This is a genomic window from Methylotenera sp. L2L1 (genome assembly GCF_000744605.1).
Lineage (GTDB): Bacteria > Pseudomonadota > Gammaproteobacteria > Burkholderiales > Methylophilaceae > Methylotenera.
Genome location: NZ_JQMG01000001.1, coordinates 2,479,372 through 2,536,761, shown reverse-complemented (window position 1 = coordinate 2,536,761; position 57,390 = coordinate 2,479,372). Strand labels below are relative to the sequence as shown.

At 43.7% G+C, this 57,390-nt stretch carries 58 protein-coding genes and 1 pseudogene (1 of these 59 only partly in view); 23 read left to right on the top strand and 36 right to left on the bottom strand.

The window, feature by feature from the left end:
* Positions 1–63 precede the first annotated feature (63 nt).
* Positions 64–516: a glycine zipper domain-containing protein gene (locus tag FG24_RS11950; RefSeq protein ID WP_036303643.1), complete on the top strand. Its 453-nt coding sequence runs from the start codon at positions 64–66 to the stop codon at positions 514–516.
* 66 nt (positions 517–582) lie between these two features.
* Here FG24_RS11950 and FG24_RS12985 read toward each other — a convergent pair whose 3' ends face one another.
* The 6 genes from FG24_RS12985 to cmk all read right to left on the bottom strand — a co-directional run bounded on the left by FG24_RS12985 (position 583) and on the right by cmk (position 6,361).
* Positions 583–1,314, bottom strand: coding sequence for a ComEA family DNA-binding protein (locus tag FG24_RS12985; protein WP_036303642.1), 732 nt, complete (start codon positions 1,312–1,314; stop codon positions 583–585).
* 115 nt (positions 1,315–1,429) lie between these two features.
* On the bottom strand, positions 1,430–2,152 hold the full coding sequence (gene pyrF, locus FG24_RS11940) for an orotidine-5'-phosphate decarboxylase (RefSeq protein WP_036303641.1): 723 nt from the start codon (positions 2,150–2,152) through the stop codon (positions 1,430–1,432).
* A gap of 16 nt (positions 2,153–2,168) precedes the next feature.
* Complete coding sequence (gene lapB / locus FG24_RS11935; RefSeq protein WP_036303640.1) at positions 2,169–3,341, bottom strand: lipopolysaccharide assembly protein LapB; 1,173 nt, start codon at positions 3,339–3,341, stop codon at positions 2,169–2,171.
* Positions 3,342–3,537: 196 nt separating this feature from the next.
* Positions 3,538–3,819 carry an integration host factor subunit beta gene (locus FG24_RS11930; protein ID WP_015832458.1) on the bottom strand — a complete coding sequence of 94 codons (282 nt, stop codon included), beginning with the start codon at positions 3,817–3,819 and terminating at the stop codon, positions 3,538–3,540.
* A 44-nt stretch (positions 3,820–3,863) separates the two neighbouring features.
* Complete coding sequence (gene rpsA / locus FG24_RS11925) at positions 3,864–5,366, bottom strand: 30S ribosomal protein S1 (RefSeq protein WP_019897969.1); 1,503 nt, start codon at positions 5,364–5,366, stop codon at positions 3,864–3,866.
* Between the two features lie 299 nt (positions 5,367–5,665).
* On the bottom strand, positions 5,666–6,361 hold the full coding sequence (gene cmk / locus FG24_RS11920) for a (d)CMP kinase (protein ID WP_051901541.1): 696 nt from the start codon (positions 6,359–6,361) through the stop codon (positions 5,666–5,668).
* Positions 6,362–6,460: 99 nt separating this feature from the next.
* On the opposite strand from cmk, the gene FG24_RS11915 reads away from it, so the two are divergent.
* Positions 6,461–6,685, top strand: coding sequence for a DUF2061 domain-containing protein (locus FG24_RS11915; RefSeq protein WP_036303638.1), 225 nt, complete (start codon positions 6,461–6,463; stop codon positions 6,683–6,685).
* 70 nt (positions 6,686–6,755) lie between these two features.
* Here FG24_RS11915 and aroA read toward each other — a convergent pair whose 3' ends face one another.
* The 8 genes from aroA to FG24_RS11875 form a co-directional block, all read right to left on the bottom strand.
* Positions 6,756–8,054: a 3-phosphoshikimate 1-carboxyvinyltransferase gene (gene aroA / locus FG24_RS11910; RefSeq protein WP_036303637.1), complete on the bottom strand. Its 1,299-nt coding sequence runs from the start codon at positions 8,052–8,054 to the stop codon at positions 6,756–6,758.
* A gap of 70 nt (positions 8,055–8,124) precedes the next feature.
* Positions 8,125–9,006, bottom strand: a complete 882-nt coding sequence (locus FG24_RS11905) for a prephenate dehydrogenase (RefSeq protein WP_036303636.1) — start codon at positions 9,004–9,006, stop codon at positions 8,125–8,127.
* 63 nt (positions 9,007–9,069) lie between these two features.
* Positions 9,070–9,846 carry an arginyltransferase gene (locus tag FG24_RS11900; protein WP_036303635.1) on the bottom strand — a complete coding sequence of 259 codons (777 nt, stop codon included), beginning with the start codon at positions 9,844–9,846 and terminating at the stop codon, positions 9,070–9,072.
* A gap of 21 nt (positions 9,847–9,867) precedes the next feature.
* Complete coding sequence (gene aat, locus FG24_RS11895) at positions 9,868–10,623, bottom strand: leucyl/phenylalanyl-tRNA--protein transferase (protein WP_051901540.1); 756 nt, start codon at positions 10,621–10,623, stop codon at positions 9,868–9,870.
* A 144-nt stretch (positions 10,624–10,767) separates the two neighbouring features.
* Positions 10,768–11,319 (bottom strand): GNAT family N-acetyltransferase, encoded by a 552-nt coding sequence (locus FG24_RS11890; RefSeq protein ID WP_051901539.1) that lies wholly within the window; start codon positions 11,317–11,319, stop codon positions 10,768–10,770.
* 63 nt (positions 11,320–11,382) lie between these two features.
* The gene (locus FG24_RS11885) at positions 11,383–11,766 is read right to left on the bottom strand and encodes a TfoX/Sxy family protein (RefSeq protein WP_036303634.1); all 384 of its coding nucleotides are present in this window, start codon (positions 11,764–11,766) and stop codon (positions 11,383–11,385) included.
* Between the two features lie 65 nt (positions 11,767–11,831).
* Positions 11,832–12,191 (bottom strand): hypothetical protein, encoded by a 360-nt coding sequence (locus FG24_RS11880; protein WP_036303633.1) that lies wholly within the window; start codon positions 12,189–12,191, stop codon positions 11,832–11,834.
* A gap of 317 nt (positions 12,192–12,508) precedes the next feature.
* On the bottom strand, positions 12,509–13,108 hold the full coding sequence (locus FG24_RS11875; protein ID WP_235189772.1) for an exopolysaccharide biosynthesis protein: 600 nt from the start codon (positions 13,106–13,108) through the stop codon (positions 12,509–12,511).
* 237 nt (positions 13,109–13,345) lie between these two features.
* On the opposite strand from FG24_RS11875, the gene FG24_RS11870 reads away from it, so the two are divergent.
* Together FG24_RS11870 and FG24_RS11865 are read left to right on the top strand one after the other, a co-directional pair.
* Positions 13,346–15,496 carry a YgiQ family radical SAM protein gene (locus FG24_RS11870; protein WP_051901538.1) on the top strand — a complete coding sequence of 717 codons (2,151 nt, stop codon included), beginning with the start codon at positions 13,346–13,348 and terminating at the stop codon, positions 15,494–15,496.
* 39 nt (positions 15,497–15,535) lie between these two features.
* Positions 15,536–16,387, top strand: coding sequence for a TraB/GumN family protein (locus tag FG24_RS11865; protein ID WP_081881010.1), 852 nt, complete (start codon positions 15,536–15,538; stop codon positions 16,385–16,387).
* Between the two features lie 19 nt (positions 16,388–16,406).
* Here the strand turns inward: FG24_RS11865 and FG24_RS11860 are convergent, their stop codons facing one another.
* The 4 genes from FG24_RS11860 to aqpZ all read right to left on the bottom strand — a co-directional run bounded on the left by FG24_RS11860 (position 16,407) and on the right by aqpZ (position 19,254).
* Positions 16,407–16,991, bottom strand: a complete 585-nt coding sequence (locus FG24_RS11860; protein ID WP_036303629.1) for a lipocalin family protein — start codon at positions 16,989–16,991, stop codon at positions 16,407–16,409.
* 91 nt (positions 16,992–17,082) lie between these two features.
* Complete coding sequence (locus tag FG24_RS11855) at positions 17,083–17,667, bottom strand: DUF502 domain-containing protein (RefSeq protein ID WP_036303627.1); 585 nt, start codon at positions 17,665–17,667, stop codon at positions 17,083–17,085.
* A 73-nt stretch (positions 17,668–17,740) separates the two neighbouring features.
* Positions 17,741–18,469, bottom strand: coding sequence for a 16S rRNA pseudouridine(516) synthase (locus FG24_RS11850; RefSeq protein WP_036304345.1), 729 nt, complete (start codon positions 18,467–18,469; stop codon positions 17,741–17,743).
* A gap of 95 nt (positions 18,470–18,564) precedes the next feature.
* A complete protein-coding gene (gene aqpZ, locus FG24_RS11845; protein ID WP_036303626.1) occupies positions 18,565–19,254 on the bottom strand; it encodes an aquaporin Z in 690 nt (229 codons plus the stop codon).
* A gap of 141 nt (positions 19,255–19,395) precedes the next feature.
* On the opposite strand from aqpZ, the gene FG24_RS11840 reads away from it, so the two are divergent.
* Together FG24_RS11840 and FG24_RS11835 are read left to right on the top strand one after the other, a co-directional pair.
* Positions 19,396–20,187, top strand: coding sequence for a TrmH family RNA methyltransferase (locus FG24_RS11840; protein ID WP_036303625.1), 792 nt, complete (start codon positions 19,396–19,398; stop codon positions 20,185–20,187).
* A 30-nt stretch (positions 20,188–20,217) separates the two neighbouring features.
* Positions 20,218–20,718: a pilin gene (locus FG24_RS11835; RefSeq protein WP_036303624.1), complete on the top strand. Its 501-nt coding sequence runs from the start codon at positions 20,218–20,220 to the stop codon at positions 20,716–20,718.
* Between the two features lie 217 nt (positions 20,719–20,935).
* Here FG24_RS11835 and hslO read toward each other — a convergent pair whose 3' ends face one another.
* The 5 genes from hslO to FG24_RS11810 all read right to left on the bottom strand — a co-directional run bounded on the left by hslO (position 20,936) and on the right by FG24_RS11810 (position 26,879).
* Positions 20,936–21,847 carry an Hsp33 family molecular chaperone HslO gene (gene hslO / locus FG24_RS11830; protein WP_036303623.1) on the bottom strand — a complete coding sequence of 304 codons (912 nt, stop codon included), beginning with the start codon at positions 21,845–21,847 and terminating at the stop codon, positions 20,936–20,938.
* A 292-nt stretch (positions 21,848–22,139) separates the two neighbouring features.
* On the bottom strand, positions 22,140–24,380 hold the full coding sequence (locus FG24_RS11825; RefSeq protein ID WP_036303622.1) for a TonB-dependent receptor: 2,241 nt from the start codon (positions 24,378–24,380) through the stop codon (positions 22,140–22,142).
* A gap of 106 nt (positions 24,381–24,486) precedes the next feature.
* Entirely contained in the window at positions 24,487–25,371 is an 885-nt protein-coding gene (gluQRS, locus tag FG24_RS11820; RefSeq protein WP_036303621.1) for a tRNA glutamyl-Q(34) synthetase GluQRS, read from the bottom strand.
* Positions 25,372–25,382: 11 nt separating this feature from the next.
* Entirely contained in the window at positions 25,383–25,694 is a 312-nt protein-coding gene (locus FG24_RS11815) for a DUF3301 domain-containing protein (RefSeq protein WP_036303620.1), read from the bottom strand.
* Between the two features lie 15 nt (positions 25,695–25,709).
* A complete protein-coding gene (locus FG24_RS11810; protein WP_036303618.1) occupies positions 25,710–26,879 on the bottom strand; it encodes a PilT/PilU family type 4a pilus ATPase in 1,170 nt (389 codons plus the stop codon).
* A 170-nt stretch (positions 26,880–27,049) separates the two neighbouring features.
* On the opposite strand from FG24_RS11810, the gene FG24_RS11805 reads away from it, so the two are divergent.
* Positions 27,050–27,724 carry a hypothetical protein gene (locus FG24_RS11805; protein ID WP_036303616.1) on the top strand — a complete coding sequence of 225 codons (675 nt, stop codon included), beginning with the start codon at positions 27,050–27,052 and terminating at the stop codon, positions 27,722–27,724.
* A 180-nt stretch (positions 27,725–27,904) separates the two neighbouring features.
* A complete protein-coding gene (locus FG24_RS11800) occupies positions 27,905–29,095 on the top strand; it encodes an ammonium transporter (RefSeq protein ID WP_036303615.1) in 1,191 nt (396 codons plus the stop codon).
* A 99-nt stretch (positions 29,096–29,194) separates the two neighbouring features.
* Here the strand turns inward: FG24_RS11800 and FG24_RS11795 are convergent, their stop codons facing one another.
* Positions 29,195–29,464 carry a zf-TFIIB domain-containing protein gene (locus FG24_RS11795; protein WP_036303613.1) on the bottom strand — a complete coding sequence of 90 codons (270 nt, stop codon included), beginning with the start codon at positions 29,462–29,464 and terminating at the stop codon, positions 29,195–29,197.
* Positions 29,465–29,692: 228 nt separating this feature from the next.
* On the opposite strand from FG24_RS11795, the gene ispD reads away from it, so the two are divergent.
* The 4 genes from ispD to FG24_RS12690 all read left to right on the top strand — a co-directional run bounded on the left by ispD (position 29,693) and on the right by FG24_RS12690 (position 32,922).
* Positions 29,693–30,382 carry a 2-C-methyl-D-erythritol 4-phosphate cytidylyltransferase gene (gene ispD, locus FG24_RS11790; protein WP_036303611.1) on the top strand — a complete coding sequence of 230 codons (690 nt, stop codon included), beginning with the start codon at positions 29,693–29,695 and terminating at the stop codon, positions 30,380–30,382.
* Positions 30,382–30,855 carry a 2-C-methyl-D-erythritol 2,4-cyclodiphosphate synthase gene (gene ispF, locus FG24_RS11785; RefSeq protein WP_304413743.1) on the top strand — a complete coding sequence of 158 codons (474 nt, stop codon included), beginning with the start codon at positions 30,382–30,384 and terminating at the stop codon, positions 30,853–30,855. Before ispD ends, ispF begins: the two co-directional genes overlap by 1 nt.
* 21 nt (positions 30,856–30,876) lie before the next feature.
* Complete coding sequence (locus tag FG24_RS11780) at positions 30,877–32,700, top strand: ABC transporter ATP-binding protein (protein ID WP_036303608.1); 1,824 nt, start codon at positions 30,877–30,879, stop codon at positions 32,698–32,700.
* A gap of 96 nt (positions 32,701–32,796) precedes the next feature.
* Complete coding sequence (locus FG24_RS12690) at positions 32,797–32,922, top strand: DUF1348 family protein (RefSeq protein WP_235189771.1); 126 nt, start codon at positions 32,797–32,799, stop codon at positions 32,920–32,922.
* 144 nt (positions 32,923–33,066) lie between these two features.
* Here FG24_RS12690 and FG24_RS11775 read toward each other — a convergent pair whose 3' ends face one another.
* The gene (locus tag FG24_RS11775) at positions 33,067–33,594 is read right to left on the bottom strand and encodes a hypothetical protein (protein WP_036303607.1); all 528 of its coding nucleotides are present in this window, start codon (positions 33,592–33,594) and stop codon (positions 33,067–33,069) included.
* A gap of 368 nt (positions 33,595–33,962) precedes the next feature.
* Between FG24_RS11775 and FG24_RS12590 the strand changes: the two are divergent.
* A pseudogene (locus tag FG24_RS12590) lies at positions 33,963–34,046 on the top strand (DUF1348 family protein); the annotation flags it as partial.
* A 235-nt stretch (positions 34,047–34,281) separates the two neighbouring features.
* On the opposite strand, the gene FG24_RS11770 reads toward FG24_RS12590, so the two are convergent.
* Positions 34,282–34,662 (bottom strand): flagellar protein FlaG, encoded by a 381-nt coding sequence (locus FG24_RS11770; RefSeq protein WP_036303605.1) that lies wholly within the window; start codon positions 34,660–34,662, stop codon positions 34,282–34,284.
* A gap of 431 nt (positions 34,663–35,093) precedes the next feature.
* On the opposite strand from FG24_RS11770, the gene FG24_RS11765 reads away from it, so the two are divergent.
* The 4 genes from FG24_RS11765 (at position 35,094) to ccoG (ending at position 40,479) form a co-directional block, all read left to right on the top strand.
* A complete protein-coding gene (locus FG24_RS11765; protein ID WP_036303603.1) occupies positions 35,094–36,524 on the top strand; it encodes a PLP-dependent aminotransferase family protein in 1,431 nt (476 codons plus the stop codon).
* A 135-nt stretch (positions 36,525–36,659) separates the two neighbouring features.
* Positions 36,660–38,420 (top strand): nitrite/sulfite reductase, encoded by a 1,761-nt coding sequence (locus tag FG24_RS11760; RefSeq protein ID WP_036303601.1) that lies wholly within the window; start codon positions 36,660–36,662, stop codon positions 38,418–38,420.
* Positions 38,413–38,946: a DUF934 domain-containing protein gene (locus FG24_RS11755; protein ID WP_036303600.1), complete on the top strand. Its 534-nt coding sequence runs from the start codon at positions 38,413–38,415 to the stop codon at positions 38,944–38,946. The genes FG24_RS11760 and FG24_RS11755 overlap by 8 nt, the downstream gene beginning before the upstream one ends.
* A 96-nt stretch (positions 38,947–39,042) precedes the next feature.
* Positions 39,043–40,479, top strand: coding sequence for a cytochrome c oxidase accessory protein CcoG (ccoG, locus tag FG24_RS11750; RefSeq protein ID WP_036303598.1), 1,437 nt, complete (start codon positions 39,043–39,045; stop codon positions 40,477–40,479).
* 137 nt (positions 40,480–40,616) lie between these two features.
* On the opposite strand, the gene FG24_RS11745 is transcribed toward ccoG, so the two are convergent.
* From FG24_RS11745 to FG24_RS11735, 3 genes are all read right to left on the bottom strand, one after another.
* Entirely contained in the window at positions 40,617–41,150 is a 534-nt protein-coding gene (locus FG24_RS11745; RefSeq protein WP_036303597.1) for a Smr/MutS family protein, read from the bottom strand.
* Between the two features lie 74 nt (positions 41,151–41,224).
* Positions 41,225–42,175, bottom strand: coding sequence for a thioredoxin-disulfide reductase (gene trxB / locus FG24_RS11740; RefSeq protein ID WP_036303596.1), 951 nt, complete (start codon positions 42,173–42,175; stop codon positions 41,225–41,227).
* Positions 42,176–42,344: 169 nt separating this feature from the next.
* Entirely contained in the window at positions 42,345–42,809 is a 465-nt protein-coding gene (locus FG24_RS11735; RefSeq protein WP_036303595.1) for a Dps family protein, read from the bottom strand.
* Positions 42,810–42,950: 141 nt separating this feature from the next.
* On the opposite strand from FG24_RS11735, the gene FG24_RS11730 reads away from it, so the two are divergent.
* The 5 genes from FG24_RS11730 (at position 42,951) to FG24_RS11710 (ending at position 49,601) form a co-directional block, all read left to right on the top strand.
* Complete coding sequence (locus FG24_RS11730; RefSeq protein WP_369797037.1) at positions 42,951–45,263, top strand: DNA translocase FtsK; 2,313 nt, start codon at positions 42,951–42,953, stop codon at positions 45,261–45,263.
* Between the two features lie 50 nt (positions 45,264–45,313).
* The gene (gene lolA / locus FG24_RS11725) at positions 45,314–45,964 is read left to right on the top strand and encodes an outer membrane lipoprotein chaperone LolA (protein WP_051901602.1); all 651 of its coding nucleotides are present in this window, start codon (positions 45,314–45,316) and stop codon (positions 45,962–45,964) included.
* Positions 45,965–45,990: 26 nt separating this feature from the next.
* Positions 45,991–47,298, top strand: a complete 1,308-nt coding sequence (locus FG24_RS11720) for a replication-associated recombination protein A (RefSeq protein WP_036303589.1) — start codon at positions 45,991–45,993, stop codon at positions 47,296–47,298.
* 123 nt (positions 47,299–47,421) lie between these two features.
* Entirely contained in the window at positions 47,422–48,696 is a 1,275-nt protein-coding gene (gene serS / locus FG24_RS11715; RefSeq protein WP_036303586.1) for a serine--tRNA ligase, read from the top strand.
* A 32-nt stretch (positions 48,697–48,728) separates the two neighbouring features.
* Positions 48,729–49,601, top strand: coding sequence for an EamA family transporter (locus FG24_RS11710; RefSeq protein ID WP_036303585.1), 873 nt, complete (start codon positions 48,729–48,731; stop codon positions 49,599–49,601).
* A gap of 101 nt (positions 49,602–49,702) precedes the next feature.
* Here FG24_RS11710 and mltF read toward each other — a convergent pair whose 3' ends face one another.
* The 7 genes from mltF to FG24_RS11675 form a co-directional block, all read right to left on the bottom strand.
* Positions 49,703–51,100 carry a membrane-bound lytic murein transglycosylase MltF gene (gene mltF / locus FG24_RS11705; protein WP_036303583.1) on the bottom strand — a complete coding sequence of 466 codons (1,398 nt, stop codon included), beginning with the start codon at positions 51,098–51,100 and terminating at the stop codon, positions 49,703–49,705.
* Between the two features lie 32 nt (positions 51,101–51,132).
* Positions 51,133–51,804, bottom strand: coding sequence for a ribose-5-phosphate isomerase RpiA (rpiA, locus tag FG24_RS11700; protein WP_036303582.1), 672 nt, complete (start codon positions 51,802–51,804; stop codon positions 51,133–51,135).
* Positions 51,805–51,931: 127 nt separating this feature from the next.
* Entirely contained in the window at positions 51,932–52,492 is a 561-nt protein-coding gene (efp, locus tag FG24_RS11695) for an elongation factor P (protein WP_036303580.1), read from the bottom strand.
* Between the two features lie 36 nt (positions 52,493–52,528).
* On the bottom strand, positions 52,529–53,689 hold the full coding sequence (gene earP / locus FG24_RS11690; protein WP_036303579.1) for an elongation factor P maturation arginine rhamnosyltransferase EarP: 1,161 nt from the start codon (positions 53,687–53,689) through the stop codon (positions 52,529–52,531).
* Between the two features lie 6 nt (positions 53,690–53,695).
* Entirely contained in the window at positions 53,696–54,046 is a 351-nt protein-coding gene (locus FG24_RS11685; RefSeq protein WP_036303577.1) for a DUF3147 family protein, read from the bottom strand.
* On the bottom strand, positions 54,043–54,537 hold the full coding sequence (greB, locus tag FG24_RS11680; RefSeq protein ID WP_036303576.1) for a transcription elongation factor GreB: 495 nt from the start codon (positions 54,535–54,537) through the stop codon (positions 54,043–54,045). Before greB ends, FG24_RS11685 begins: the two co-directional genes overlap by 4 nt.
* Positions 54,538–54,544: 7 nt before the next feature.
* Complete coding sequence (locus tag FG24_RS11675) at positions 54,545–54,937, bottom strand: hypothetical protein (protein ID WP_036303574.1); 393 nt, start codon at positions 54,935–54,937, stop codon at positions 54,545–54,547.
* A 75-nt stretch (positions 54,938–55,012) separates the two neighbouring features.
* Here FG24_RS11675 and FG24_RS11670 point away from each other — a divergent pair, with 75 nt between their 5' ends.
* Positions 55,013–57,390, top strand: partial view of a PD-(D/E)XK nuclease family protein gene (locus FG24_RS11670; RefSeq protein WP_036303573.1) — the 5' portion only. Its footprint extends 334 nt past the window's final position; 2,378 of the gene's 2,712 nt are visible here — the first part of the coding sequence; its start codon is at positions 55,013–55,015; its stop codon lies beyond the right edge, outside the window.

Genomic DNA, 57,390 nt, shown 5'->3' with positions numbered 1-57,390 from the left:
ATAAAGCTTGGGCTTGTATACTAAAAGTTGTACAAGCTTATTTAAATTAAGAAGGAATTTTAAATGAAATATATGAATGCTACGTTGTTAGCAATGTTACTGCTTTCAGGGCAATCAATGGCTGCAGATAGTAATGCCAAAACTGCAATTGGTGGTGGCTTAGGAGCCGCAGCAGGTACCGCTATTGGTAGCGTGGTTGGTGGTAGCACAGCTGAGATTGTTGGCGGCGCTGTAGGTGGCGGTCTTGGTGGTGCAGTCACAACCAAGGGTAAAGGACAAGCTGGCGCAGTGATTGGTGGTGCGGCAGGCGGTGCTGGTGGTGCTTATGTTGGCCGTCAAGTAAGTGGTAGTACTGCTGGTGCAGTGGTGGGAGCGGCTGCGGGCGGTGCTGGTGGTGCGGTGGTGGGTAAGGTGATTGATGAGCCTGCACCTAGAACTCGCGGTGGCGATTACAAACGTAAGCACAAACATGGTAAAGGCCACCACAAAAATAAACATAAAGGCCATGATGATTAAATAATCGAGTGAGATTTAGACAATAAAAAAGCCGCGATTAGCGGCTTTTTTATTGTCGTTCGAAAACTACTCTTTTTTATCAGCAGCAGCTTTTTTGTCTGTACTTGTTGATTTCTTTGTTTTGCTTTCTGTTTTTGTATCTTTTTTGTCAGTTGCTTTCTTATCAGCCTTTGCTGGTTTCTCTGCTTTCGCTGGCTTGGCTTCTTTGGTGTCAGCAGATTTACCTGAAGTAGCCGCTTTTTCTGTGCCTACTGCCTGGGTCTCTTTAGCTGGTTTGTCTGCTTTAGCCGCTTTTTTCTCAGCAGTTGCTTTAACTTCTTTAGTGCCGGCAGATTTGCCTGAAGTAGCTGCTTTTTCTGTGCCTACTGCTAGGGTCTCTTTGGCTGGTTTGTCTGCTTTAGTAGCCTTTTTCTCAGTAGTCGACTTCACTTCTTTTGTGCTGGCAGTTTTGCCTGTGGCGGCCGTTTTTTCTGTGCTCACCGCTTTAGGAGCTTTAGCTGGCTTGCTATCGTTTGCTTTAGCGTCTGTTATTACGGCTGTAGATTTACCGCTGATTGAGACGTCTTTTCGCACGCTTTGCAGGGTGGCTGCACCAACGCCATCTACTTTTTCGAGTTCATCTACTGATTTGAAGTTACCATTCTTTTTGCGGTAATCAATAATTGCTTGTGCTTTTACTGGGCCAATACCGTTGAGGGACTCCAGTTCGGCTTGAGTTGCTGTGTTGATGTTCACTGCGGCTAGCGCACTGATACTAAAGCTTAAGAAAACAAATAATGCTAGTAACATTTTTTTCATTTTAATCTCCGTTATGTTCTCAGGCTGTTTATTAATATTGTCTTAAAAATTAAACAATGTGATGCCCATCATAGCTTAAACAGTGAATATCAAACAAGCTCAATACAATGATAGGTTAAGACACGCACTCGGCATGAATCGCTTCTAATGCTTTTAGCGGGTTTGCTGCCTGCGTGATAGGTCTGCCTATTACTAGATAGCTAGACCCCATGTTTAGTGCATCTGCAGGGGTGACAACGCGCGACTGGTCATCTTTGTTGGCATTGGCAGGGCGAATGCCTGGAGTTACCAAGCAAAAGTCACTACCTAATTTAGCGCGTAATATTTCGGCTTCTAACGCTGAGCAAACCACGCCATCCAAGCCTGCTTGTTTAGTGAGCGTTGCCAGATTCAATACATGGGTGGCGATATCTGTTTGGATGCCGATTTGATTTAAGGCTTGCTGATTCATGCTGGTGAGCACGGTAACCGCAATAAGGAGAGGTTGGGTTGAGCTGCTATCTACCGCCTGCTTAGCTGCTTGCATCATCTCGGTGCCGCCACTGGCGTGCACATTGAGCATCCACACCCCTAAATTACTTGCCGCAGAGCAAGCTTTAGCAACAGTATTAGGGATGTCATGAAATTTTAAATCTAAAAATACACCGAAACTTGAGCGCGTTAGGGTCTCAACAAACTGTGGGCCCGCACTGGTAAATAGCTCTTTGCCAACTTTTAAGCGGCAAAGGGCAGGGTCTAATTGCGCTACTAGTTTTAGCGCGCTTGCGCTGTCGGCATAATCGAGCGCAACAATGATTTTTGGGTCAAGTTGTTGAGTGGTATGTAATGAAGTGGTCATAGTGTGTATCGTTTAATTAAACAGCAGTTGGTTCTGATGGAAGCGCTTCCCACGCATTGCAAGCTGGGCATTGCCAGTGGTGATATTTAGCTTTAAAGCCGCATTGTTCACAATGGTAGGCAGTTTTGTTGCCTATCGCATGGCGAACCGCCTGTTGCATGAGTTGCGTATCCTGCAGGTTGCTAAGTTCTGGTTGGCTGGTCTCAACAATGGCGCGTGCCTGTAGCAGTAAGTCCAACGTGTTTAAGCTAGGCATTTTGATCAGTTCAGTGCGTGCCAGTTTAGCTGCGTTTTCCGCACCTTCTTCTACTAAAGTAGCTTCATATAATACGTTAAGTAATGAACTGAGTTGGTATGTTTGTAAGTACGTGTTTAATAGAGCTAACCCTTCTGATGTTGCATTCAAAGCACGGTAACTTGTCAGCAACTTTGGTGCGATGAGACCTAAGTACTCTGGTTGTTGAAACTCTACACGCTTCCAAGTAGAGATGGCAGTTTTATGCTCACCAGCTTCAGCTTCCAGATCTCCGAGTAATACATTTGCACGCACGCAGTTCTTATTTGCGCTCAGCGCTAAGTCCAATTCAAATCTTGCACTGTGAGTATCATTGGCGAGCTTGGATTTAACTGCCATTTCGCAATAGTAGTGCGAAATCTCAATTCTAAAAGGTACACCAGATAGTCGTTCTAGTTCTGTTGCTGCCTTGATTGCACGTTCCCACTCACGTTCACGTACATAGATTTCAAGTAATGCGCGTAGTGCTGGTTGGCGATAACGGTCATCATCTAAAGTCTCAAACAGTTCTTCAGCGCGATCAAGCAAGCCAGCTTTCAGGTAGTCTTGAGCGAGCTCTGCGGTTACAGCAAGTTTCTGCTGTGGTTCAAGTTCTTTTTTTGAGAGCAAATTAAGGTGTAAATGAATTGCGCGGTCAACTTCACCACGTCTTCTGAATAGGCTACCTAATGCGAAATGCAGCTCAAGTGAATCTGTATTTGCTTGCACAGCCTCTGAAAAAGCTTCAATCGCTTTATCGTGCTGATTGGTGATGAGAAAATTAAGACCTTTGAAGTAGGCGGCTGGCAGGGCGGTTGATTCAGCCAGTAGTTGTTTAAGGTCAACACGTGCGGCTATCCAGCCTAAGCTAAAGAATAAAGGTAATGCTAATAGCCACCAGAACTCAAATTCCATTTTATTCTACTTTATTAATTGATTAAGGTTGTTGTGTTAAGCGTATAAGGCGCTTGTCAATAAAGCGATGCGATATCTAAATATGATTATGAGGGTTAACTCAAAACAAACGTTATTTTACCTTAATTGTATATCTCATCATAAAAAAAACGGCAACCAAATGGTTGCCGTTTAGACTGGAACTTAAAAGCAAATGCTAGCTTAAATCCACACGTTCACGTAATTCTTTACCAGCTTTGAAGTGAGGTACATGTTTTTCAGGTACCTCAACTTTGCTGCCAGTTTTTGGGTTGCGACCCAAACGCGGTGGACGATAATTTAAGCTAAAGCTGCCAAAGCCTCTTATTTCAATGCGTTCGCCTGTCGCTAGGTTGTCAGACATTGCGTCTAATATTGCCTTCACTGAAAGCTCTGCATCTTTCATCACTAATTGCGGAAAACGTTCTGCAAGTAGTGTGATTAGCTCAGATTTTGTCATGCTTATATGCCTTTTTTTCTTGATACTAAATAATAACGGGCTAATTATTTCTTGCTGTCTAACTTGGCTTTTAACAATGCGCCAAGGTTAGTTGTACCAGCAGCCGCGCCGTCATCAGGCATTGGAGCAGGTTCTTTTGTTTTAGCAGATTTAGCTTTAGGTTTAGCATCTGATTTTTCTTCAGAAGTTGCGCCTGAAGGATCAGCAGACAATTGTTTAACGCCTAGAGAAATACGCTCTTTCTCAACGTCGATAGCTAAGATCACAGCTTGCAACTCGTCACCTTTTTTGAAGTTACGGATTGCTTCTTCGCCAGTTTGTGTCCATGACAAGTCTGACAAGTGAACTAAACCATCGATGCCACCTGGCAAGCCAATGAACACGCCGAAGTCAGTGATAGATTTGATTTGGCCTGAAACTTTGTCGCCTTTAGCGTGAGTTGCAGAGAAATCATCCCAAGGGTTAGCTTGGCATTGTTTCATACCTAATGATAAACGACGACGTGCTTCGTCGATCTCAAGAATCATTACTTCAACTTCGTCGCCTAATTGAGCGATTTTGCCTGGGTGAATGTTTTTGTTTGTCCAGTCCATTTCTGAAACGTGAACTAAACCTTCGATACCTGGTTCGATTTCAACGAAAGCACCGTAGTCAGTCAAGTTAGACACTTTACCGAACAAGCGTGTGCTTACTGGGTAACGGCGTGTTAATGCAACCCATGGGTCGTCGCCTAATTGTTTGATACCTAGTGAAACACGGTTTTTCTCTTGATCGAATTTCAATACTTTAGCTTCAACTTCTTCACCCACTGTTAATACTTCTGATGGGTGTTTTACACGACGCCATGCCAAGTCTGTGATGTGTAGCAAGCCATCGATGCCACCTAAGTCTACGAACGCGCCGTAGTCAGTAATATTTTTAACGATACCTTTAACAACAGCACCTTCAGCCAATGTACCTAGTAAAGCTTCGCGGTCAGCACCAGCAGAAACTTCCATTACAGCACGGCGTGAAACAACGATGTTGTTACGTTTACGGTCTAGTTTGATCACTTTCAAATCACATTCTTTGTTTTCGAATGGAGTAGTGTCTTTAACTGGACGTACGTCAACCAATGAACCTGGCAAGAATGCCATGATGCCGTTTACAGATACGCGTAAACCGCCTTTAACTTTACCGCTTACGAAACCTTTGATGATGCGGCCTTCGTTCATTGCATCTTCAAGATCCAACCATGTTTCCATGCGTTTAGCTTTTTCGCGTGAAAGTACAGTTGAACCGAAGCCGTCTTCTAGCTTCTCAATTGCTACTTTAACAAAGTCGCCCACTTGAACTTCAAGTTCACCTTGAGCATTACGGAATTCATCAGCGTTGATAACGCTTTCAGATTTAAGACCTGCGTTAACGATCACATGATCATTATCAACAGAAACAACTTCAGCAGTGATCACTTCGCCAGAACGCATTTCTTGGCGAGCTAAGCTTTCTTCAAAAAGCGCAGCAAAAGATTCCATAGATGAAGCAGTAGAATTAGAAGTAGAAGCCATTAATTAAAATTACCTAAAATATCCCACCTAGCAGTGGGGTAGTTAAAAAGCTACGAATCGGTGCGATGCGTAGGACGATACCGAGTTTATGCAACCCAAAGATGGAATTATAACTAAAACATTGAAAAATAAAAGACTATTTACAAATTTTTGCTAATAATTTTGATATAAATAATACTATTTTTGGCGAAATCAAGATGTTGCGTTGTAATCTTGATTTTATTTCGAAATGCGAATGGCCTTAATTTTAATATGGATAGTATTAAGTTTTAAGCGAAACCCTCTAAAAATATGCGTTTTTAGTCAGTTGTAACGTTCTTATACGCATTTAAAACGGTATTGACAGCATCTGCGATGCCTAGATTGTCAGTTTCCAGCAAAATTGCATTTTCAGCCATCACTAAGGGAGCGCTGGCTCGACCTTTGTCTCTGGCATCACGTTCTTGTAAATCCTGCAAAATGTTTTCATAGTTAGCGGGCTGATTTTTGCCTAGTAGTTGCTTGTAACGGCGTTCTGCTCTAATTTCAGTCGATGCAGTAAGAAATATCTTGAGCGGTGCAAATGGAAAAATCACTGTGCCCATATCACGGCCATCTGCAACTAAGCCTGGTACTTGATGAAAGCTATGTTGTAAATCGATTAAGGCTGCTCTTACTGGTGCATGTACTGCGACTTGTGACGCACCTTTACCCATTAGTTCTGTGCGAATCTCATTTGAAATGTCATGCTCGTTTAAGAATACCTGATCATTTTTGAATTTGATATTTAGTGATTTTGCGCATTCTGCTACGGCATTGGCATCGTCCCACGCAATGCCATTTTGTTGTGCGGCATAAGCAACAACGCGATATAGCGCGCCAGAGTCTAAATAGGCAAACCCAAGCTTATCTGCAACCAATTGTGCGACAGTGCCTTTACCAGACGCAGAGGGGCCATCGATGGTAATGACTGGGATATGTTGTAATTGCGTTGTATTCACTTGCGTTTTATTCATTTGTAAAATTTATCGTAGTGTTAATAACAATTAATTAGATTTAATTGTTGCTTGGGTGGATGATAGCCTCATTGCAGTTAGCAAATTCTGGAGAGCAACATGACTAAAACATTTTCATTTGCGATTTTACACTTTACCGTTGCGTTTACGGTAGGTTATTTATTGACTGGCAGTGCCATGGTAGGCGGTATGCTTGCTGTCATTGAGCCTGCTTGTAACACGGTTGTATTCCATTTTCATGAAAAGGCTTGGAAGCGGTTTGCTGAAGCCGATCCTCAAATGAATGCTGGCGCTGTCAAGGCTGGTTGGCTTCATATTCATTAATTGTGCATGTTCAAAAAAATAACTGTCATGAAGCCAAGTTGATTTAGCAACGAGGTTTAAGCGATTAATTTTAAGCAATTAATTTCTTAAACTCGGCAAAATAGTTGGGGAACGTTTTCGCGACGCAATTGGGGTCATTAATCGTAATCGGTACGCCGCCTAAGCTCACTAGTGAGAAGCACATCGCCATGCGGTGGTCGTCATAAGTATCAATCACTGCGTTTGGTATAAGTTTTTCTGGAGGGGTGATGCTAATGTAATCAGTACCTTCTTCAACAATTGCACCTACCTTGCGTAGTTCAGTTGCCATCGCAGCGATGCGGTCAGTTTCTTTCACGCGCCAGCTTGCGATGTTACGTAAGGTGCTGGTGCGCTCTTCATTTGTTTCACCTTGGGCAAAAAGTGCGACAATCGCCAGCGTCATGGCAGCATCTGGAATGTGGTTGCAGTCAATATCAATCGTGTTGATATTGACTGCTTTAGTTGCAGTAATATGGTTATCACCGTAGCTGATATTGCCGCCCATCAGTGCTAGTGCATCTGCGAAACGCACATCGCCTTGAATACTGTCTTTACCTAAGCCTGCTACCGACACGTTACCTGCAATTGCACCTGCTGCTAAGAAATATGAGGCGCTTGATGCATCGCCCTCGACAAAAATTTCCTTGGGTGAAGAGTAGTGGCTATTGGCAGGAATGGTGAAACTTTGCCAACCGTTACGCTCAACTTTGACGCCAAATTTTGCCATGAGGTTGAGTGTAATCTCAATGTAAGGTTTGGAGATGAGTTCACCCACGACTTCAATCGTGGCTTGTTGCTTGGTCAATGGTAATGCCATGAGCAGGGCGGTTAAAAACTGGCTAGAGACATCACCGCGAATTTTAATGGATTTGGATAAGTCAATTTGAGGCGTAGCAATCTTTAATGGCGGAAAGCCATCATTGCCTAAGTATTGAATATCTGCACCAGCCTGTTTTAAGGCATCAACTAAGTCACCAATTGGACGCTCATGCATACGTGGGACGCCTGATAGTGTGTATGCGCCACCAGCTAGAGCCAATGCTGCGGTGAGGGGTCTGAAAGCCGTACCGGCATTGCCTAAAAATAGGTCAGCCTCTTTGTTGGGGAAGTTGCCACTGCAACCCACTACACGCCATGCATTATCAGCAAAGTTCTCTAGTTTTACACCTAAAGTCTCCAGTGCCTCCAGCATGCGTGATGTGTCGTCTGATGCTAGTAGGTCGCGAATTTCGGTGGTGCCATGAGATAACGCAGCAAGCAGCAATGTGCGGTTTGAAATACTTTTTGAGCCAGGTAGGGTTATCGTGCCTTGTGCCTGACTGCTAGCTGCGAGTGTAAGTTGTTCCATGATTAATTCTTTAGCTTTGTGTGATTACGCATTAAGTTTGTAATTTTAGAAAATGACAGTGCTTAACAAGTTATTGTTCTTTAAGTTTTGCCCAGTTGTTCCGAGCGATGCTGGCACGTTCAAACAATGCATGTAAGGCATCGCCGTCGTCTTGTTCCAACATTTGTTTTAGTCTAGATAGTTCGTTCTGATATGCGGTGATTTCATTGAGTAGTGCTGTTTTGTTAGCCAAGCTAATGTCACGCCACATTTCCGGATGGCTACCCGCAATACGGGTAAAGTCTCTAAAGCCGCTGGCAGCAAATCCAAATAGTTGCTCTGCATTAGCGCGTGAAGCAATGTCATCTACCAGCGCGAAAGCGAGTAGGTGTGGAAGGTGGCTAACGGCGGCAAAGATACCATCGTGTGTTTCTGCTGGCATTTCAGTGACATTTGCGCCACAGTGTTGCCATAGTTCACGAACACGTTGAACCGCATTTTCGTTAGTGCTGTTAGTTGGTGTTAATACTACATTTTTGTTGATGTATAAATCTGCGGTTGCTGCTGTCACACCGCTCTTTTCAGCGCCCGCAATCGGGTGCCCACCCACAAACTGCGTAAATTGCTCACCTAAGATTTCTTTTGCGCATGCGAGGACATCACTTTTAGTGCTGCCTGCGTCAGTGACCACGGTATCTGCATGCAGGTGTGGTTTGATGGCGTTTAGAATCAGTGGTGTTTGTGCAACTGGCGCAGCAATTAATACGATGTCCGCGTGCAAAAGTGCTTCAGCGATGTTGCTGGTTGCCGTATCAATGACGTTTAAATCGATGGCTGTTTGCAGACTTTCGCTAGATCGACCAACGCCTACAATTTCTGCCGAGCTTCCTGCTTTTTTTAGTGCAGATGCAACAGAGCCGCCGATAAGACCTACGCCAAAAATAACGAGTTTTTTTAGAACCTGATTTTTCAAAGCATATTCATTCTTTTATTAATATGCCCAATTGTAGCATTGAACCTTATTTTTCTGCTTTAGCTAAAGTTGATGTGCTGATTTGATCCATTCGCCGTCGATGAGTTTCTCTAGCGGTTTAAAGTTTTGTTTATAAGCCATTTTTTTGCTGTCTTTAATCCAATAGCCTAAATATAGATAGGGCAACCCTAACTCTTTAGCCCAAAGTGTTTGCCATAACACGTTGTAAGTGCCATAACTGGCACGTTTACTAGAGTCGCCATAGCTGGTTGTGCTGTCGTTAGTTTCATAAAAGGTATAAACGGCCGATATGCCATCCCGGACAATATCGATGACACTAACCATTTTAAGTTGCCCATTTTCTCGAAACTCAACCATGACACTTTCTACGTTGGACTGGCATAAAAAGCTTTGGTATTGCTCAACATCGCTTTCTGGGGAGGTTGTTTCAGCTTGTATTTTGTCTTCACTATGACGGGCACGTTGGTAGCTTGCGTACAGAGCATAGTGTTCTTCATGAAAGCCTATCGGTAGTATGGTGGTAGTGAGGTGGTGGTGCTGTTTAAAAGCACGTTTCTGGCTACGGTTTGGGCTGAACTTATCTAAAATAATTCTGACTGGTATGCATTCTTGGCAGTTTTCACAGTGCGGTCTATAGGAGAATTTTCCGCTACGTCTAAAGCCTTGTTGAATTAGTCCGCTGTATACCTTTGCGTCGACTAAGTGCTGCGGTGCGGCAATTAAACTTTGTGCCATTTTGTTTGGCAGGTAGCCGCAGGTGTAGCCCGTGGTGACGTAAAACTGCAGTTTGTGCAGCGGTGTATCGCTAGGTAAACTCATGGTAAAAGTATAACTCTATTTTTAATCGATGTTGCTAAGTCTGGCGTGTGTTAATTGAGTATTTGCTACGCTAGTATCTTCTGTAGCTTGGCCCATTGTTAGTTTTTTTAGTTGAAATGCAAATGCTACACGGTTAATCTCACGTGCGCCAAAATTGGCTAAGTGTGCTGTTTTCATTTGGCAGTCGATAAGACCCACCCCTTGTGCCGTGATATGTTGTACTAGGCTTGTAAAAGCTACTTTGGAGGCATCTGTTTTGTGATGGAACATGCTTTCACCATAAAACATATTGCCTATGCGTACGCCATAGCAACCGCCGACTAATTGGTTGTCGAAATAAGACTCTGCTGAAATGGCAAACCCTGCCTCATGTAATCTGCAGTAAGCTTCAATAATATCTTGTGTAATCCAGGTGCCGGCTTGTTGAGCGCGTGTCGTAGCGCTACAGGCGGTGATGACCTCGCGAAATGCAGTATTGAACCTAACCTCGAAAACTTTTTTCTTCAGCGTTTTCTGTAGCGAGTTTGATATTTTTAGCTCGTTTGGAAATAACACCATGCGTGGGTTAGGGCTCCACCAAAGGATAGGCTCGCCATCACTAAACCAGGGAAAGATGCCTTGATGATAAGCAGCGAGTAAGCGCGGTAGAGATAAATCTCCGCCGATCGCCACCAAGCCATTGGGGTCTGTTAGTGCTTCGGTCAGTGGCGGGAAATCACAATCACCGTCAACACTGGCAACCCGACCGTTGGGTAGTTGATAGTATCCGTTGCTCATAAACGTAGTCTTGATTTTCTAGCTTCTGCCATATTGCGCTGAACATACAACATCTTGCGCATCATCCCTTAGAAGCGTTATTTAAATGTAAGTTTTAAATATAAAGTAATAACGTAGCTTGATGAAGCTGTTTAAGCTACATTTTTACGATTCTTGCTTGAATGGTGGGTTAGCTGGTACCTTTTCCAACCACAAAACCTGGATGCCAGTGACTATTGGCTGACCGACACCGGCTGACACTGGATATTCCTCTACCTGCCCGGTAAGAGCATAACCGCGTCGTTCGTAGAAAGCTAAGAGTTCTGGCCGTGAAGATAAAACCGAAATTTTGAGTACAGAAGCATCGTAATGTTCAATGGCATACGCCTCTGCGTGAAGTAACAATTGCTTACCAAGACCTTGCGCTTGCATTGTTGGATTAGTCGCCAGCATGCCAATGTAAGCACTGGACTGACCACCTTGCACATGCACACATGCTACGATATCTTGCCCAAGACGTAAGAGCAAAATCGTAGATTGTTCGTGAAATAGGGAAAGCACTTGTTCGGTGGAAATTCTCTCACCAGCAATTAGATTTGCTTCATGTGTCCAGCCCGCTTCCTGCGAAGAAGGTCGGTAGGCTCTGTTCACGAGGGCTGCAATTTCTTTAGCGTCGGCTTTGCAAGCGATACTTAGTTCAAGTGATAGGGCTTCCATGACTTAAATCTGGCTAACGTTTGAGTTAATGGGGGCAGTTAGGCACCCGGCTTGAATGATGGATTAGGTTTCATGTCTATGACGGCTCCGAACAGACTTTGCTTTTGATGCGTCAGCACGTAGAGCAGCTTCAAACGAGCGTCGCGCCCAGAGCGCTGCTTCATTGGCGTCTTCAAGCACGATCTCTGGAGCCTGATAGTAGGACAATCCAATAACTTTTCCCTGTCGAACATATTCGAATTGACTAAGCCCTTGGTCTCGAAAATCTGCAGAGTTTTCGGTATCGGCCTTCAAGTACAGGGTTTCCTGAGAAACTAAACCGAACATAATTCCATCGTGAAAGACGCCATAGCCAGAGAACATTCGGCGTAAGGAGATTGATCCGAACAGTCGAAAAACATCGGTCAAATGTTGTGTAAATTCGTCTAGTGCTGCCTGGGTACGCATGAAGACTTAACGTTAGGGTTAAAGGGCTGGCTTTAGACAGTCCCGCTTGAATGATGGGTTCGATATCACCACGGCCAATTTCCAATTTTACAGGGAACTTCGCTACTGAGCCATTTGGAGAACTCTTCTGCTTGAAACCTTTTGTCTGCGCCAATTGTTAATCGAATGGGCTCCTTGCCTCGCCAGAACCAGCGTTTAACCAAGCGAAGCAATATTTCCCAAACATCGTTTGCTCGGTAGTAAATAGTTACGACGTCACCAGCGCGCGAAACGAAAATATATGTTCCCATACTTTCGCTATCACCGTCATTGAGTAGTGGGTAACCAAATTTCTCATACAAAGCGTTTGGGGCCACTTCAGCAATCAGCTCAGGCCCGGTCATTCCCCAAAACGCAGTTAGGTCGAGTTTGTATTCAGGTGACATAAATATCTAACAGTAATTATAGAGACCTATAGGTCTCTATATGAATAAATGGAAAATGGATATATGGCCGGATCTCGTTGCACTTTCTTATTTTTGTGTCCTGAGTTTCATTAATATAGAGGCAATGAGTCATTGCCAAATGATTCTAGACGAAGTTGCTTTGTATGGGAAGTTTTTGACTTCTTGAATGATTGCTTTGGGCTTTAAGATTAGTCACTCGTAATTTCATTACTTCAAAAATAATCGCATTTTTAAGAAAAATATAGAAGCTCAGTATTAGCCTACAAATTTTTAGGGTATGTCTATGTGCACAGGGTTTAAAGTATTTTAAAGAAAGCTAATGCTTTTTCACCAAAGTACCATAGCGCAAAAAAGAATGCGCTGAAATAGATTGCTGTGACGATGAGCCAAAAGAATGCAATAAAGTACATCAGCCCATCATCTTCCAGCTCTCCTATGCAGTAAAACAGTATAGCCAAGCCGGGTAAAAAATTATTGAATGGTAATACTCCAAAAGGGATTGCCATTAATCCGCCAGCTGCCAGTAAGATAAAGCCCCCAATTTTTTGACCGCGTCTTCCTTCGGCAATCCGTGGGTAGCGTGGTTTACTGATTCTTCTGCATAAATCCAAAATTTTCAGGCAGACTTTAGCTAAAGTTCTCCAAGTTTTTTCATTAAATTCAATTGCTAATATTTTTTTTGGCAATACAGGGGATTCATGGCCACGTAATAATTGCCAGCCTAACGTGCCAAAAGCTATTCCGCCAAGCACGGTAAATGGGCCTAATGGGATGGGTTGTAAAAATGGCAGTACCAGTATGATGCAAATGAATGCATAACCTGCTTCATCTAGCGTATCTAAGGCCTCACCGATGGTTAAGGGTTTGTCTTTTGCATTTTCTGCAAATTGATGCAAAGTTTTTACTAGATCCGCGTAACTAAGCATAAGTTTTAATATGATTTCATCGATAGTTTGTGGCTATATTGTATGTAATATCGGGTGTGATTGTGGTTAAAAAGTAAGATTAAATTTATTAAGTTTGCTTTCTAAATGGATTGAACTATAAAAAAAGCTTCTTAATCATATGATTAGCGCGTAAAATGCGCGCACTTTTATCGATTTATAGCAGATACCTTGGAACAATACTCAACAATGTTAGCAAAACCTATTCCTAGCTATCGCCCTTATTGGGCGAAGCGGTTTGGGCCTGCGCCAATTTTACCGATGTCACGTGCCGAAATGGACGCTCTTGGCTGGGATAGTTGCGACATTATTTTGATTACTGGGGATGCTTACATTGATCATCCTAGCTTTGGCATGGCTTTAGTCGGACGCCTGTTAGAAGCGCAAGGTTTTAGAGTAGGGATTATTGCGCAACCTGATTGGCAAAACGCCAATGCGTTTAAAGTGTTAGGTAAGCCTAACCTTTACTTTGGAGTCACTGCGGGCAATATGGATAGCATGGTGAATCGCTATACGGCGGATAGAAAAATCCGTAGCGATGACGCCTACACGCCTGATGCTGCAGCTAACAAGCGCCCGGACCGTGCGGTGCTGGTGTATAGCCAACGTTGCCGTGAGGCATATTCTGATGTGCCGCTGGTGGTAGGTAGTATTGAGGCGAGTTTGCGGCGTATTGCGCATTATGACTATTGGTCAGATAAAGTGCGCCGTAGCATTTTAGTGGATTCTAAAGCCGATATTTTATTGTACGGAAACGCAGAGCGCGCGTTGGTTGAACTTAGCCACAGAATTGCGAAAGGCGAGAAAGTTGCCGATATTCAAGATATCCGCGGCACTGCTTTTTTACGTAAAAAGATTCCAGACGGCTGGAGTGAGATAGAAAGTACCAAGCTTGATCGTCCTGGTGCAGTAGATAAACCAGTTGACCCATATGAAATGAAAATGGGTAAATCTGACGCTAGCTGTGCTACGGATGATGCTAATAAAACAGAATTGCCTGATGGCGTAAGCGCCATTGAAATCGTGCCCAACCTCAGGTTAAAAGCGCCTAAGGCGGATAGATCTAAGCAAGTGGTGCGTTTGCCTGCGTTTGAAGAGGTGGCGAATGACCCAGTGTTATATGCTCATGCATCAAGAGTATTGCACTTAGAAGCTAACCCGGGCAATGCGCGTGCTTTGGTACAAAAGCATGGTGACAGAGAAGTGTGGCTGAATCCGCCACCAATCCCGCTCACTACCAAAGAGATGGACTATGTGTATGACATGCCGTATGCACGTAAGCCGCACCCTGCGTATAAAGATGCAAAAATCCCTGCTTGGGAGATGATACGCTTTAGCGTGAACATCATGCGCGGCTGCTTTGGCGGTTGTACCTTCTGTAGCATTACTGAACATGAAGGCCGCATTATTCAGAGCAGAAGTGAAGCTTCTATCCTTAAAGAAGTGGAAGAAATTCGAGATAAGGTCGAAGGTTTTACTGGGGTGATTTCAGACTTAGGCGGGCCTACTGCCAATATGTACCGTATTGCATGTAAATCTGAATCCATCGAGAAAAACTGCCGTAAGTTAAGCTGCGTTTACCCTGGCGTGTGTGAAAACTTAAATACTGATCATAGCGCTTTGATACAGTTGTACCGTAAAGCGCGCGCGCTTAAAGGTGTGAAGAAAATTCTGATTGGTTCTGGTCTGCGCTACGACTTGGCAGTGAAGTCACCCGAATATGTAAAAGAGCTGGTACAGCACCATGTAGGCGGCTATCTGAAAATTGCGCCTGAGCATTCAGAAGAAAACGTGCTGAGCAAAATGATGAAGCCGGGCATGGGTGCTTATGACGAATTTAAAGCCATGTTTGAGAAGTTCAGTGCCGAAGCCGGTAAGAAGCAATATTTGATTCCGTATTTTATTGCTGCGCACCCGGGCACTACGGATGATGACATGCTTAATTTGGCATTGTGGTTAAAGAAATATGACTTTAAATTAGACCAAGTGCAAACGTTTACGCCTACGCCAATGGCAATGGCAACCGCAATGTATCACTCAGGCAAAAATCCTTTGCGTAAAGTGACGGCGGATTCTGATGATGTGCCTATCCCAAAAGCAGGCAATGTACGTAAATTACATAAAGCCTTTATTCGCTATCATGACCCTAATAACTGGCCAATGTTACGCGAAGCATTAAAGAAAATGGGGCGTGACGATTTAATTGGTAGTGGCAAGCATTGTTTGATTCCTGCTTGGCAACCACTTTCAACTAAGCCGGTGACGACGGTGCGCGGTGAGCAATTAGAGCGAACTGTGCGGCCTAGACGCACCACAGAGAAAAAGCGTAAATACTCTTAAGCAATGTTGCATGAGGGTGATGTAATTTTAAGGTCATGGATGCTTAATATTTGCAAAACCCTCATTTATGCTGTATTGCTTTGTTTACTCAATACAGCAGCTTTTGCTGAGCAAGGGCTGTTCTGGAAGGCTGAGTCTAACTCAAGTAAACCTATCTATCTGTTTGGTACGATTCATACTGACGATAACCGCGTCACTGACTTTTCTCCTCAAGTCATCGCAGCATTAGAATCAGTCGATGTTTTTATGATGGAAGTTGAGCCATCTAAAAACACGACTATTTTGCAGATGCAAGATACTAACCTCAGCACAATGTTGAGTGCGCAGGAGTTAGAACAAGTATATGCATTAGCTGACTTTCATGTGATGCATCGGGAAGCCGCGTTACGTACCAAACCTTGGCTATTAGCTGTGGTGTTTGATTCGCCAAGACCATTAACGCCTTATGCGCAAGATAATTTACTGATGCGCTTGGCTGAAGACTCAGGTAAAGAGGTTGTTGGCTTAGAAACTGCGGTTGAGCATTTTTCTGCGATGGATGGTTTAAGTCGTGATGAGCAAGTGGCTTTTTTACGCAAGGTGTTAAAGCGCAGTCAGCAAACTAAAGAGCGTGATTACGAGCGGCTAGTTAAAGCTTACCTAAAAGGCGACGCAGATAAAATTTATGCAATGAACGATGAGATGACAGGCCGTATGCTACCTGCGGATTTGTGGGCGCGTATGCGTGTTAAATTGTTAGACGAGCGTAACTTGGTGATGGCTGAGCGTATGCTAGCTAAAGCACAAAATGCAAGCCTGTTTGTCGCAGTAGGCGCTTCACACCTTGCTGGTAAAACTGGATTAATTGCTGCATTGAAACAAGCGGGTTACACCTTGAGCGCTGTTAAATAACAATTAAGTCAGCACGTAACTAATGCGTTACGTGGCGCCCAGCTTCGTAGTTGACCACTTCTGGCGACTGATTTACGTAAATCAATTTATCTGTTGCGAATCCAAGCTCTTTGGCTTGCGCAATTAAGTGTTGCTTAATTGGGTAGGATAATTGTGGCGTACGTGAAAGTATCCAGAAGTAAGATTTATCCGGACCGCAAATCATCACGTAGTTGTAATAAGGTTTATCTAGTTCGATAATGTTATACGCACCATAGAATGGCCCAAAGAACGAGACTTTTAGCTTACCTGTGTTGGTTTTATCTGCGTTAGCGGGATCAATAAAATAGGCCTTGCCAACAGCCTCTTTCCATTCTTTAGTTTTTGGATTGAATCCACGATTAATCACCTTTATCCCACCATCGTCACGTAGGCTGTATGTTGCAGTTACGTTATCTAAACCACGTTCAAAGCTATGATCCAGCCGTGCAACTTCATACCATGTACCTAGATACTGGTTTGCATCAAAGCTTTCTATCACTTTTACCTTATCGGGTACGCCCATGCATGAAGAAAGCAGTAGGCAGATAGATATAAGTAAGTAGCGTATGTTGAACTGTGTCATGGTGAGCGAGTCTAATCTTTTTTGTAGTTAGCAGTCTGACTGTTAAGCGATTTAAAAATTCTATCGCTAGCTTTTAAATCATTGGCTGGCATTAGTCTGGCTTAGACATCCACGCAAATAGTGATGAACTCATCACTTCTTCGACCGACATATCAATCGGTGTTAACCAGTCACGCGGTACAAAAACAGTATAACCACCAATCATATAGCCCATAGGTAAATACACGGCAACACGGTCGCCCTGAATAAACCCTTCTGGTAGGCCATCTGTATTTTTTCTGGTGATTAAGCCAACTATTTCAAGCGGGTGCCCCGGAACCTTTAAAGTTACCGCCTGCTGTGAGCTGCCTTTTTTATGCGGGGCAAAATAATCTGCAAAACTTTTTAATGACGAATAGATGCTTTTTACAACCGGTAGGTTTGTAAATGGAAACTCGATGAGTGAGAGCACTTTGTATATGTATTTGTGGGAGACGAGGTAGCCCAGTAGCACGATGCCGCCTAAACCCAACATTAGGCCTAAGCCTGGGATGTAGAAGTCACCTATGATGGGGCGCACCCACCACATGGCGATATGTTCAGCCCACGTTAAGAACGCATACAGTAGATATACAGTAAGCCCTAATGGCAACGCTGTAAGTAGGCCGCGAAAGAAGTATTGATAAATGCGTTTCATAGGGCTTCCGTTCTAAATGGCATATAACATGCTGTTGGTTGCGGGTGCTGCGTGAAGGCTGTCAATGTATGAATTACTGGCTCTGATTCTCTGCCTTTAAAGCATTAAGGTCAGCTTCACTTAGCCAGCGCCATTCTCCGAGTTTTAAGTCTTGTGGTAATTCCAAACGCCCGATTTTAATCCGTTTTAATGCATCTACACGGTTGCTAATTGCGGCAACCATGCGCTTAACCTGATGGTACTTACCCTCAGCAAGCGTCATGTGAATCACATGGTCACTGATTTTTGTACAGGCTAAAGCCGCAATCGGTGCATCTTCATCAATTAATTGCACGCCATTGAGAATATGGGCAACTTGCTCATCACTTACCGCATGCTTACAAGTCACTTCATATACTTTAGGCACTTTATGTTTGGGCGAGCTCATGCGATGGATAAATTGACCATCATCAGAAATTAAAATCAGTCCAGTGGTATCTTCATCCAGTCGACCAATACATTGTACGCCGCGCTCAACCAGCGGATGTGGCAGCAGACTATAGATGGTTGGGTGGTGCTGGGTTTTGTGCGAGCATTCGTAGTTGCTAGGTTTATGCATCATGAGGTAAGACTTCTCACGATAGTCCCACGCCTCACCTTTAATGGTGTAGTGCAGGTTCTCCAGCTCAAATGTTGCATCAGGGTCATCGCAGGATTCACCATTAACGGTGACCTCTCCGCTGATGACTAGAATGCGACATAGCTTGCGTGCGCCAAAGCCTTGGTTGTGTAAAATGCGTTCGATAGAAAGTTTTTTAGCCATAGGCGCCATTATAAAGCACAAACAAAAACGTCCGTACGGTTAAGTGCGGACGTTGGTATAGAACTATGCTATTTAGAATTGAGCTGTGCTAGAACTTAATCAGGCTTACTAATGGTTTTGTAAGCCACTGCACCAATCACAGCACCAATGATAGGTGCAATCCAGAACAGCCATAGTTGTTGTAATGCGATGCCACCCTCTATCAATGCAGGGCCGGTGCTACGTGCAGGGTTGACTGAGGTGTTGGTCACAGGGATGCTAATCAAATGAATAAGCACCAATGTGAAGCCGATGGCTAATGGCGCTAAACCTGCTGGTGCACGTTTATCTGTTGCACCCATGATGATAAATAGAAACATGGCAGTCATCACGATTTCTGTGATTAAGCCAGCCATCATGCTGTAACCGTGTGGAGAGTGCTCAGCAAAACCGTTTGATGCTAAACCGCCAGCATACCCCTCCATACCACTGGCAATGGTACGAATCAGCAATGCGGCTAGAATAGCCCCTAATACTTGCGCAATAATATAGTGAGGAAGTTCTTTAGCGTCGAACCGACCACCAGCAACTAGGCCAATAGAGATGGCAGGGTTTAGGTGGCAGCCTGAAATATGGCCGATGGCATAGGCCATGGTGACCACTGTTAAACCAAAAGCAAATGAAACCCCTAGATAACCTAAGCCTAAGTCTGGGATGCCGGCAGCAAGCACTGCGCTGCCACAGCCGCCTAATACCAGCCAGAATGTACCGATTAACTCAGCAAGCGAACGTTTTGATAATGACATAATTCCTCCGATAATATAATGATTATTAGATATTTAATGGATAACATGTATATCAATTGCATCGCTAATTTACTGCAATCGTGATGTGACTACAAGCAAGATTAGGTTAAACTAGGCCTTTATATTGTAAACAATCGTTATATGTCTTTTAAGCACATCGTTTCACGCGACAATCCAGTTTTTAAACAACTTAAGAAGTTTGCCGATAATGCACGAGAGCGTCGTGCTGAAGGCAAAACACTGTTGGATGGCGTGCATCTTATCGAATCCTATATGGCTACGTTTGGTGAGCCTGAATTGGTGATTATTCCAGAAGGTAAAAGTACCGTAGAAGCAACCGGACTTATACAAGCGTTAGTTGATATTCCCACCATCATGCTGCCAACTTTGATGTTTGCTGAGTTGACCCCTGTGACTAACGCAACAGGTATTTTAGCGTTGGTCAAAATACCGCAATTGCCTGTACCTGAGAAGCCAGTGTTTGCATTAATGCTAGAAGACATACAAGACCCAGGTAATATTGGCAGCATGTTGCGCACAGCGGCCGCATCTGGGGTTGAGGCGGTATATTTAAGTACTAGCTGCACCGATGCGTGGTCACCTAAGGCATTGCGAGGCGGGCAGGGTGCGCAATTTGTGTTGCCGATTATCGAGCGCGCGGATTTAGTGAAAACATTGCAGGAGTTTGAAGGTAATAGTTACGCCACGGCCATGCAGGGTGAGTCTCTTTATGCGCAAGATCTATCTGTACCTACCGCATTCGTGATTGGTAACGAGGGTGCAGGGCTACGTAGCCAAACCATTGCTGCCACCACTAAGCGGATTACTATTCCGATGGCACAGACCGCGTTTGGCTCGGTTGAATCTTTAAACGCGGGTGCAGCCACTGCTGTTTGTTTATATGAACGCATGCGGCAGGCCACTTTAATTTAGCCTGATGATTTAAGTATAGGGTCAAAAGATATGCAAATAAAATCTGAGCAATCCAAACCTGTAGTCCGTGGGTTTAGCGTGATAGAAATGATGGTGGTGGTTGCTATTTTAGGCATATTGGCAATGGTGGCGATTCCATCGAGCATGAGTCGCATCATTAAAGAGCAAATTACCGCAGCTTTGCCATTGGCTGATATTGCTAAAGCGCCGATTGCTGCAGCTTGGTCACTTTCTGAGGTAATGTTGGCTGATAATGCAGAAGCCGACCTACCTAGCCCAGACAAAGTGGTGAGTAACTTTATCAGTGCGCTGGAAATTGATAATGGCGCTATTCATCTGACCTTTGGTAATAAAGCACACCCTCAAATTAAAGATAAGGTACTGACACTAAGACCTGCAGTGATTGAGGAGTCTAAAGTAGTGCCGGTGGCTTGGGTGTGTGGCAACGCTAAAGCCCCAGAGAATATGACAGTAAAAGGTGAAAACAGAACTAATATTCCACCAGAGTTTTTGCCTGGCTTATGTAAGTAAAAGATTTTGTGTTAAGTATAAAGATATTGAAGTAAATATTCTGTCAGTCAATACTGGTTTAGCTGATTGGGTGTGGGGGGGGGCTTAGATACCCCAGAGACATCCCAGAAGTCACGGTAGGAATTTTTGTTTAACTGTTTTGATTTACGATTTACTTTAGATGGTTTGATTAAAGAAGCCGTTGTGACAGCTTCTTTAAATCTAGAACATGTTGTTATCAATGTATCTTCGGACTAGGCTTAGTGGCGACTTCACTCACCACTAGCTGTGTAGCGTCTACTTTATCAAAGCTGTAGTGTGCGTTGCAGAAATCACAATTGACTTCAATTTTGCCTTGTTCTTCAATAATGCTTGTAATTTCATCATTACCTAGCATACGTAACATGCCTGAAACGCTTTCGCGTGAGCAACTGCAATAAAATCTGGTATTGCTTGCTTCAAAAAGACGTACATCTTCTTCGTGGAATAAGCGCTTTAATAAAAGCTCTGTTGGTAGATTAAGCAGCTCATCATCTGTGATCGTGCCTGCTAGATGGCCGACGCGGTTCCATGCGTCTAAATCTTGTGCGCTTAAGTCTTCAGTCTGCGTTACCTGATTCATTGTGTCAGGTAGCTTTTGAAGCAGCATGCCAGCAGCAGCGTTGCCGTCGCAATGTAGCCAAATTCTGGTGTCAATCTGCTCAGAGCGCAGCATGTAGTTCTCAAGAATGGTGCTTATGCTATCGCCTTCTAGCGGAACAATCCCCTGATAAGCTTGGCGACCATCTTTAGGATCTAGCGTAATCATAAATTGCCCGTGAGAGATTAGGTCAAACAGGTTCTGTTCATCAGGCACTTCACCTTTCCACTTGGCGGTGGCGCGGATGCCAAACTCAGAGTTGCACTCTACAACTAATAGTTTTAATGCACCTTTGCTTTGAATTTGCAGTACAAGTGAGCCGCTCATTTTGAGGGTTGCCGTCAGCAATGTGCTGGCGGCCATTAATTCACCAAGCGCACGTTTTAAGCCGGCTGGTAAGTGTTGTCTATTTAGGGCCAATTGTAAGGTGCTTGTTAGGTTGACAAGGTTGCCGCGTATAGGCGTGTTTTCAAACACAAAGCGCTGGAGAGTATCTGGTAATTTATTCATCACAGCATTTTAACAGTTGCGTTGATGATTAAAAATATTTGCGTGGATTTTTTTATTTAATTCAGTACGGATATGCGGATAGAGAGTAATGGAAGTTAAATCACTTAAGTCTGTAGATTGCTGATGATTGCTAGGGTGGGGATATCGCGTGATGAAAATCTGATGTAATGCTTAGGTGCTATTTTACTTAAGGTTGATGAAAGCCAGATACAACTTGGCCTAATCAGTTAAGAAGCATTCTCTTAAGTTGATTAGGCCAAGTTTTAAAGCAATATTACTTTTTTATAACTGATTAGAAGTTATAAATCATCGTTGCTCTGCCAGTGATTGGTGAGCCCGGTGTGATGTTGTTGTTGTTATGTGCATACAGCGCATATTCTTTGTTTGTTAAGTTTTCCAAGTTAACTTGTAGGCGCAGTTTTTCACTAAATTTTCCGTAAACCGCTGCGTCAAAACGTGTGTAGCCTGGCATTACAGTGCTTGTTGTCGCTGTAGGTAATGCTGCGTAACGGTCTGATGTGCTAACTACCCCCAAAGCAACTGCCCAGACAGAGTTAATGTCATACCTATTCCACAATGAAAACGTGCGGTTTGGAGTTTGCGCTAATTCACTCCCTTTCAGTATGTCGTTCTGAGGAGTTCTTACACCACTATTGAAAGTAATGATGTCTTTTGTAATTTCTCCCTCTTGGAAAGCTACACCACCGATTACACTCCATTTATCTGTAATGTTACCGGTCATGCCTAGCTCAATACCTTTTGTTTCTTGATTATCTGCCAAGATTTGTTGCGTAACATCACCAGGGTTTGTAATCGCAACGTTTTCACGTTCCAATTTATATACAGCAGCGGTAAATGCTAGTTTAGGGTTGATATCCCATTTTGCACCAATTTCATAGTTAATGAATTTTTCTGGATCAAGATTGCCGTTTGCAAGGCTGGTGCTTAAAAGTTGGTCACCTGCTTGTGGCACATAAGAGATGCTGTAATTACCGTAAAGTGAAACTGCCTCTACAGGTTTAAAGATAAGACCCGCACGTGGAGAGATAAAGCTATCACTTGAGTTAATCTCTTGGTTGTTGAGTTTGTTTGTGAAATCGGTTGCAAACTTATCGTGCCTTAAACCTACAATTGCCTGCCATTTTGATGTTAAAACAATTTGGTCTTGGACATAAAAAGCAGTGACGTCTACATCACTTTTTCTATTGGTTGCCAGCGCTGCAAAAGAAGCAGTGGAAACAAATGGATTGCTTGCCGATACCACGGTAGCAATATTGGATGAACCAGTCGTTGGCTGGTAACGTTTGCCGTATGTTTCTTGGTTGGCTAGTTCCATACCCAATAACATTTTATGTTCGATAGCGCCTGTTTTTACATCAAACATCAAATCTGTTTGATTAATTAAGTTCTTACGATCGGTTTCATCGCGATATGCGCCGAACTGAATTGTGTCAGCATTAGTAACTGAGTTTCTAGCGAAAACATTTTGGTAAAACTTATCGTAATCTGCATAACGTAAGCGGTTACGAACCGTTAGGCCGTTATTGAATGCATGTTCAACCATGGCATTAAAAGCTCTAGTTTCAGTTTCGTTAGGGCTTAGTGCTGCGTTACCAAAAAATTGATCAGTATCGCCAATTTTATAAGGACGATTTTTCAAAGTTGAGTTACCTGCACCGTTTAATGATGGCACACCACGGTCGCTGGTATGTTCATCCTTAAAGTATTCAACACCTAATGTGATTTTAGTTTTATCTGTAGGTTTTACAGTAATGGTTGGTGTCACGCCATAACGTTTAAGCTCTACGCCATCACGGTATGAGTGTGAATTCTCGTGCACTGCATTGATACGGAACGCCGCTACATCATTGATCGCTTGACCAAAATCAACTTGCACACGTCTTTGATCAAAAGCACCGTAGCTAGCTTGTATTTCGCTGATAGGGTCCCAGCCAGCTTCTTTTGACACACGGTTAATTGCACCACCTGCACCGCCACGGCCAAATATCATGCCGTTAGGGCCTTTTAGTACTTCTACGCGGTCTGTATTGTAAACGTCACGATAGGTTTGCACGTCATCACGCACGCCATCTAAAAAGAAGTCGCCTGTAGTTGCATTGCCACGGAAAATCAATGCATCGCGATTACCTTCACCTTGTGCAGCTTGCACACCTGGTACGTAACGTACGGCTTCTGCAATACTTTGCACTGATTGGTCTTTAAGTTGGTCTTGTGTGATGACTGAAATTGCTTGTGGCACATCACGTAGTTCTGTGTCTGTTTTTGTTGAAGCAGAGCTGCGTTTGGCGTTATAGCCTTTTACTGGGCGAGTGTCGCTTAATGCTGGGGCAACAACATCCACTTCTTGAAGTGTGATTTCAGCATTCGGTTCTGCTAATGCAATTAAAGGATTAGTCATTAAAATTGCGCTTGTACCGATTAATACGCCATGAATTGCTAATTTTAATTTAGATACTTTAAATCCATCGTTAGGTTGCTCGTTATCAAGAACCTGCTTGCCAGTAAACTGCATTGCTATCTCCATTTGGTTTATATTTTAAATTTTCCAAATTTTAACACAAATGAGAATTGTTTTTATTCGTAAGTGCAATAAAAATATGCAAGGTCTTTGATTATCATCAAATATTAATGGATTGTTGGTGGCTGATTTTGGAGTTTTGCCAGTTTTGTATAGCCCATTGCCAAACTTCAGGGAGTGAACTTTGCTTAATAGCGAGAGGAGGGTTTTGTCCTAAAAATACTAGTGCATCAAAAATCAATTGTGGTGCATGTTGCTTGTTAATGGGTAATGCAAGGTTTTGTTTGCTGAGCTTTTCACCTTGGTTGTTCACTGCAAGCGGGATGTGCGTGTAAAGTGGCTGATTAAATCCAAGTAATTGTTGTAGATAGATTTGCCTAGGGGTTGAGTTCAGTAGGTCAGCACCACGTACAATATGTGTGATGTGTTGAAGTGCGTCATCAACGACTACTGCTAGCTGATAAGCAAATAATCCATCTGCACGTTTCAGCACAAAGTCACCAATGTCTCGGCTCAGTTGTTGTACTTGGTAGCCCTGTATTGCATCATTAAAGCTCACTATCTCATCTGTCACTTTGACACGCCAGGCATGTTGAGCACGTGGTTGAAGCATGCCACTTCTGCAAGTGCCAGGATAGACAAGACCTTCTATGCCGTTAGTTGCTGAGTCGGCAATCTCTTTGCGTGAGCAACTGCATGCGTAGATAAATCCATTGTTTTGTAACTGATCAAAAGCTTGCTGATAGAGGGATGTGCGCTGACTTTGATAGACGACTTCGCCGCTCCATTCAAAGCCAAATGCGAGCAAAGTATGCAAAATCTCATCCGCTGCACCTTTCATTTCGCGTGGTTTGTCTACATCTTCCATGCGGACTAACCATAGGCCTTGATTAGCTTTTGCTTCGCAGTAGCTTGCGACAGCAGCGACTAGCGAACCAAAATGCAAAGGGCCAGTGGGTGAGGGTGCAAAGCGACCAACGTACATAGCAATTTGGTTTAATTGACTGGTTGTAGATAAGGTGGAATATGCCAATAGCCTAGCTGATTACCTAATAGCATAAGGTGACAATGTAGGCGGTCATTGCCACTAGCGCTGACATCAAACTCGTAAGTGCGTAAAAACTGCACATGTCCGCGGCGGTTGCGCCCCAGCCATATTCTGCTACAAGCGACAGACTCATCTAGTAATTGCAAGTTAAATCTTGCCGCAAGTTCGCTACCCAGTAAGATTGCGCGTTCACGTTTATTTAGACTGTCGATCCAAAACCAGCCGATGGCCAATAATATAATAATTAAGATTGTTTCCATTAATGCATGCTCATTCTATAAAGGTTCTATTGCCGATTCTTCAGGCTCATCGTCATGTAGTGATAGGCTGTCAACTTTTGATACGTTGTTAGCATTACCCGCGTTCTTGCCATGAAGTTTGAATCGGAGTCTCAGTTCATTGATGGAGTCTGCATTACGCAGGGCATCATCTTCAGTAATGCGGCCTTCTTCACATAAATTAAAGAGGGCTTGATCAAATGTTTGCATACCAAGCTCTGTAGATTTAGCCATAATCTCTTTAATCATGCTGGTCTCACCTTTTAGAATGAGATCAGAGATTAACGGAGAGTTGAGCAGAATTTCAATAGCGGCGCAGCGGCCGCCACCTGTCCTTGAAACCAAACGTTGCGAAACAAATGCCCGTAGATTGAGCGATAAATCCATGTGCAACTGTGCGTGGCGCTCTTCAGGGAAAAAGTTGATAATGCGGTCAATCGCTTGGTTGGCACTATTTGCATGCAGAGTTGCCATGCAAAGATGACCTGTTTCTGCAAACGCCAACGCAAACTCCATAGTCTCTCTGTCGCGGATTTCACCAATAAAAATCACATCAGGTGCTTGGCGTAATGTGTTTTTGAGGGCGTTAAACCAGCCGTTGGTATCTCTGCCGACTTCACGGTGCGTGATTAAACAGTTTTTACTTTGGTGCACATACTCTACTGGGTCTTCTACCGTAATAATATGCCCGTAACTGTTTTCATTACGATAATCAATTAGCGCGGCTAATGTGGTTGACTTGCCAGAGCCAGTGCCACCGACTAAGATCACTAAGCCCCGCTTAGAAAGCGTGACGTTTTTTAAGATATGAGGTAAGCCTAAATCATCAAACTTGGGAATATCTGTTGTAATAGTGCGTAGCACCATGCCAACTTTTTCTTGCTGAATGAAGACGTTGACGCGGAAGCGGCCTATCTCTTTAGGCCAAATAGCAAAGTTACATTCTTTCTCAGTACTAAATTCAGAGCGCTGCTTCTCATTCATCAGTGCATCCGCAAACGCTTTGGTATGCTCACCAGTCAGTTTTTGCTGGGTAACTGGTGTCATTTTTCCATCGATTTTCATTGCGGGTGGAAAGTCAGCCGAGATAAATAAGTCCGAGGCTTTTTTATCAAGCATGCCACGTAAAAGATTATGCATGTAATTAAGCGCTTGTTCGTTTGTCATTCAATAAACCTTATCTATTGGGGTTACAATATGGCACGAGTTAATTCATAATTAAACAAGACTTCATAACCAAAGTGGTTGTTGATGTCATTGTATTTAACTTAATTGTAAGCGAACATTCGTATCATCAGCCATTGTTTTACACGATTAATGATAAGAGCTACCACTGAATGAATGAAATGCGTGAAAAAGAAGCCATCGATGCTTATTTAAAGTTGCTACAAGTGAAAGGCGCGAGCAGTGGCGTGTTGCATAAACGTTCATTGTTCTTAGATCGTTTAGCGACAGCTCTTGTAGGGCAAGCGCTAGATGGCGACACTTATCGAGATGTTGTTGAGATCGTGATGGAGTCGATTCCTGCTGATGGCTGGCATGATAGCCTCACAACAGCGCGTGAATTTTATCCATTTTGGGTCAAGGATTTTAAAGCGATTGCCGCTTTAAATATTAACCCAGGTTTTGATGTGAAGCCGATTGATTGGAAGCCGGTTCAGGCAACACTAAAATTGCTTTCAGATAGTTTGGAAACGGAAAAATTTGAAGCTTCTGAAAACTGGCCTTTAAAAGCATACACACAAGCATTGCGCTTTGAAGGTGCCGAGCAATCCTTGGTAGATACCCGCATCAAGTTAGCCAAAATTATATTAATTCGTTTGCGCACTGCACCAGATAAAGACAATAAAGCCTACCGTGCAGCAGTTGATCTTACTTTACCCTTATTTACAATTAAGCATAGCCGGCGCTTATTTTTAGTGGTGGTGCGTGAGTTCTATCACTTTTGGTCCGGTAACCCAAGTGCTGCCAGTATGGTACTTAAAGAAGGTTCTGGTAACGCATTAATTTAACTCGTCAACTCTACCCCTAAAGTCATTTTGCCCAAAATTGGTGCAATGCACTCATGATGGCACAATATAAGTGCATAATTTTCATGGTGTATTTTCTCATCCCCATACAAAACAATAGGTTATGTTTTGGCGTGATATTTGCTTAATTTGCGGGGCTTAAAATATTAATAGGTGATTGAAATGGAAGCATTAGTCTCAGCAAATGATGTTTTATTTGTATTGCTTGGCGCCATTATGGTGCTTGCAATGCACGCAGGTTTTGCCTTTTTGGAGGTTGGTACCGTCAGGCATAAAAATCAGGTCAATGCATTAGTGAAGATCATGGTAGATTTCTCAGTATCTACCATTGCATACTTTTTTATTGGCTATAGTATTGCTTATGGTGTGGACTTTTTTAGCGGTGCTGAAGTGTTGGCGGCTAAAAATGGTTTTGATTTAGTTAAATTTTTCTTCTTACTAACTTTTGCAGCCGCGATTCCAGCCATTATTTCAGGCGGTATTGCGGAGCGCGCGAAGTTTAATCCTCAAATGGTTGCTACTTTTGCAGTCGTTGGTTTTGTCTATCCATTTTTTGAAGGCATCACTTGGAATGGTCATTACGGATTGCAAGATTGGTTAAAAGCAACAACAGGCGCGGCATTCCATGATTTTGCTGGTTCAGTTGTTGTGCATGCCATGGGCGGTTGGATTGCGCTGACAGCCGTAGTTTTGCTTGGTGCACGCAATGGACGTTACAGTAAAGATGGCCGATTACATGCTTATCCACCTTCAAACATTCCATTTTTAGCGCTAGGTGCATGGATACTGACCGTTGGCTGGTTTGGTTTTAATGTGATGTCTGCTCAATCTATTCAAGGCATTACTGGGCTAGTGGCAGTGAACTCCTTGATGGCGATGGTGGGCGGTACCTTAGCTGCTTTAATCATTGGTAAAAATGACCCAGGCTTTGTACATAATGGCCCTCTAGCTGGGTTGGTTGCAGTTTGTGCTGGCTCAGATGTGATGCACCCACTAGGTGCATTGGTGACTGGTTCAATTGCTGGTGTGCTATTTGTTTGGACCTTTACGTTAACGCAGCAACGCTGGAAAATTGACGATGTATTGGGTGTTTGGCCACTACACGGGCTATGCGGTGCGTGGGGCGGGGTTGCCGCAGGTATCTTTGGGCTTAAAGCCTTGGGTGGAATTGGTGGTGTGAGTTTAACATCACAGTTAATCGGCACAACTATCGGCATTGCCGTTGCATTGATTGGTGGTTTTGTTGTGTATGGTCTATTGAAAAAATTTGTTGGTATTCGGCTCACGGCTGAAGAGGAATACGATGGTGCCGATTTGACGATTCATAAAATCCCATCTACAACAAACGATTGATTTTTAAATAATCTTTGTCTGGTAGCATTAAGAGAAAGCCCTGAGTATATATTCAGGGCTTTTTTTGTATGAAGGTACGCGTTACGTGAAAAATGTTACCTAGAAGTCAAATAGGTCTTCAAAAAAACTTTCTTTTCTTTTTTTCTTTTGGTGATAGTGCTCCTGCTGAGTCGGTTCGGAATATTTTTGATTGTCAGTATTGTATGTTGCTGATTTTGCTAAATTATTCACACCATGGTTTTTATCAATTATTTTGTCTAGCTCACCTCGGTCCAACCAAACGCCTCTGCACTCGGGGCAATAGGCAATTTCTACCCCTTGTCTTTCAGACATGATTAAAGTCGTGTTGATGCATGTTGGGCATTTCATTACATTTTCCTTTTTAAAAATAGCACCCGTTCAGATTGGTACGCAGGTAAAAAAGTTCTTCAATATAATTCATTATCTAAACGTAAATGGTTGCTTGATCTTATTGTATTAATTTAATCTAATCTAAATTTTTCTGGGTGCAGGGGATGCTGTGCACTTTATTTTCAGGGTCAATAAGGTGGCTATGTTAAAATCTAAGTATGATTTTTAAATTACTCACAGATTAATATGGCGCGCTTTCACATCGTTATTCCAGCAGCGGGTATTGGTAATAGAATGGAAACCGCTATTCCCAAACAGTATTTACCACTGTCTGGTAAGCCAATGATTTCTTACAGTATTCAAACATTCTTTGCATCCCCACGCATTGCCAGTATTAACTTAGCACTTAGCCCAGAAGATTTCTTTTGGCGTAATTTAGATTTGGCAGCTAATAGCCGACTGCAACTACATTACACCGGCGGGGAAACACGCGCGCAGACGGTGTTGAACACTTTGTATGCAGTAAAGTCACAAGTTGACGCAGATGATTGGATACTTGTGCATGATGCAGCTAGGCCAGGGCTAACATTAGCGTTGTTAGATATATTGCTAGATAGTTTAGAGAACGATGCTGTTGGCGGGCTACTTGCATTGCCGTTGGCTGACACTTTAAAGCAATCAAGTGCTGATGGTCGCGTAAAAGCTACGATTCCTCGTGATGGTTTGTGGCAAGCACAAACCCCACAAATGTTCCGTTATAGCTTATTAACCAATGCATTAGAAAGTTTTGATGGTGTTCCCACAGATGAAGCGCAGGCGGTAGAGGCGCTGGGCTTGGAACCTAAACTAGTGACCGGCTCACTAAGAAACATGAAAGTGACCTATCCACAAGATATGGCATTGATGGAAGTCTTCATGCAAAAGGAAATAGTATGATGAGAATTGGTCATGGGTTTGATGTACATGCCTTGGTTGTGGGGCGCCAATGCATCATTGGCGGCGTTGATATTCCCTTTGAAAAAGGGCTAGATGGGCATTCAGATGCTGATGTATTGTTACATGCAATCTGTGATGCGTTGCTGGGTGCTGTAGCGCTTGGTGATATTGGTAAACACTTTCCGCCTACAGATATGCGTTATAAAGGTATTGATTCTCGTCAGCTGCTTAAGCATGTCGTGAACTTGGTTAGAAATAGTGGCTATGTAGTGGGCAATATTGATGCTACTGTCATGTGTGAAGCCCCTAAGTTGGGACCGCATACTGCAACGATGTGCGCATATATCGCCGCAGATTGTGGTGTTGAGATCTCACAAATCAACGTTAAAGCGACCACTACTGAAAAGCTTGGCTTTACTGGACGTGGTGAAGGCATTGCCGCTGAAGCAGTATGTTTGTTGCAATCTATTTAAACGCAGACCGAAAAGAACCCTATGCTGCGCTGGTTTGAAAATCTATTAAATCCTTTTCCTGCAAACGAAATCGCACCTCCACCTAATGCGCTATGGCCATTTTTATGGTCCTGCACTAGAGGCTCGCGGTTATTTATTCTGGTGATGACATTCTTCACAGCCATGATTGGTGGCTTTGAGGCGATGCTGTTCGCAGTGATGGGTAAGGTGGTAGATTGGCTGAGTAAAACCTCACCAGAGCTACTATGGCAAACAGAGAAACACCGCCTATTGCTGTTGGCTGGTTTGTTAGTGTTTAGTGCAATATTAATTGCCGTACAAACGTTGATTAAGCATCAAACTCTAGCAGGGAATTTCCCAATGCGTTTACGTTGGAACTTTCATCGTTTAATGCTCGGCCAAAGCATGAGTTTTTACCAAGATGAATTTGCTGGTCGTGTTTCTGCAAAAGTGATGCAAACAGCATTAGCGGTGCGTGATGTCTGGTTTATTGTTGCGGATATCTTGGTGTTTGTGGTGATTTACTTTGTCACCATGGTGGCGGTCGTCGGGCACTTTAATGTAGTAGTAGTTCTGCCATTTTTGGTATGGGTGGTCTGTTATGTGATTTCACTCAGCTACTTTGTGCCACGCTTAGCTAAAGTTTCACAAAATCAGGCAGACGCACGCTCGTTAATGACTGGGCGCATCACTGACGCATATACCAATATCAGTACAGTTAAGTTGTTTTCACATGCAGGGCGTGAAGCCTATTATGCGAAGTCTGCCATGAGTGAATTTTTAGGCACTGTGCACAAACAAATGCGTTATGTGTCGGGTGTGGAATTTACCAATCATATTCTGAATATGCTATTGGTGATTGCAACTTCGGGTGTTGCATTATGGTTGTGGACGAAGAGCGAGGTCAGTGTCGGTGGTGTTGCTGCCGCAACGGCCATGGCATTGCGCCTCAACGGTATTTCACATTGGGTGATGTGGGAGCTTACTTCACTTTATGAGCATATAGGCACAGCACAGGATGGCGTTAATACGCTTTCATTAACGCAACAGATTGTCGATAAGCCCGATGCAAAACCTTTAAAAATCAGCATGGGTGAAATCGTATTTGATCAGGTAGATTTTGCGTATGGTATGCAGAAGTCAGTATTGAGAACGCTGAATCTAACCATTAAGCCAGGCGAAAAAGTGGGCTTGGTCGGGCGTTCTGGTGCTGGTAAATCTACCATTGTTAATTTGTTACTACGTTTCTATGATGTGGAACATGGTCGCGTATTGATTGATGGGCAAGACGTACGCGATGTAACGCAAAATAGCTTGCGTAGCCAAATTGCGATGGTGACACAAGATACATCGTTACTACATCGCAGTGTGCGCGATAACATCTTATATGGGCGTCCAAACGCGACAGAACAAGAGATGATCAATGCGGCTAACCGCGCAGAGGCACATGAGTTTATTTTAGGCTTGCGTGATGCCAAAGGGCGTACGGGATACGATGCACACGTAGGCGAGCGTGGTGTGAAACTTTCAGGCGGCCAACGCCAGCGTATTGCAATTGCCCGCGTGATATTGAAAGATGCGCCAATTTTGCTATTAGATGAAGCGACCAGCGCACTGGATTCTGAAGTAGAGCAGGCGATTCAAGCCAGTTTGTATGATTTGATGCAAGGGAAAACTGTTGTGGCCATTGCGCATCGCTTATCGACCATTGCCGCGATGGATAGGCTGATTGTGTTGGATGAGGGTCGAATTGTAGAAGAGGGTGACCATCAAGCGCTAATTAAGCAAGGCGGCCTCTATGCGACCTTATGGGCACATCAGAGTGGTGGTTTCCTAGGAGAGTAATTGGGTGAGTAAGATTTTTGGTAAATATTCCGGCAGTAATTTTATTGTTAGTTTTTAATAATACTTAATGTTCGGAGCTAAATATGTCTGTAACAAATGAAGTTAGACCACTCTTGCCACCATTTAGCCCGCGAAACAGCCATACAGAAAGTACGTTTAGCAGAGGATGGGTGGGGTAGCTGCGACCTGCAACCTGTATCACTTGTTTACACTCCAGAGTGAAAGTGACCATGAGAAAATTGTACGAGTTTCGCACGTTCAGAATCAAGAAAGTCGCGCTATATCCATGTACTTGGGTGACTTCCTGAGCCGAAACTACCGCACAGGCTCTATTGGATAAGCAAATGATTTATTCTAGCCAGCCGCTTATGCTTTTGGTGTTTCATCAACCACCATGCGTGAGCGCACCCGAGCCCAGTCCATGTCCCGCACCATTTCATTGAGGCCGCGCGCTGTCACTGATGGAAGGGCCGAGTCTGGGATGTTGGACGATGGCGAAACTTTCGGCTGCACAAAATTGCTATAGATTACTTTGCCTGAGATTGCTTGCATTAGTTCATCAAGGCGGGTTTTCGCCAAAGCTAAGCCTTGACCATTCTCGCTCAGCTTAAGGCCGGGTATATTCTGCTGGGTGGTCGTTATGCCAGAATCATAAACCGTCGCTAGCACTTTACCCTCTGACACCACTTGCGCATAGATCTGATCGGGATGCTGATTGGCGTAGCGCGCGCCAGCGGCCTCGCGCAGCGCCGTCTGCTCGTCGTGCAGTTTAAGTTCCTCAATCTGAGCTGGTGTGGCTGAAATAACAAAGTTCGGATTCTTCTTCGCCAGTTCGGCAATGGAAATGACCGTACCTTGCACGCGGTAAGGGTTGGCGGAATCTATGCGGGACATATTGGTCTGCTCCAGTGGTAGGTAATACCGTTAAATTAGTCCTGTTAAAGGATTGCTGGGAAGGAAAAATAACCTGCCACGCCACATCCGGTAATCCAGCCTAGTTTATACTAGTTTGTTCCGGAACCTGAAGCCATTTCAATCCTCAATATCTAGACGTTAAATAAAAGGCCTCTATAAAGATCTCTATATGGAACACTTCATTACTTAATCGAAAAATAATTGTGTTGCGATATATTGCAATGTTGATACATAGCGCGTCAACATGAATTTTATTTGAAGTGAATGGTCGCCGCTCACTACTTATTTAGAAGTTTTAAGTGCGAAGTTAAGTATTTAATTAGCCATAGCGTGGCTTGCTAGCCTATTTTGTGAAAGGGCGTGAGCCAATTGTTGAGTTTTTAACTCGGACATGGGTACGTGAATTGGAGTATCGCTTAATCAAAGAAATATGAGCATTTGACCAAACCATATCGCAGTACGATTTGCCTATGAGTGGCATAATGATTTAGATATTGTTATACCAATAATCGTGGTTATTCACTAAAATCTTGGTTATTAACAACGGATAATATGAATTTATATTACGGGCGGAGCATTTGCAATCAATATTGTGGCAATATGCAAATGCTCATTTCATAGGCGCTATACAAACAACGCGCCTAATGTCATGAAGTGAAAAGCTTCTTAAGCGCGTTCTCTTACTACTAAGCCTTGCAATCTGCCTAGCGTTTTTGAGAAGGCTAACACCTCTTCATTAGGAATTTGTCTGATCGTTTTTTGCGTGGCTGTATCAATGACTTTTACAATCATGCGTCCAGCTTCTTCATCCATGGAGAACTGAACTGTTTGTAATGCAGGTGCCACTAGCTCATTCAGTTTGTTCACTGCGGCAGTCAACATTGCTTTATTGGCTTCAGTTGAAGTTCTGTTTTCCGTTGTTTCTGCAGATTTTAGTGCTGAGCGATTAGCGTTAGCAGCCTGAGCAACTGATTTGGCATCGGTTGTTTGTTGCGTGCTGATTGGCATTTTTATGCCGCCGTAAGCATCTAGTGGAGAGTTGAACATGTTAGCCCTTAAAAATCGTGTCTTAAATTGTTATTGGTTAATAAATTAAGTTAAATCTTGCCGTATCTCATAGGTCTTTATCGGCAGCAAATTTAGATAATTTAGGGCTAGTATCAAAAATAATTGAAAATAATTTAATATTTTTATAAGTTATTAATTTATTCAATCACTTACACTGATTATTTTTTTAATATTTTTTATATTATTCTGAGATTTTTGGATTAAAACATCACATATCTATCTCGGTATCTAAATTATTCACCATTAAAACTACTATTTAAGCTTACTCTCTAAGTCTTTCATTATTGATTTATTCGTTTAATTCTAAGTATTCATATATCAATGATAAGAATCAGGTGTTATGCGTGGGTAGTATTTTTCTGTGCATAAGGTAGCATTCTGTTTGTACACATTAAGATAATCGGAACGTTATGAAGCTTTATGAGCAACTTGCTAATTCTATTGCTCAATCGATTCAGGAGGGTGTGCTTTGCCGTGGAGATAAGCTTCCTTCAGTGCGCCAAGCCAGTGCAAGTCGTAGCGTCAGTCCTGCCACTGTATTAGAGGCTTATTATCTTTTAGAAGCGCGAGGCTTGATTACTGCGCGTGAGCGCTCCGGTTATTTTGTGACGAGCGGTACTGTCAGTATCCCATCTTCGCCAGCGCCAGCTACTCTCAATCAATTAGAGTCAACGCAAGTGGATGTCAGCGAACTTGTATTTGAAGTGCTGGAATCTATTCGGCTCAAAAGTGTTGTGCCTTTGGGGTCAGCGTTTCCTAGCCCGTTATTATTTCCCAGGGCTAGTCTAGCCAAGACCATGGCGTCAAGTGTTCAGATTATGGATCCTTGGGCAAGTGTTGATAATTTAAGTGCTGGTGATATTAATCTTAGACGCCAGATAGCATTGCGCTACATGATTGATGGTCTGCATGTGACAACTGATGATATTGTTGTCACTAATGGTGCTTTGGAAGCATTGAATCTATGTTTGATGGCGGTTACCCGCCCTGGTGATACTGTTCTCATCGAATCCCCCACTTTTTATGCAGCTTTGCAATCCATAGAGCGTATTGGTTTGCGCGCTGTCGAGATTCCTAGTCACCCTAAAGATGGCATTGATTTAGCCGCCATGGAGCGTGCTATTCAGCAGCATCAGCCTAAAGCCTGCTGGTTGATGACTAATTTTCAGAATCCGTTGGGAAGTTTGCTCTCGAATGAGAAGAAGCAGGTATTGGTGGCGCTTATCACGCAATACCAAATCCCCTTGATTGAGGATGATGTTTATGGCGAGTTATACTTTGGTGATAAACGTCCGATGCCAGCCAAGGCGTTTGATACAGAAGGCTTGGTGATGCATTGCTCGTCATTTTCTAAATGCCTTGCGCCGGGCTATCGAGTGGGGTGGGTTGCCCCTGGCAGATATGCCAAAGCATTAGCGCGGCTGAAGTTAACCACAACCATCTCTGCATCTGTGCCGGCACAGGTGGCAATTGCCAAGTATCTGCAAAAAGGTGGATATGACAAGCATTTACGCAATTTGCGCCATACCTTATTGGTGAATCAAATCAAGTTTGTAGAAGCCATTGAGCGCTATTTCCCGGAAGGAACGTGTTTGACGTTACCGCAAGGTGGATATTTCTTATGGGTGAAACTGCCAGATGATGTGAATGCGCTTGAACTGCATAAGCTCGCACTGAGTAATGGTATTAGTATTGCGCCTGGCCCTATATTTTCTGCACAGCGTCACTTCACCAGCTATGTTCGCCTGAATTACGGACATATTTGGGATGCGCGTATCGAGGCGGCATTGTCAACGCTAGGTACTTTAGTATTCGGGATGATGAGCTCATCATCGACATAGTGCCACAGCTCATCTGTTATGCTTTTTTTATCTGCATCTGTCTCTGTTATTAATTGTTTCCAAACCTTAAGCTTTAGTCACTGTTAAAAATAATCATTTGGCTGTTTATCAACGCTAAATTTTTAAGGTGATTAAATGTATATCTATGATGAAATAGATCAGAAGTTGGTGGAGCAGCGTGTCGCCCAGTTTAGAGGGCAGACGCAACGGTTCCTTAATGGCCAGCTTACTGAAGATGAGTTTCGTATTTTGCGTTTGCAAAATGGTTTGTATATTCAACGGCATGCACCCATGCTACGCGTAGCGATTCCTTACGGCATGCTAACCTCAAAACAACTGCGTGCTTTAGCGTATGTTGCTCGGCGTTGGGATAAAGGTTATGCCCACTTAACTACCAGACAAAATATTCAGTTCAACTGGCCTAGGTTGGAAGATGCTCCGGATATTCTAGCTAAGCTTGCAACCGTGCAGATGCATGCGATTCAAACAAGTGGCAATTGTATTCGTAATACGACAACAGATCATTTTGCGGGTGTTGCGCATGACGAAATCATTAACCCACTCATCTGGTGTGAAATCATTAGGCAGTGGTCAATGTTACATCCGGAATTTGCATTCTTACCGCGTAAATTCAAAATTGCAGTGAGTGGGGCTAAGGCAGATAGAGCCGCGATTGGTGTGCATGACATAGGTCTGCAAGCAATTGAGCAGGATGGTGTCTTCGGATTTATGTGCTTTGTAGGCGGTGGCTTGGGTAGAACACCTATCGTAGGCAAGCTCATCAATCCGTTTGTTGCTTGGTATGACTTGTTAACTTATTTGCAGGCGACACTACGTGTGTACAACCTTCATGGCAGACGAGATAACAAATATAAAGCACGTATCAAGATACTTGTAAAAGACCTCACACCAGAAGTGTTCGCACAACAAGTGAATGAGCAGTGGGCACTCATTAAGGGTGGGGCTGACACGGTGACTGAAGACTTTGTGCGCAGTATTGCCAATAAATTTTCATGGCCGGTCTATGACACGGTGAGTGAAAATGATAACGCTGTCATGACCCAACATTTGGCGTCTAATGTTGCGTTTGCAAGATGGTTCCGTACTAATGTTCATCAGCATAAGGTTTCAGGATATTCAGCAGTGACCGTCTCACTAAAGGCGACGGGCTCTGCTCCTGGCGATATTACGGCTGACCAAATGGAGGTGCTTGCTGAAATGGCTGATAGCTATGGGTTTGGTGAGTTGCGTGTCTCTCATGAGCAAAATATTATTCTGCCAGATGTGAGAATCGATGCACTTTATACCTTATGGCAAGAGCTCAATGTGCTTAATCTTGCAACGCCTAATATTGGGCTAATTACCAATATTATTGCTTGCCCCGGCGGTGATTATTGTAGTTTGGCAAATGCTGTTTCTATTCCAGTTGCAACTGCGATTCAGCAAAGATTTGATGATTTAGATTATGTGCATGAAATTGGTGAGCTTGATCTTAATTTATCTGGTTGCATGAACTCATGTGGGCATCATCATGTTGGCCATATTGGAATTTTGGGCGTGGATAAAGCAGGTGAGGAGTGGTACCAAATCACCATTGGCGGTAGACAATCTGGTGCACTCCATTCAGAGACCAAATCAAGTAAAGACAACGATGAAAGTTCAAGGTGTGGCGCAAGCGCGGCAATTGGTCGGGTTATAGGCCCTTCATTTGCACGTGAGCAAGTGCCAGATGTGATCGCGCGTTTAATTCAAACATATTTAACGCTAAGAGAAAGTGATGTTGAGCGATTTATTGATGTGGTTGACCGAGTTGGCATTGATCCTTTTAAAAAAGAAGTCTATGCAGACCCGCTACTTTCAAAGACTGCAAACTTAGTGAGGGAATCTAATGTCTGAGCCTAACATGAACCTAATACGAGGTGGTCTGCTTGAAGTGAATCATGTGCAATGCTTTGATGTTGAGAATGAATTGGCATTGTCGGTTCCACCTGATGAAACAGACTGGATGATGACATTAGATAGCTGGTTTAAGCATCAGCTGACATTGGCTAATCGTCAATTTCCTGTCGCGATATTAATCCCATCAGATGCTGATCTTGATGATGACCCCAATCAGCAGATAAAAGCGTTGTGCCAAGCAAATATTGCGTTTATTGCGATAGATTTTCCTAGTTATACCGATGGCCGCGGATATTCATTGGCGCAATTATTAAGAAATGTCTACGGATGGACTGGCGAGCTAAGAGCTGTGGGGGATGTGATGATTGATACAGTGTATTACTTGGCTAGATGCGGTTTTGATAGCTTTCTTGTGAAGCAAGGGCACGATTCTCAATTGGCATTAGAAGCTTTAAACACATTTACCGATACTTATCAAAAATCATATCGCCAACCGATTCAGAGGTTAAGTGAGCAGGACTAAGCAGTCTTATCCAAGTAACCTTAACCAAGCAATCTTAAAACAAGCAATCTTAAATAATTTAAACGTGAGTCATTTAATTGTAAGCAAGGACCTCAAATGACAGATACTAAAGCCACATCTAAGAAAATAATCCCGATTGTCAGTGACCCTGCAAAGGGTGGGTTTATGCCGATGTATGAAGCACAAGCTAAGATATACCCACGCAATACCTTTGGTTTCTTTAAGAACTGGCGCTGGGTGATGATATGGATCACGCAGATTGTGTTTTATGGCGTGCCATGGTTGCAGTGGGGCGATCGTCAAGCCATGTTGTTAGACATTAGTACGCATCGCTTTTACATCTTTGGCTTGGTGTTATACCCGCAAGATTTGATTTACTTAGTGGTCATCTTAATTATTGCTGCATTAGCTTTATTCTTATTTACAGCGGTTGCAGGCCGGCTTTGGTGTGGGTTCTCATGCCCGCAATCCGTCTATACGGAGATATTCTTATGGATGGAACGTAAGATTGAAGGGGATAGAGCCGCTCGTATGCGTTTAGATGGCATGAAGTTTGGGTTTAAAAAGTTGTACATAAAGTCCCTAAAACATTTTGCTTGGATTAGTTTCTCGATGGTGACTGGCTTTACGTTCTTGGGATACTTTTCACCCATCCGTGATTTATTAGATAGCATTGTTCAGATCCGCCTAAGCCCTTGGGAAACATTTTGGATTTTCTTTTATGGCTTAGCGACTTATGGCAACGCAGGGTTTTTGCGTGAGCAAGTATGTAAGCATATGTGCCCTTACGCACGATTTCAGAGTGCGATGTTTGATAACGATACGCTGATTGTGACTTATGATCAGGAGCGTGGAGAGCCTCGTAGCGGTCGCTCTAGAAAAGTGGATGCAAAACAAGAGGGCTTGGGCGATTGTATTGATTGCAACTTTTGCGTGCAAGTATGCCCGGTAGGTATCGATATCCGCAATGGTTTGCAATATGAGTGCATTAGTTGTGGGCTATGTGTAGATGCATGTAACAGCATTATGGATAAGATGAGCTATCCGCGTGGTCTGATTCGGTTCACTACCCAAAACGGCCTTGCTCAGCATTGGACAAAACATCAAGTCATACAAAAGATACTACGTCCAAGAGTGCTTATCTATAGCGCGTTATTGTTACTTCTTTCGGCTGGGTTGGTTGCATCATTAGCAATGCGACCAGCGTTTAAGGTGGATATCAATCGTGACCGTGGCGTGATGTCTAGGTTGGTTGCTGGCGGTAAGATAGAGAATGTTTATCAATTACAAATAACTAATGTCACTGAAGTGGTGGAGTCCTATCATGTGACAGTGAGCGGTTTAGATGGACTGTCAATGGCATCAAGAAATCAATTCACGGTAGATCCTGCCAATGAACGATTGGTGGCGGTGAGCTTGCAATTACCCGATGGTGCGGTACGTAGCGGTACACATCCTATTATGTTTGAAATTGAAGCATTAGGTAGTAAAGAGCGCATCACACAAAAATCTATTTTTTACATGCCTAGATAGAGGTAGATTTGAGATTGAAATCAAGAGGTGCATCAGTGCCTCTTGGTAATCGTGCAGTTTAAATACTATTGATGTATTTAAACTGCTTTCACTATTTGTAAACCGTTTAATTCTAAACGGTTTAATTTGTAATTCTTTTAGGCTTTTAACAGCACAATCACTGCGCCACTGCCGCCATCTTGTTTGCGCGCCTCTGCATAGGCAATCACTTCATCGCGCTGCATTAACCAGCCACGTAATTTATGTTTAAGCACAGGCTCGCGGTTGCGGGAGCCTAATCCTTTGCCATGCACAATGCGTACACAGCGGATACCACGTTTTTTGCAGTCATTTAAAAAAGTGGCAACGTAAAGTCTTGCTTCGTCACTGATTAAGCCGTGCAGGTCAATGGCTGCTTGTATTACCCAATGGCCGCGTCGTAATTTGCTTAAAATGTCAGGAGAGTGCCCATCACGTAGGTAAAGTAATTCTTCGCCAGTTTCTAAATCATGTGCTGGGATATAGTAGTCACTTAGCGAGTCAGCCAAAGCCTGTTGTTCGTCGCGAATGAATTGTTTTGGGATTGGTTTTGGGCGTAGCGGTGCGTGGTGCACGCGTTTTGGTTTGAGTGGGCGCGCATCTTTAACTGCTTCTAAAAACAGTTCAACTTCGTTGTCGTTTGCGTCTTCCACAATGTTGAGGCTCTGTTGAGTAAGTGAGGGTGGTAGGGATACCACACTCACTTGTACCTATTTCAAATAATCACTTATTTTGCGTGATCTAAATAACGTTCTGCATCCAGTGCTGCCATGCAGCCTGTGCCTGCACTAGTCACAGCTTGGCGATAGATATGGTCTTGCACATCACCTGCAGCAAAAACACCAGGCACGCTAGTTGCGGTTGCATTACCGGCACGACCCATGTGCGTCACAATGTAGCCGCCTTCCATCTCCAGTTGGCCTTCAAAGATATCAGTATTTGGTTTATGACCAATCGCAATGAATACGCCCTGTAATGCAACGTCTTTAGTGCTACCGTCATTCACATTTTTAATGCGCATACCAGTCACGCCAGTGTTGTCACCAAGCACTTCATCTAGCGTAGCAAATGTTTCCAGTACGATTTTACCTTCAGCCACGCGCGCCATCAGCTTGTCGACCAAAATTGCTTCAGCTTTAAATTTATCGCGGCGGTGAACTAGTGTCACTTTGCTTGCGATATTTGCTAGGTATAAAGCCTCTTCAACCGCAGTGTTGCCACCACCAATCACAGCAACCTCTTGGTTTCTGTAGAAAAAGCCATCGCAGGTTGCACATGCAGATACACCTTTACCTGAGAATGCCTCTTCACTTGGCAGGCCTAGGTATTTTGCAGAGGCACCAGTCGCAATAATCAATGCATCACATGTGTATTCACCGCTATCACCCACTAAACGAATAGGTTTTTCAGATAAGTGAGTGGTGTGAATATGATCAAAAATCATTTCAGTATTAAAACGCTCTGCATGCTTTTGAAAACGCTCCATGAGCTCTGGGCCTTGCACGCCATCTGCGTCAGCTGGCCAGTTATCAACCTCAGTGGTGGTCATCAGTTGGCCGCCTTGAGCAATACCGGTAATTAACACTGGTTTAAGGTTAGCGCGTGCAGCGTAAACAGCGGCCGAGTAACCTGCTGGACCTGAGCCCAAAATGAGTAGTTTGGCGTGACGTGTTGCCATAGTGTATTGCTTTCTTGATTAATATTGAGTTTTATACGTTGGGTGTGTCGGTGTGTTTTTCAAGTAAACAGCATAATATCTAAGTATTTTTAGACTTTAGGCCAACTAGATAGTTAACATTGTGCTACTTAAGCTGGGCTTATATCCAAAGGTGCTGAAAAATATTTTATTATTTTTCTAATAAGCTACGTAGCATCCATGCGGTTTTTTCATGTACTTGTAGACGTTGTGTGAGTAAATCGGCAGTTGCCTCGTCTGATGCTGAATCGGCGCTAGGAAATACAGCGCGTGCTGTGCGGCAAACGGCTTCGTGACCAGCCACTAGTTCAGCAATCATGTCTTGTGCTTTCGGCACAGAGTCAGACTCTTTAATAGAGCTAAGCTTTGCAAAATCTCGATAGGTGCCTGGTGCATATACATCTAAGGCACGAATGCGCTCAGCCACTAAATCTACCGCGAGTGCTAACTCGTTATATTGCGTTTCGAACATTAAGTGTAGCGTGTTGAACATTGGACCAGTGACGTTCCAATGAAAATAGTGGGTTTTTAAATATAAGGTGTAAGTGTCTGCTAAAAGATGCGAAAGGCCTTGTGCAATATTTTTTCTATCTTCTTCTTTGATGCCAATATCCATAGTGAACTCCTGATAGGACCTTTGTTCAAGGTCTTACAACGTTTTATGATTCATAATTGAGAATGATATTCTAATCCCTACGCAGCGACTTTGATACTGCTATAATTAAATCTGACATTCAAAATACGTTAAAGGTTTATCTTGTTTTTCAAAAAATCTAAACCGGTTAATGCTCGCCGTGAAGCTGAAGTAATTAAATCTAATGCCCTAGCTAATACGCTCATTAAAGAAGCTTGGTGGTTGGGTTTAGTGCTTATCGGGCTGTATATTACTGTCATTCTTTTTACTTATAATCCCAATGACTCCTCTTGGTCGCACATCGCGCCAGATGGCGCTATGATCCAAAATAGCGGTGGTAGTGTAGGCGCCTGGATTTCAGATTTACTACTCTATGTGTTTGGCTTTTCAGCCTGGTGGTGGGCAGTCTTGGCTTTTTATGCCATGTGGTTTGTCTATTTGGCGTTAGAAGCTGTTGATCAGAGTGAAAAACCATTCCTGCTGTTTAATTTTTTCGGTTTTGCTTTGTTGCTGGTTGCATCAAGCGCACTAGAGGCTGGGCATCTGGTTAAATTACCTGCACTATTGCCAGACAGTTCCGGCGGGATGTTAGGGGTTGCTGTAGATGCTGGTTTACGTGGCTTATTTGGCTATACCGGCTCTAGCATGTTGTTATTGCTTATGTTTGTAGTTGGGTTTAGTTTGTTCACGGGGTGGTCTTGGATTATGATCACCGAGAAGTTTGGTGCATTTTTGATTACTAGCTATGAGTTTATCAAACTTAAATGGCAAGACTGGCAAGATAGAAAAGCAGGTAAAGCAGTAGAGCAAGAGCGCATTGAATACGTAAAAAGTGAGCGTAAGCGCGTGGTGGATCGTGAGCCTGTACAAATTGAAACGCCAGTGCTCGAAATTGCACAGAGCGCTCGTGTGCAAAAAGAAAAACAAGTGCCATTGTTTGATACACATCCAGATACCCCATTACCACCGATACATTTGTTGGATGAGCCATCTGGTTCAGTGGAGCTGCCCTCTGCTGAAACTTTGGATTTCACCTCGCGTTTAATCGAACGTAAGCTGATGGATTTTGGCATAGAAGTGAAAGTGTTAACCGCTTTGCCAGGGCCTGTGATTACCCGCTATGAATTAGAGCCTGCTGCGGGTGTTAAAGGCAGCCAAGTGACTAATCTGGTGAAAGACTTGGCACGTGCCTTATCTGTGGTCAGTGTACGTGTAGTAGAGACAATTCCTGGCAAAACCTGCATGGGTTTAGAGATTCCTAATCCTAAGCGTCAGATTGTATACTTATCTGAAATTATGGGTAGTCAAGCGTATGCCGACGTACATTCGCCACTCGCTATTTCTTTAGGTAAAGACATTGGCGGTAAACCTGCAGTGGCTGACCTCGCTAAAATGCCACACGTACTGGTTGCCGGTACTACTGGCTCTGGTAAGTCTGTTGCCATTAATGCGCTGATTTTAAGTTTGCTTTATAAAGCAGATGCCAGCCAAGTGCGTATGATATTGATAGACCCTAAAATGTTGGAGCTGTCAGTCTATGAGGGCATTCCACATTTATTAGCACCTGTTGTGACGGATATGCGCCAAGCTGCGAATGCCTTAAATTGGTGTGTGGCTGAGATGGAACGGCGCTACAAATTGATGTCTATGCTTGGTGTGCGTAACCTTGCTGGGTATAACCAAAAGATTAAAGAAGCAGATAAAGCCGGAGAGAAGATTCCGCATCCATTTAGCTTAACGCCAGATGAACCTGAGCCATTAGAAGAAATGCCGTTAATCGTTGTAGTAATTGATGAGTTGGCTGATTTGATGATGGTCGTAGGCAAAAAAGTAGAGGAGCTGATTGCGCGATTAGCACAAAAAGCCCGCGCTTCAGGTATTCACTTGGTGTTGGCAACGCAACGCCCATCAGTCGATGTGATTACCGGCTTGATTAAAGCTAACGTGCCTACACGTATTTCTTTCCAAGTATCTAGCAAAATTGACTCACGTACCATTCTTGACCAAATGGGCGCAGAAGCCTTATTGGGCCAAGGCGATATGTTGTATATGCCGCCAGGTACGGGTTACCCAACGCGTATTCATGGCGCTTTTGTATCCGACCAAGAAGTACATAAGGTAGTTGATTATCTTAAAGCCCAAGGTGAACCGAATTACATTGATGGCATTCTAACGAATGAAGCTGAAGAGGGGGGCGGTGACTTTGTCGCTGGCGCTTCTGGTAATAGCGGTGCAGAAGTTGACCCACTCTATGATGAGGCTGTTGGCATTGTGCTTAAATCGCGCCGAGCCAGTATCTCTTCTGTACAGCGTCAACTGCGCATTGGCTATAACCGTGCAGCACGTTTAATTGAAGACATGGAACGTGCAGGCTTGGTTTCTGCAATGCAGAGTAATGGTAATCGCGAGGTATTAGCACCGCACCATGAGCCTTAACTTTAAGAGCCTTAATTTTTAAAAGAAATGACACGTTGAATTTAATGAAAATGATAACTCCCCAAAACCTTACTTCTTTGTACCCCAAGCTGATAAAAAGTCTGCTTGTTTTACCCGTTTTGCTAACAGTGCAACAAGTACAAGCGGACGGCTTGGATAGTGTAAAGATGTTCTATGAGAAAACACAGTCGGTGCGTGCAAACTTTCACCAAACAGTGACTGATAGGCAGGGGCGTAAAGTGCAAGAAGTGCATGGCACCATGCAGCTTAAGCGGCCTAATAAATTCAGATGGGATTACAACAAACCTTATGAACAGCAGATTATTAGTGATGGTAAGCAGGTGTGGTTATATGACACAGAGCTAGCACAAGTAACTGTCCGTGATACCACTAAAGCCCTTGGTTCTAGCCCGGCAGCATTATTAGCTGGTGGAAAAGCGATTGAAGAGAGCTTTACGCTGACCAATACAAATAATAAAGATAGTTTAGATTGGGTGAGCGCACAACCTAAAGACAAAGAGTCTGGATTTGAGAAGATATTATTGGGGTTTAAAGATAATCGAATTCAAGAAATGACTTTGGTAGACAGCTTTGGTCACCATACGAAAATTGTTTTTACGAACGTAGAAGTTAATCCATCACTCAATGAAAAATCATTTTTATTTAAAGCACCTAAGGGTGTTGATGTGGTGGGTGAGTAATACGTGGTGAAAGATGCCAATTTATTTTGAATAGTTTATTTACACCTAACACACCAGAGGCGCCGCTAGCTGAGCGGCTACGTCCTAAGGCCTTAGATGAGGTTGTGGGGCAGTCACACCTGCTTGGTGTCGGTAAGCCTTTACGTTTAGCGTTTCAGTCTGGTAAGTTGCCTTCGATGATTTTGTGGGGGCCGCCTGGCGTTGGTAAAACGACGCTAGCGCGCTTGATTGCCAATACCGCAGATGCTGAATTTATTCCTATCTCTGCCGTGCTATCTGGCATCAAAGATATTCGTGAAGCGGTAGAGCGTGCAGAGCTAACCTTGCAACAGCATGGGCGTAAGACGATACTTTTTGTAGATGAGGTGCATCGTTTTAATAAAGGTCAGCAAGATGCGTTTCTGCCTTTTGTTGAAAGTGGCCTGATTACTTTTATTGGCGCCACCACTGAAAATCCATCTTTTGAGGTCAATAGTGCGTTACTAAGCCGAGCACAGGTGTTTGTGCTTAACTCGCTGTCAGAAGCGGAATTATCATTGTTACTTGATCGTGCGCAACAACTAGTGGCGGCAGGGGTAACCGTTACAGCAGAAGTACGTGAGCAAGTGTTGGCCTATGCTGATGGTGATGCAAGGCGACTGCTCAACTTTGCAGAAGGTTTATTTAACGCGGCGCAAGGTGCAGGCATTGCTGAAATTGATGAAGCATTTTTGCAAACCACGATGGCAAGTAAGCTACGCCGGTTTGATAAAGGTGGTGAGGCATTCTACGACCAAATTTCTGCATTACATAAATCAGTCCGCGGCTCTAACCCGGATGCTGCTTTATATTGGTTTTTACGTATGATTGATGGCGGCGCAGACCCCCTTTATCTAGGGCGACGCATTGTACGGATGGCGGTTGAAGATATAGGCATTGCGGACCCGCGTGCACAAACCATGGCCTTAGAAGCTTGTCAGATTTACGAGCGACTTGGCTCGCCCGAAGGCGAGTTGGCATTATCAAATGCCGTGATTTACTTGGCAGTGGCTGCAAAAAGCAATGCCGCTTATATGGCTTACAATCAGGCTAAAGCCTTTGTTGCGCAGGATAAATCTCGCCCGGTTCCACTGCATTTAAGAAATGCGCCTACTAAACTCATGAAAGCATTAGATTACGGTAAAGAGTATCGTTATGCTCACAACGAGCCAAACGCATATGCCGCAGGGGAGAGTTACTTTCCAGACGATTTGCCGCCACAACAGTTTTACTCTCCCACACCGCGCGGTCTTGAGGGTAAAATAGCGGAAAAATTAGCACACTTACGTGAGCTTGATAAAAAAGCAAAAAAATAGGCAGCGATAAGGCAGTTGTCTTAGTCAACTATTTAAGTTGAGCCTTTTGATTATCATTATTCAAAAGAGCCTCTTAATGTAGTGGCCTTAATCAGCATGCAACAGCATAAATAAGGGATTCAAATGTTAGACATTCAAGCATTAAGAAATGATTTAGATGGCGTAGTGAGCCAGTTAAAAGCGCGTGGTTTTGAGTTTGATGCAGCTAAATTCAGTGCATTAGAGCAAGCGCGTAAAACCGTTCAAACCAATACGCAAGATTTGCAGGCAAAGCGCAATAATGCATCTAAGCAAATCGGTTTTGCAAAGTCTAAAGGTGAGGATGTAAGCACTATCATGGCTGAAGTGGCTGGCTTGGGTGAGCAGTTAAAAGCAGGAGAAGCACGTTTGGCAGAGTTGCAGGCAGAGTTGCAAAGTATGTTGCTGAATGTACCAAACTTGCCACATTCAAGTGTGCCACAAGGTAAGTCTGAAGCTGATAACGTAGAAGTGCGCAAAGTAGGCACGCCACGGTCTTTTGACTTTGAAATTAAAGACCACACAGACGTTGGCACCCCACTTGGTTTAGATTTCGATACTGGCGCTAAGTTATCAGGTGCACGCTTCACGTTAATGCGTGGGCAGATTGCCAAAATGCATCGTGCGCTTGCGCAGTTTATGCTGGATACTCAAACCGAACAGCATGGTTACGAAGAGTGTTATACCCCATATCTCGTCAATACTGAAACCTTGACTGGTACAGGTCAACTGCCGAAGTTTGAAGAAGATCTATTCTCTTTAGCGCATAATGACAGCAAGTTGTATCTGATTCCGACCTCAGAAGTCACCCTGACCAATACGGTGCGCGATGCAATTGTACCGTTTGAATCTCTGCCAATTAAACTTACCGCACATACGCCTTGTTTCCGTTCTGAAGCTGGTTCATATGGGCGCGATACCAAAGGCATGATACGCCAGCACCAATTTGATAAAGTTGAAATGGTACAAATCGTCCATCCTGAAACAAGCTATGACGCGCTAGAGGAAATGGTCGGGCATGCCGAGAATATCTTAAAAGCATTAGGCTTGCCTTACCGTGTGGTGTCGCTGTGCACCGGTGATATGGGCTTTGGTGCGGCAAAAACCTATGATTTAGAAGTATGGCTGCCAGCGCAAAATACTTATCGCGAAATTTCGTCTGTTTCTAATTGTGAGGCGTTCCAAGCACGCCGTTTACAAGCAAGATTCCGTAATGAAAGCGGTAAACCAGAGTTAGTGCATACCTTAAATGGTTCTGGTTTAGCAGTAGGCCGTACGCTGGTGGCTGTGTTGGAAAATTACCAGAATGCAGATGGCAGCGTCACCGTGCCAGAAGTATTAAGACCGTATATGAATAATCTTACCGTGATCAAGGCCTAACTTGACCTAGATACAGTAAAACCGTAGTTTAAGTGGAAATCGTTTACGTATGTGGACGCCTGATATTTTCTCTGGCGTCCAATGTCTATCAAAAAAAGCTGTCAAATCAGGGCTTGCATCCGTTCTTTATTGTTGCCACTACCTATTGTGTCCTCAGCTTGTTAGCCGCACCTTTTCTTAGTGTGATTGAACTTAAGCATGTAACCAACACCTTTTGGCTAAATGTGTCACTGGCGTCATTGTTTGATGTAGCTGGTTGGATGTTTTTGGTGCTTTCACTCTCTAAGACAGACCTTTCAGTGTTTGGGCCGTTAAACGCTTATAAAGTGGTGGTCTCAATGTTGTTAGCGGTGTTGTTTCTCAATGAAATACCAAGTGTTCAAGGTCTTTTAGGGGTGTTGATTATTGTGGTCGGTAGTTTCTTTTTGATTCCACCCGTACGCACACATCAAGTAAGCAGATTGGGGAGTTTGTTTGCAGATAAAGGCGTTCGAGCACGCTTTCTATCGATTGTATTATTCTCAGTAGGGACGATTTTTCTTAAGAGATCAGTGGGCGATGGCGGGGCTCTAGTCACCATGGTTTTTTGGTCATTAATCGGACTGCCACTTATCCTAATTAGTAATTATTTTTTTCTTCCTAATAAAATACAACAAGAAATAAAAGCGACTAAGCCGCATTTGTACAGCATCGTGCTAATCGGCCTCATGGTTTTTTTCATGCAGTATCTGACGTTATTATTACTTGAACATATGCTGGTAGCCTATGCTTTAGCGCTTTTTCAATTGGGGATGGTCATGCAGGTATTGATTGGCTACCAAGTGTTCAATGAAAAGGATATTTTCAGGAAATTGCTGGCCAGTATCGTGATGATGCTCGGCAGTCTCTTGGTATTAATTGCTTAGTGCTGCACTTATCCTGCGTGAGTCTGGTTTGCTGCAATCATCACTATCTGAATCAATCTGCCTAATTCTACATTGCTGATTTAAGCCAAATTCAAGACAGGCTAATTGCGAGCAATTCTGAATTTATCTAGTTCAGGGTTGTGGCTAGGTTGATGCTTTTCTAATATACGCTGATAGCTGCGTACTGATTCTACAAAAATCACGGGCGCACCGCCGCTGGCATAACCGTATTTGAGTGTGGTGTAGTAATCAGGGTTTTTTAGTAGCACTAATGTTTTCTTCACATCGGCCCAGCTATCTGGATTTAATCCCAGTCTTTTTGCAAGCACTCTAGCATCCTCAACGTGCGCATAGCCGATATTGTAAGAGGCGAGTGCCATATAGGTTCTATCTGGCTCTGGGATACGGTCAGGGACGGTGTCGATTAATTTAAGCAAATACTTGGCGCCCGCAGGTATGCTTTGTTTTGGGTCTAGCCTGTCTGTTACGCCCATTAGGTCTGCTGTACCTTCTGTTAGCATCATGAGGCCGCGTACATTGGTCGGTGATGTGTTATAGGTGTCCCAATGTGACTCTCTGTAACTCAATGCTGCAAGTAATCGCCAATCGATACCAGTAATGTCCTGTGCTTGTTTAAATAAATGTATATATTTAGGTAGTAAGCTATTGCTGCGCTTGAGGAATGTAGTGACATCTAGTGAATTAAGACGTTTGTTGTGACCATAATAGCGATCAAGCAGATTACGTAAACTGCCATCTTGTTTGATTTTGGAAAAGAACGTATTTACTTTAGCGATCAGCTGAGGGTCTGAGTTCTTAGACATTGCCCATGCAATTTTATCGGCAGTACCTATTGGCATGGCAACGCTAAGAGAGGGGTGATAGTTTTGCATTAAAGCAGCCAGATGGCTATCGGAGACCGTGTAATCTAGTAAGCCGTCTGCAACTTCTTCTAGTAAAGATTCGGTATTGGTACGTTTCGCACTTTGCCATTTAAGTGCGCTATGTTTTTTCTGTAGGGCAGTTAGGTGCTCTTCGTAACTTGTCCCTTCTGGGACTGTAATTTTCTTACCGAAAGTGTCGGTAATGTCGTTTGGTTTTTTATTCACCTCACTATTGAAAATAAGTTGCTGCTGGGTTTCCTGATAAGGTGTTGAAAATATCACGAGACGCTTACGCAGGTGAGTGACGCTTAGGTTAGCGGCCGCAATGTGCGCCTTGCCTTTTAGTAGGCTCGGAATCACATCGCTGATGCTGTTGACTATTAAAAAACGAACTTCATGCTCTGGGTAATAGGTTTTCACAAATAGCGTGGCTAGGTCGTATTCAATCCCTGACGGCTGATTATCGTTGTTTAAATAATAGGTCGATGGACCATTGTGTGTAACAAACACAATTTCTTTTTTCTTGGGGTCGATGGCAGGGGCTTTATCAATCTCATCTGCCGGTTTACAGCCAATAACACAAATACACAGAAATGCGATGATGACAGCGCGCATCGACTGTATATTTTGGATGAGCGTTAACAAGCTTAGCGCTCGCTCACAACGCCATCTTGGGCGATTAACACAAGGTCAGTGAGTTGATGAAAAATCCCATGCTCAACCACCCCTGGCGTGTTGTTGATTAGTGCGTTCAATGTGCTGGCATCAATCCTGCTGTCAAACTTCATATCAAGCACATAGCTGCCATGAGACGTTATCCAAAAACCATCTTTTGCTGCATTTGGACGTAGGTCACCAGCACCGCCAATCGCCTCTAAGTTCTTTTTTGCCATTTGCCAAGCAAACGGGATGACCTCAATAGGGATAGTGAAATTTTGCCCGATATGGCTGACTAATTTGCTTGCATCTGCGACCACGATAAACTGTGTCGCAGCTTTGGCTAACAGTTTTTCTTTCACAAGATCGCTGCCACGGCCTTTGAGTAAGGTATTGTCTGGGGTGATTTCATCTGCGCCATCGACATATAAGTCAATGCTGCTGACATGCTCTATTGCAACGATGGGTAACTGTAATGACTGTGCTTTTTGTGCGCTGATGGTAGAGCTTGCGATGGTTGTAAACTTTAGGCCTTGTTCCTGCTTTAGCCGCGCAAGTTCTTCAATGAAAAAGTTTGCTGTTGAACCTGTACCTAGACCAACTAGCATGCCATCTTTTACGTATTTAGCTGCATGTAGCGCGACTAATTGTTTGTCATTCATTTTGCATCTCCATGACTTTTGTACTTATTGTTATGACTATATTAACGCTATTTACTTTCCTTAGTCATAAAAAAAGGGAGCTAGTTGCTCCCTTTTTAAATAATTTTTCTATTTTTTGATAGTCAAATTATTTCATCACGCGGTTTTTGTATTCGCCTGTACGTGTGTCAATTTCAATTTTGTCGCCTTGAGCACAGAATAGTGGTACTGGTAATTCAAAGCCTGATGCAATTTTAGCTGGTTTCATTACTTTACCTGAGGTGTCGCCTTTAACTGCTGGCTCAGTGTAAGTGATTTCACGCACAACAGTTGTTGGTAACTCAACTGTGATGGCTTTACCATCGTAAAAGCGTAAGTCAGCTGGCATGCCGTCTTCTAGGTATGGTAATGCATCTTCCATGAACTCTGCGTCTACATCGTATTGGTTGTATTCAGCATCCATGAATACGTAAGTTGGGTCAGCAAAGTAAGAGTAAGTGACTTCTTTTTTCTCAAGTACGATTACGTCAAACTTATCACCAGCGCCATAAATGCTTTCGCTAGGCGCTTCTGTTAATAAGTTTTTGAACTTCATTTTTACAACCGCAGTGCTACGGCCTGATTTGTTGTATTCTGCTTTTACTACAACGAGTGGAACGCTATCCACCATAATCACGTTGCCGGCGCGGAGTTCTTGTGCTGTTTTCATAGGTTGCCTTAAATTCTAAATGCGTGAAATCGCGCATTATACCTTATTTTCTGCGATATTTTTTATCATTTTTTCACTAAAAATCACTAACTTAGTAGCAAGGTCAGTTTGCTGTGAGTAAGTGGCGGACTGTTGCAGGCTGTATGTGCTGAGTGCTGTCAGTTTGTTTAAATAGCCCTGCCATATGGCGCTTGAAACCTGTTCGGATTGCCATGCATCATGCAAAGCAAATGCTGCTTCTATATCAGTACTTTCACATTCAGAAAAATATAGGTTTAAAAATGCATGGAGTTTTTTAATGTGCGTTTGTTCTGTTTGTAGGTAGGGTTGCCAAATGAACGGCTTGCCTGCCCAAATGGCGCGTATCCAACTATCTTCACCACGTACAAAGTTGATATCGCAGTGGCTGAGTAATTTATCGTAATCGTCTTGGCTTAAAAACGGGACGACATGCACGGTGAGGTTGTGGTGTGTAAGTTGGCCGCCTATATGCAATAAGCCCTGTTCAGCATTTTGCCCAAAAAAGTTGGCTACACTAGGTAAAATGCTGCTGGCAGGTACATAACAGCTTACACGTTGGTTGGACGCCGCCATGGCTGTTAATAATGAGGCGATAGGTGCGTGCGGATAACAAAATAACGATATTTTTAGGTCGTCATTAGCCGGTAAATCTAAGCTTTTTAAAAAGTCTTGTTGGTGAGCTTGGTTGTTTACGCTCTCTTGCTTAGTTTTAACAATTTCATGTTCTCGTAGTAGTCCGCCAGTGTTGGTGGTAAAGCCGGGGAAAAAGAAGTGGCGTGTTAACTGGCCACGTTTTGAGCTTTTTGCATGAAAGTCATCTACCCAAGTTTCAGCTGATAGGTATTCTAAATTGATCCAGATAGTATCAGGATGCATTAATGCTAAATAGGATGGTGGCAGTTCGCAGGCGAAGCTTTCAATCACCACCTGAGCAGCATGGGTGAATGTGGTCTCTGTATGCCATGAAACAATGGTTATGTTTTGAATGGTTTGCTGCGCTAGTGAGGTGTCTAGCGCTGGAATCAGTTGTTCGGCAACGTTAAGGTCGTCAATGAATAAACGGATGTTTAAGTGATGTTCTTTCTGGAGTTGTCTGGCAAGGCGCCAGCACACACCAATGTCGCCGAAGTTGTCGACTATTTTGCAGAAGATATCCCAATGCTTGTTGGTTGCCATTTGAATCTACAGCAAGTGGATGTTGAAAACTTTGAGCAATTGGGCGTACCAATAAAACAGCACGATGGTCAGTAAAATACAGGCGATTAGTGTTGGCCAGAATCCAAGTCTGGGTAAGAGTAGTGCGAAGACAGGGAACATGGGCAATGTTGGTATCACATACCAAAACGTATAGTACGCGTGGTTAGCGATTTTAGCCGTGGGTTGGTGTTCAACGTATAGCCAAATTAAACTGATAATAGTGATGATAGGTAACGCGGCCACTAATCCGCCAACTTTATCGCTGACTTTGGCGATTTCGGAAATAAGGACGATAGCTAAAGCAGTCAGCAGGTATTTGATAATGAGATAACTCATGGTTTTAGGTATTGAATCTCAATGATTTCAAAAGTCTCTTCACCTTTGGGCGTGGCAGCGCGTACGGTATCGCCCACGGATTTGCCTAGTATGGATTTTGCTAATGGTGAAACCCAGCTGATATAACCTTTGCTGGGTTCTAGCTCATCTTTGCCTACAATGCGATAAGTAAGCTCTGTGTCATCATCTAGGTTGTATAAAGTAACCCATGCGCCAAAGTATACCTTTTCTAGGTGTTGCTGCTGGCTTGCGTCTACAATTTCGGCTAAATCCATGCGTCGCATCAGGTGGCGGCAACGGCTATCGATTTGGCGCAGACGCCGTTTCCCGTAAATGTAGTCACCATTCTCGCTACGGTCGCCGTTGCTGGCAGCCCAAGAAACAGTGCGAACGACTTCTGGGCGCTCAATCTTATATAGCTGATGAAACTCTGCTTTAAGTGCGGCAAAACCTTCAGGGGTAATGTAGTTTTTTTCGTCGGTAGCGGCCATGAGATGATTAGGGGGTGGCCTTAATTTCGTCTAGCAATTGCACATCTTTGACATAAAAGCTGGTTTCGCCAAAACAAGTGGTGGGCACGCCTTTGTGCTCTTCATAAATCAATCGCACACGTTCGCCAACGGTAGTGTTGATTTTCTTGGCTACGCTTTCATCTCTGACTGTGAAAAAGAATTTTTCAGCTTGCGTGCCTGGCATTGAGACTAAGATGAGCTCACCTTCATAGGTTTTGCAAACCCAGCCTTTTTGCGATAGCTTTTGTACATAGCCTGCGCGCTCGCCAGAGGAGTAAACCCAGCTCAATGAAGCCAATGTGTAAAGTGCGAACAGGCTGGCAGGCAAGAGTAATAAAAAGATGAAATAAGTAAGAATTTTTTGAAATCGATTGACCATGGTTCTTTTCAGACTTTCGGTTATGAATGAAGCTATTTTATTTGCCTATTGCAAATAATCCAATAGAATTGTGAAATGACTTTACAGCCTCTTATTCTTTGCCCATCAGCCCGCTTGGCACGCAGTATTCAAAACGACATTGCACAACAGCAGATTGCGGCAGAGAAAAACCAGTGGGTTAGTCCTGATGTGCAGACTTTATCGCAATGGTTAGATCGTATCATTGAAGAGGGTTTGCTGACAGGTGAGATTGTAGCGCAATCATCTCCGTACGCTTTGAGTACATTCAACGAACAGCTGTTATGGGAAGAAGTCATTACACAGTCGCTGAAGAAAAATGCATTTGGCGAGTTGTTTGATGTTTCTGGGTTGGCAAAAGCAGCGATGGAGGCTAACCGCTATGTGGTCGCTTGGAATTTGCATGTACCACGCGAGCACCAAGCAGAGGAGTCGCGTCAGTTTATGCTGTGGCAGCATGCTTTTCAGGCGCGCTGCGGTGAGCTGAATGCACTGGAAGGCGTGCGTTATTTAGATTGGCAGTTATCGCATTTGGCTAATGTCAGCAGTGTGTTGCCGTCTCGTATTGAGTTTGCTGGGTTTGACCAAACCGCACCACAAGAAAAACGATTGCGCGATATTTTAATGCAGCGTGGTGTAGAGGTGGCTGACTATATCACCACAGCAAGTGAGCCTGCGCGCGCGCAGCATGCATGTTTAGAACGTGGTGATGCAGAATGTAGGGCGGCTGTGGCGTGGGCAGAGGAGTACCTGCGCGAGCATCCTAGCGCGACGATTGCCATTGTCACACCCAGATTAAGCGAGGTGAGAAATCAACTAGCCGATTTGCTGGATGATGTTTTTTACCCTGAGAGTGTGCGTCCTAGCTTGGCTGCAATGCCGCGGCGCTATAACTTTTCTTTAGGTACACCGCTAGCTCAACAGCCTGTGATTCAAGCGGCTTTGAATCTGTTAAGGTTAGTGACAGCGTATCAGTTAGCCTATGCAGATGTATCTGCCATGCTGCTTTCTCCATTTTGGTCTGCGAGCCAGCAAGAGGCGGATGTAAGAGCTTTGCTTGATGCAAAGATGCGCGAGAAGCTACCTATGCAGTTTACTTTGGTGCATTTTATTGAGTTTGTGCAAAAGCAGCATGACGATGGCCTGAACTTAGCGCAACTATTACATGATATTAAATCAGTGATTGCAGCTATTCCAAGCAAAGCCGTGTATGCATCACAGTGGGGGAGTTTGTTGGACGGCTTGCTTGACCATTTGCGTTGGCCAGGTGAGCGCAATATCAGTAGCCTTGAGTATCAGGCGATGAATGCATGGCAAAAGGCATTGCAGCAGTTAGCACAATTGGATGTACTGGGGAAACGACTATCAGCAAATCAGGCTGTGGCTTATTTGCAGCAAATTTGTACGAATCAAGTGTTTCAGCCTGAAACCGAGCAGGTGCCAGTGATTCAGATATTGGGGATTATGGAAGGGCTGAGCGCACCAGTCGATGCGATTTGGTGTATGCATATGAATGACCATATTTGGCCGCCCCCTGCACGCCCTAACCCGTTGCTACCTGCTTTTATTCAGCGTTTGGCAGGGTTGCCGAATGCAGATAATAGTATTCAGGCGACGTTTGCGGCAACCATACACCAGCGCTTATTGCATTCTGCGCGGCAGCTTATATTTTCAAGTAGTCGTACTGAAGGTGAGAGCCAACTACGTGCATCACCTTTGATGCAAAACATACCCGTATTTAACACTGAGTTACCGTTGGCTGAGACATTAGCTGAACAGTTAAGCGCTAAAGCACACGAGAGCCAAGCAAACGAAACTTTGGCACATATTGATGACCATATGGCGCCGATTGTGAACGAAGGTGAGCACGTTTCCGGTGGCACTGGCTTGTTGAAAGCACAAGCGATTTGCCCTGCCTGGGCATTTTATCAATACCGCTTAGGGGCGAAAGCGCTCAAAGTACCTACCAGCGGATTAGACAGTATCACGCGTGGTTCATTAGTGCATGATGTGTTGGAGCGGTTTTGGCGTAAACGTCATTTTGCAGATTTACGCGACATGAGTTTTGATGATTTCACCAAAGCGTTAACGCAGGCGGTGACGCTTACATTAGAGGCTTTTGTGTCAGAAAATGATGTTGCATCACCAGCGATACTTGAATTAGAGCATGAGCGACTTTTTAAACTGATTGGTGATTGGCTACAGTTTGAAAAAGAACGTGGTGTGGTGTTTAAGATAGTGGGTTGTGAAGTCGCAAAAGTCGTGCAAATTTGTGGGATTGAAGTGACTTTGAAAATCGATCGCATTCACCAGTTAGAGAGCGGTGGTTTAGAATTTATTGATTATAAAACAGGGCAAACGCCTAAAACTAAAAACTGGGGTGAAGACCGTATTACTGAGCCGCAGTTGCCAATCTATGCCAGCTTTTATGCCGA

Excerpts from the sequence above, each read along its gene's own strand:
- FG24_RS11950 (WP_036303643.1), top strand. The coding sequence starts at position 64 with ATGAAATATATGAATGCTACGTTGTTAGCAATGTTACTGCTTTCAGGG.
- FG24_RS12985 (WP_036303642.1), bottom strand. The coding sequence starts at position 1,314 with ATGAAAAAAATGTTACTAGCATTATTTGTTTTCTTAAGCTTTAGTATC.
- pyrF (WP_036303641.1), bottom strand. The coding sequence starts at position 2,152 with ATGACCACTTCATTACATACCACTCAACAACTTGACCCAAAAATCATT.
- lapB (WP_036303640.1), bottom strand. The coding sequence starts at position 3,341 with ATGGAATTTGAGTTCTGGTGGCTATTAGCATTACCTTTATTCTTTAGC.
- FG24_RS11930 (WP_015832458.1), bottom strand. The coding sequence starts at position 3,819 with ATGACAAAATCTGAGCTAATCACACTACTTGCAGAACGTTTTCCGCAA.
- rpsA (WP_019897969.1), bottom strand. The coding sequence starts at position 5,366 with ATGGCTTCTACTTCTAATTCTACTGCTTCATCTATGGAATCTTTTGCT.
- cmk (WP_051901541.1), bottom strand. The coding sequence starts at position 6,361 with ATGAATAAAACGCAAGTGAATACAACGCAATTACAACATATCCCAGTC.
- FG24_RS11915 (WP_036303638.1), top strand. The coding sequence starts at position 6,461 with ATGACTAAAACATTTTCATTTGCGATTTTACACTTTACCGTTGCGTTT.
- aroA (WP_036303637.1), bottom strand. The coding sequence starts at position 8,054 with ATGGAACAACTTACACTCGCAGCTAGCAGTCAGGCACAAGGCACGATA.
- FG24_RS11900 (WP_036303635.1), bottom strand. The coding sequence starts at position 9,846 with ATGAGTTTACCTAGCGATACACCGCTGCACAAACTGCAGTTTTACGTC.
- aat (WP_051901540.1), bottom strand. The coding sequence starts at position 10,623 with ATGAGCAACGGATACTATCAACTACCCAACGGTCGGGTTGCCAGTGTT.
- FG24_RS11890 (WP_051901539.1), bottom strand. The coding sequence starts at position 11,319 with ATGGAAGCCCTATCACTTGAACTAAGTATCGCTTGCAAAGCCGACGCT.
- FG24_RS11885 (WP_036303634.1), bottom strand. The coding sequence starts at position 11,766 with ATGCGTACCCAGGCAGCACTAGACGAATTTACACAACATTTGACCGAT.
- FG24_RS11880 (WP_036303633.1), bottom strand. The coding sequence starts at position 12,191 with ATGTCACCTGAATACAAACTCGACCTAACTGCGTTTTGGGGAATGACC.
- FG24_RS11870 (WP_051901538.1), top strand. The coding sequence starts at position 13,346 with ATGTTAGCAAAACCTATTCCTAGCTATCGCCCTTATTGGGCGAAGCGG.
- FG24_RS11865 (WP_081881010.1), top strand. The coding sequence starts at position 15,536 with ATGCTTAATATTTGCAAAACCCTCATTTATGCTGTATTGCTTTGTTTA.
- FG24_RS11860 (WP_036303629.1), bottom strand. The coding sequence starts at position 16,991 with ATGACACAGTTCAACATACGCTACTTACTTATATCTATCTGCCTACTG.
- FG24_RS11855 (WP_036303627.1), bottom strand. The coding sequence starts at position 17,667 with ATGAAACGCATTTATCAATACTTCTTTCGCGGCCTACTTACAGCGTTG.
- FG24_RS11850 (WP_036304345.1), bottom strand. The coding sequence starts at position 18,469 with ATGGCTAAAAAACTTTCTATCGAACGCATTTTACACAACCAAGGCTTT.
- aqpZ (WP_036303626.1), bottom strand. The coding sequence starts at position 19,254 with ATGTCATTATCAAAACGTTCGCTTGCTGAGTTAATCGGTACATTCTGG.
- FG24_RS11840 (WP_036303625.1), top strand. The coding sequence starts at position 19,396 with ATGTCTTTTAAGCACATCGTTTCACGCGACAATCCAGTTTTTAAACAA.
- FG24_RS11835 (WP_036303624.1), top strand. The coding sequence starts at position 20,218 with ATGCAAATAAAATCTGAGCAATCCAAACCTGTAGTCCGTGGGTTTAGC.
- hslO (WP_036303623.1), bottom strand. The coding sequence starts at position 21,847 with ATGAATAAATTACCAGATACTCTCCAGCGCTTTGTGTTTGAAAACACG.
- FG24_RS11825 (WP_036303622.1), bottom strand. The coding sequence starts at position 24,380 with ATGCAGTTTACTGGCAAGCAGGTTCTTGATAACGAGCAACCTAACGAT.
- gluQRS (WP_036303621.1), bottom strand. The coding sequence starts at position 25,371 with ATGTACGTTGGTCGCTTTGCACCCTCACCCACTGGCCCTTTGCATTTT.
- FG24_RS11815 (WP_036303620.1), bottom strand. The coding sequence starts at position 25,694 with ATGGAAACAATCTTAATTATTATATTATTGGCCATCGGCTGGTTTTGG.
- FG24_RS11810 (WP_036303618.1), bottom strand. The coding sequence starts at position 26,879 with ATGACAAACGAACAAGCGCTTAATTACATGCATAATCTTTTACGTGGC.
- FG24_RS11805 (WP_036303616.1), top strand. The coding sequence starts at position 27,050 with ATGAATGAAATGCGTGAAAAAGAAGCCATCGATGCTTATTTAAAGTTG.
- FG24_RS11800 (WP_036303615.1), top strand. The coding sequence starts at position 27,905 with ATGGAAGCATTAGTCTCAGCAAATGATGTTTTATTTGTATTGCTTGGC.
- FG24_RS11795 (WP_036303613.1), bottom strand. The coding sequence starts at position 29,464 with ATGAAATGCCCAACATGCATCAACACGACTTTAATCATGTCTGAAAGA.
- ispD (WP_036303611.1), top strand. The coding sequence starts at position 29,693 with ATGGCGCGCTTTCACATCGTTATTCCAGCAGCGGGTATTGGTAATAGA.
- ispF (WP_304413743.1), top strand. The coding sequence starts at position 30,382 with ATGAGAATTGGTCATGGGTTTGATGTACATGCCTTGGTTGTGGGGCGC.
- FG24_RS11780 (WP_036303608.1), top strand. The coding sequence starts at position 30,877 with ATGCTGCGCTGGTTTGAAAATCTATTAAATCCTTTTCCTGCAAACGAA.
- FG24_RS12690 (WP_235189771.1), top strand. The coding sequence starts at position 32,797 with ATGAAGTTAGACCACTCTTGCCACCATTTAGCCCGCGAAACAGCCATA.
- FG24_RS11775 (WP_036303607.1), bottom strand. The coding sequence starts at position 33,594 with ATGTCCCGCATAGATTCCGCCAACCCTTACCGCGTGCAAGGTACGGTC.
- FG24_RS11770 (WP_036303605.1), bottom strand. The coding sequence starts at position 34,662 with ATGTTCAACTCTCCACTAGATGCTTACGGCGGCATAAAAATGCCAATC.
- FG24_RS11765 (WP_036303603.1), top strand. The coding sequence starts at position 35,094 with ATGAAGCTTTATGAGCAACTTGCTAATTCTATTGCTCAATCGATTCAG.
- FG24_RS11760 (WP_036303601.1), top strand. The coding sequence starts at position 36,660 with ATGTATATCTATGATGAAATAGATCAGAAGTTGGTGGAGCAGCGTGTC.
- FG24_RS11755 (WP_036303600.1), top strand. The coding sequence starts at position 38,413 with ATGTCTGAGCCTAACATGAACCTAATACGAGGTGGTCTGCTTGAAGTG.
- ccoG (WP_036303598.1), top strand. The coding sequence starts at position 39,043 with ATGACAGATACTAAAGCCACATCTAAGAAAATAATCCCGATTGTCAGT.
- trxB (WP_036303596.1), bottom strand. The coding sequence starts at position 42,175 with ATGGCAACACGTCACGCCAAACTACTCATTTTGGGCTCAGGTCCAGCA.
- FG24_RS11735 (WP_036303595.1), bottom strand. The coding sequence starts at position 42,809 with ATGGATATTGGCATCAAAGAAGAAGATAGAAAAAATATTGCACAAGGC.
- lolA (WP_051901602.1), top strand. The coding sequence starts at position 45,314 with ATGATAACTCCCCAAAACCTTACTTCTTTGTACCCCAAGCTGATAAAA.
- serS (WP_036303586.1), top strand. The coding sequence starts at position 47,422 with ATGTTAGACATTCAAGCATTAAGAAATGATTTAGATGGCGTAGTGAGC.
- mltF (WP_036303583.1), bottom strand. The coding sequence starts at position 51,100 with ATGCGCGCTGTCATCATCGCATTTCTGTGTATTTGTGTTATTGGCTGT.
- rpiA (WP_036303582.1), bottom strand. The coding sequence starts at position 51,804 with ATGAATGACAAACAATTAGTCGCGCTACATGCAGCTAAATACGTAAAA.
- efp (WP_036303580.1), bottom strand. The coding sequence starts at position 52,492 with ATGAAAACAGCACAAGAACTCCGCGCCGGCAACGTGATTATGGTGGAT.
- earP (WP_036303579.1), bottom strand. The coding sequence starts at position 53,689 with ATGGCAACCAACAAGCATTGGGATATCTTCTGCAAAATAGTCGACAAC.
- FG24_RS11685 (WP_036303577.1), bottom strand. The coding sequence starts at position 54,046 with ATGAGTTATCTCATTATCAAATACCTGCTGACTGCTTTAGCTATCGTC.
- greB (WP_036303576.1), bottom strand. The coding sequence starts at position 54,537 with ATGGCCGCTACCGACGAAAAAAACTACATTACCCCTGAAGGTTTTGCC.
- FG24_RS11675 (WP_036303574.1), bottom strand. The coding sequence starts at position 54,937 with ATGGTCAATCGATTTCAAAAAATTCTTACTTATTTCATCTTTTTATTA.